55 protein-coding genes and 5 tRNA genes (2 of these 60 running past the window's edge) are annotated in these 57,671 nt (G+C 40.6%); 22 read left to right on the forward strand and 38 right to left on the reverse strand.

The features are described 5' to 3' along the window. The 5 genes from N480_RS17905 to hutH form a co-directional block, all read right to left on the reverse strand. Nucleotides 1-775, reverse strand: the start of a protein-coding gene (locus N480_RS17905) for a methyl-accepting chemotaxis protein (RefSeq protein ID WP_063373806.1). The gene continues 860 nt to the left of window position 1, outside the view; only the first 775 of its 1,635 coding nucleotides appear in the window; the start codon lies at nucleotides 773-775; the stop codon falls past the left edge of the window. Nucleotides 776-1,156: 381 nt separating this feature from the next. Further along, a complete protein-coding gene (locus tag N480_RS17910; protein ID WP_063373807.1) occupies nucleotides 1,157-1,771 on the reverse strand; it encodes an HAD family hydrolase in 615 nt (204 codons plus the stop codon). A gap of 232 nt (nucleotides 1,772-2,003) precedes the next feature. Then, a complete protein-coding gene (locus N480_RS25425) occupies nucleotides 2,004-2,174 on the reverse strand; it encodes a hypothetical protein (RefSeq protein ID WP_155732892.1) in 171 nt (56 codons plus the stop codon). Nucleotides 2,175-2,688: 514 nt separating this feature from the next. Next, complete coding sequence (locus tag N480_RS17915; RefSeq protein WP_063373808.1) at nucleotides 2,689-4,689, reverse strand: urocanate hydratase; 2,001 nt, start codon at nucleotides 4,687-4,689, stop codon at nucleotides 2,689-2,691. Between the two features lie 11 nt (nucleotides 4,690-4,700). Continuing rightward, nucleotides 4,701-6,200 carry a histidine ammonia-lyase gene (hutH, locus tag N480_RS17920; RefSeq protein ID WP_063373809.1) on the reverse strand — a complete coding sequence of 500 codons (1,500 nt, stop codon included), beginning with the start codon at nucleotides 6,198-6,200 and terminating at the stop codon, nucleotides 4,701-4,703. Between the two features lie 218 nt (nucleotides 6,201-6,418). On the opposite strand from hutH, the gene N480_RS17925 reads away from it, so the two are divergent. Beyond that, on the forward strand, nucleotides 6,419-7,327 hold the full coding sequence (locus N480_RS17925; RefSeq protein ID WP_063373810.1) for a LysR family transcriptional regulator: 909 nt from the start codon (nucleotides 6,419-6,421) through the stop codon (nucleotides 7,325-7,327). Between the two features lie 19 nt (nucleotides 7,328-7,346). On the opposite strand, the gene N480_RS17930 is transcribed toward N480_RS17925, so the two are convergent. The 6 genes from N480_RS17930 to N480_RS17955 form a co-directional block, all read right to left on the reverse strand. Then, nucleotides 7,347-7,763: a hypothetical protein gene (locus N480_RS17930; protein WP_063373811.1), complete on the reverse strand. Its 417-nt coding sequence runs from the start codon at nucleotides 7,761-7,763 to the stop codon at nucleotides 7,347-7,349. 92 nt (nucleotides 7,764-7,855) lie between these two features. Next, on the reverse strand, nucleotides 7,856-8,266 hold the full coding sequence (locus N480_RS17935; protein WP_063373812.1) for a GNAT family N-acetyltransferase: 411 nt from the start codon (nucleotides 8,264-8,266) through the stop codon (nucleotides 7,856-7,858). Nucleotides 8,267-8,448: 182 nt separating this feature from the next. Next, entirely contained in the window at nucleotides 8,449-8,904 is a 456-nt protein-coding gene (locus tag N480_RS17940) for a hypothetical protein (protein WP_063373813.1), read from the reverse strand. Between the two features lie 518 nt (nucleotides 8,905-9,422). Continuing rightward, the gene (locus N480_RS17945) at nucleotides 9,423-9,884 is read right to left on the reverse strand and encodes a pyridoxamine 5'-phosphate oxidase family protein (RefSeq protein ID WP_063373814.1); all 462 of its coding nucleotides are present in this window, start codon (nucleotides 9,882-9,884) and stop codon (nucleotides 9,423-9,425) included. A gap of 139 nt (nucleotides 9,885-10,023) precedes the next feature. Then, nucleotides 10,024-10,686, reverse strand: a complete 663-nt coding sequence (locus N480_RS17950; RefSeq protein ID WP_063373815.1) for a phytanoyl-CoA dioxygenase family protein — start codon at nucleotides 10,684-10,686, stop codon at nucleotides 10,024-10,026. Nucleotides 10,687-10,710: 24 nt separating this feature from the next. Then, nucleotides 10,711-11,439, reverse strand: coding sequence for a helix-turn-helix transcriptional regulator (locus tag N480_RS17955; RefSeq protein WP_063373816.1), 729 nt, complete (start codon nucleotides 11,437-11,439; stop codon nucleotides 10,711-10,713). A gap of 84 nt (nucleotides 11,440-11,523) precedes the next feature. On the opposite strand from N480_RS17955, the gene N480_RS17960 reads away from it, so the two are divergent. Beyond that, the gene (locus N480_RS17960) at nucleotides 11,524-11,910 is read left to right on the forward strand and encodes a DUF4345 family protein (RefSeq protein WP_063373817.1); all 387 of its coding nucleotides are present in this window, start codon (nucleotides 11,524-11,526) and stop codon (nucleotides 11,908-11,910) included. Nucleotides 11,911-11,937: 27 nt separating this feature from the next. Here N480_RS17960 and N480_RS17965 read toward each other — a convergent pair whose 3' ends face one another. Continuing rightward, nucleotides 11,938-12,264, reverse strand: coding sequence for a hypothetical protein (locus tag N480_RS17965; RefSeq protein ID WP_063373818.1), 327 nt, complete (start codon nucleotides 12,262-12,264; stop codon nucleotides 11,938-11,940). 529 nt (nucleotides 12,265-12,793) lie between these two features. Between N480_RS17965 and N480_RS17970 the strand changes: the two genes are divergently transcribed. Beyond that, the gene (locus tag N480_RS17970) at nucleotides 12,794-13,900 is read left to right on the forward strand and encodes a beta-propeller fold lactonase family protein (RefSeq protein ID WP_063373819.1); all 1,107 of its coding nucleotides are present in this window, start codon (nucleotides 12,794-12,796) and stop codon (nucleotides 13,898-13,900) included. On the opposite strand, the gene N480_RS17975 is transcribed toward N480_RS17970, so the two are convergent. Continuing rightward, the gene (locus tag N480_RS17975) at nucleotides 13,895-14,605 is read right to left on the reverse strand and encodes an alpha/beta fold hydrolase (RefSeq protein ID WP_063373820.1); all 711 of its coding nucleotides are present in this window, start codon (nucleotides 14,603-14,605) and stop codon (nucleotides 13,895-13,897) included. The genes N480_RS17970 and N480_RS17975 overlap by 6 nt on opposite strands. 1,555 nt (nucleotides 14,606-16,160) lie before the next feature. Here N480_RS17975 and N480_RS17985 point away from each other — a divergent pair. Then, the gene (locus N480_RS17985; protein WP_063373822.1) at nucleotides 16,161-16,967 is read left to right on the forward strand and encodes a hypothetical protein; all 807 of its coding nucleotides are present in this window, start codon (nucleotides 16,161-16,163) and stop codon (nucleotides 16,965-16,967) included. Between the two features lie 179 nt (nucleotides 16,968-17,146). Here N480_RS17985 and N480_RS17990 read toward each other — a convergent pair whose 3' ends face one another. Both N480_RS17990 and N480_RS17995 read right to left on the reverse strand, forming a co-directional pair. After that, entirely contained in the window at nucleotides 17,147-18,388 is a 1,242-nt protein-coding gene (locus N480_RS17990; RefSeq protein WP_063373823.1) for an amidohydrolase family protein, read from the reverse strand. 10 nt (nucleotides 18,389-18,398) lie between these two features. Further along, the gene (locus tag N480_RS17995; RefSeq protein WP_063373824.1) at nucleotides 18,399-19,784 is read right to left on the reverse strand and encodes an amidohydrolase; all 1,386 of its coding nucleotides are present in this window, start codon (nucleotides 19,782-19,784) and stop codon (nucleotides 18,399-18,401) included. A gap of 455 nt (nucleotides 19,785-20,239) precedes the next feature. Between N480_RS17995 and N480_RS18000 the strand changes: the two genes are divergently transcribed. Continuing rightward, on the forward strand, nucleotides 20,240-20,596 hold the full coding sequence (locus N480_RS18000; protein WP_063373825.1) for a DUF3718 domain-containing protein: 357 nt from the start codon (nucleotides 20,240-20,242) through the stop codon (nucleotides 20,594-20,596). 65 nt (nucleotides 20,597-20,661) lie between these two features. Here the strand turns inward: N480_RS18000 and N480_RS18005 are convergent, their stop codons facing one another. Next, nucleotides 20,662-21,354, reverse strand: a complete 693-nt coding sequence (locus N480_RS18005; protein ID WP_063373826.1) for a hypothetical protein — start codon at nucleotides 21,352-21,354, stop codon at nucleotides 20,662-20,664. A 128-nt stretch (nucleotides 21,355-21,482) separates the two neighbouring features. Between N480_RS18005 and N480_RS18010 the strand changes: the two genes are divergently transcribed. Together N480_RS18010 and N480_RS18015 are read left to right on the forward strand one after the other, a co-directional pair. Beyond that, complete coding sequence (locus N480_RS18010) at nucleotides 21,483-22,337, forward strand: fructosamine kinase family protein (protein WP_063373827.1); 855 nt, start codon at nucleotides 21,483-21,485, stop codon at nucleotides 22,335-22,337. 77 nt (nucleotides 22,338-22,414) lie between these two features. Then, complete coding sequence (locus N480_RS18015; RefSeq protein ID WP_063357175.1) at nucleotides 22,415-22,618, forward strand: CPXCG motif-containing cysteine-rich protein; 204 nt, start codon at nucleotides 22,415-22,417, stop codon at nucleotides 22,616-22,618. On the opposite strand, the gene N480_RS18020 is transcribed toward N480_RS18015, so the two are convergent. Beyond that, complete coding sequence (locus N480_RS18020) at nucleotides 22,615-23,256, reverse strand: riboflavin synthase (RefSeq protein ID WP_063373828.1); 642 nt, start codon at nucleotides 23,254-23,256, stop codon at nucleotides 22,615-22,617. The two genes, N480_RS18015 and N480_RS18020, sit on opposite strands and share 4 nt — an antisense overlap. A 137-nt stretch (nucleotides 23,257-23,393) precedes the next feature. Here N480_RS18020 and N480_RS18025 point away from each other — a divergent pair, with 137 nt between their 5' ends. The 8 genes from N480_RS18025 to N480_RS18060 all read left to right on the forward strand — a co-directional run bounded on the left by N480_RS18025 (nucleotide 23,394) and on the right by N480_RS18060 (nucleotide 27,383). Then, complete coding sequence (locus N480_RS18025; protein ID WP_063373829.1) at nucleotides 23,394-24,752, forward strand: MATE family efflux transporter; 1,359 nt, start codon at nucleotides 23,394-23,396, stop codon at nucleotides 24,750-24,752. Then, on the forward strand, nucleotides 24,724-25,707 hold the full coding sequence (locus tag N480_RS18030; protein ID WP_063373830.1) for a DUF3080 family protein: 984 nt from the start codon (nucleotides 24,724-24,726) through the stop codon (nucleotides 25,705-25,707). The genes N480_RS18025 and N480_RS18030 overlap by 29 nt, the downstream gene beginning before the upstream one ends. Before the next feature lie 102 nt (nucleotides 25,708-25,809). Continuing rightward, nucleotides 25,810-25,886 (forward strand) — tRNA-Val (locus N480_RS18035). Between the two features lie 29 nt (nucleotides 25,887-25,915). Continuing rightward, nucleotides 25,916-25,992: transfer RNA gene (locus N480_RS18040), tRNA-Val, on the forward strand. Nucleotides 25,993-26,016: 24 nt separating this feature from the next. After that, a tRNA-Val gene (locus tag N480_RS18045) sits at nucleotides 26,017-26,093 on the forward strand. Nucleotides 26,094-26,104: 11 nt separating this feature from the next. Beyond that, a tRNA-Val gene (locus tag N480_RS18050) sits at nucleotides 26,105-26,181 on the forward strand. 147 nt (nucleotides 26,182-26,328) lie between these two features. After that, nucleotides 26,329-26,673, forward strand: coding sequence for a hypothetical protein (locus N480_RS18055; protein ID WP_063373831.1), 345 nt, complete (start codon nucleotides 26,329-26,331; stop codon nucleotides 26,671-26,673). A 164-nt stretch (nucleotides 26,674-26,837) separates the two neighbouring features. Then, a complete protein-coding gene (locus N480_RS18060) occupies nucleotides 26,838-27,383 on the forward strand; it encodes a 2OG-Fe(II) oxygenase (protein WP_063373832.1) in 546 nt (181 codons plus the stop codon). A gap of 62 nt (nucleotides 27,384-27,445) precedes the next feature. Here the strand turns inward: N480_RS18060 and bioD are convergent, their stop codons facing one another. Genes bioD through bioB form a run of 4 tightly spaced genes read right to left on the reverse strand, consistent with a single transcriptional unit; the run spans nucleotide 27,446 to nucleotide 31,049 of the window. Beyond that, entirely contained in the window at nucleotides 27,446-28,123 is a 678-nt protein-coding gene (bioD, locus tag N480_RS18065) for a dethiobiotin synthase (protein WP_063373833.1), read from the reverse strand. Then, complete coding sequence (locus N480_RS18070) at nucleotides 28,123-28,875, reverse strand: methyltransferase domain-containing protein (protein ID WP_063373834.1); 753 nt, start codon at nucleotides 28,873-28,875, stop codon at nucleotides 28,123-28,125. Before N480_RS18070 ends, bioD begins: the two co-directional genes overlap by 1 nt. Next, nucleotides 28,872-30,005, reverse strand: coding sequence for an aminotransferase class I/II-fold pyridoxal phosphate-dependent enzyme (locus N480_RS18075; RefSeq protein WP_063373835.1), 1,134 nt, complete (start codon nucleotides 30,003-30,005; stop codon nucleotides 28,872-28,874). The genes N480_RS18070 and N480_RS18075 overlap by 4 nt, the downstream gene beginning before the upstream one ends. Next, nucleotides 30,006-31,049, reverse strand: a complete 1,044-nt coding sequence (gene bioB, locus N480_RS18080; RefSeq protein WP_063373836.1) for a biotin synthase BioB — start codon at nucleotides 31,047-31,049, stop codon at nucleotides 30,006-30,008. Nucleotides 31,050-31,163: 114 nt separating this feature from the next. Here bioB and bioA point away from each other — a divergent pair, with 114 nt between their 5' ends. Both bioA and N480_RS18090 read left to right on the forward strand, forming a co-directional pair. Next, nucleotides 31,164-32,453: an adenosylmethionine--8-amino-7-oxononanoate transaminase gene (gene bioA / locus N480_RS18085; protein ID WP_063373837.1), complete on the forward strand. Its 1,290-nt coding sequence runs from the start codon at nucleotides 31,164-31,166 to the stop codon at nucleotides 32,451-32,453. A 211-nt stretch (nucleotides 32,454-32,664) separates the two neighbouring features. Beyond that, nucleotides 32,665-34,002, forward strand: a complete 1,338-nt coding sequence (locus N480_RS18090; protein WP_063373838.1) for a KamA family radical SAM protein — start codon at nucleotides 32,665-32,667, stop codon at nucleotides 34,000-34,002. A 29-nt stretch (nucleotides 34,003-34,031) separates the two neighbouring features. Here the strand turns inward: N480_RS18090 and N480_RS18095 are convergent, their stop codons facing one another. Further along, nucleotides 34,032-34,466 carry an ATP-binding protein gene (locus N480_RS18095; RefSeq protein WP_063373839.1) on the reverse strand — a complete coding sequence of 145 codons (435 nt, stop codon included), beginning with the start codon at nucleotides 34,464-34,466 and terminating at the stop codon, nucleotides 34,032-34,034. A 349-nt stretch (nucleotides 34,467-34,815) separates the two neighbouring features. Here N480_RS18095 and asnS point away from each other — a divergent pair, with 349 nt between their 5' ends. Continuing rightward, nucleotides 34,816-36,213, forward strand: a complete 1,398-nt coding sequence (asnS, locus tag N480_RS18100; protein ID WP_063373840.1) for an asparagine--tRNA ligase — start codon at nucleotides 34,816-34,818, stop codon at nucleotides 36,211-36,213. A 220-nt stretch (nucleotides 36,214-36,433) separates the two neighbouring features. On the opposite strand, the gene N480_RS18105 is transcribed toward asnS, so the two are convergent. The 5 genes from N480_RS18105 to N480_RS18125 all read right to left on the reverse strand — a co-directional run bounded on the left by N480_RS18105 (nucleotide 36,434) and on the right by N480_RS18125 (nucleotide 40,644). Then, the gene (locus N480_RS18105) at nucleotides 36,434-37,522 is read right to left on the reverse strand and encodes a glycoside hydrolase family 18 protein (protein ID WP_231102284.1); all 1,089 of its coding nucleotides are present in this window, start codon (nucleotides 37,520-37,522) and stop codon (nucleotides 36,434-36,436) included. 173 nt (nucleotides 37,523-37,695) lie between these two features. Then, complete coding sequence (locus N480_RS18110) at nucleotides 37,696-38,112, reverse strand: globin family protein (protein ID WP_063373841.1); 417 nt, start codon at nucleotides 38,110-38,112, stop codon at nucleotides 37,696-37,698. A gap of 327 nt (nucleotides 38,113-38,439) precedes the next feature. Further along, nucleotides 38,440-39,024, reverse strand: coding sequence for a cytochrome P460 family protein (locus N480_RS18115; RefSeq protein ID WP_081231918.1), 585 nt, complete (start codon nucleotides 39,022-39,024; stop codon nucleotides 38,440-38,442). 9 nt (nucleotides 39,025-39,033) lie between these two features. Next, nucleotides 39,034-39,642 carry a hypothetical protein gene (locus N480_RS18120; RefSeq protein ID WP_063373843.1) on the reverse strand — a complete coding sequence of 203 codons (609 nt, stop codon included), beginning with the start codon at nucleotides 39,640-39,642 and terminating at the stop codon, nucleotides 39,034-39,036. Nucleotides 39,643-39,651: 9 nt separating this feature from the next. Further along, nucleotides 39,652-40,644 carry a cytochrome-c peroxidase gene (locus N480_RS18125; protein ID WP_063373844.1) on the reverse strand — a complete coding sequence of 331 codons (993 nt, stop codon included), beginning with the start codon at nucleotides 40,642-40,644 and terminating at the stop codon, nucleotides 39,652-39,654. 196 nt (nucleotides 40,645-40,840) lie between these two features. On the opposite strand from N480_RS18125, the gene N480_RS18130 reads away from it, so the two are divergent. Beyond that, complete coding sequence (locus N480_RS18130; protein ID WP_063373845.1) at nucleotides 40,841-43,258, forward strand: methyl-accepting chemotaxis protein; 2,418 nt, start codon at nucleotides 40,841-40,843, stop codon at nucleotides 43,256-43,258. A 63-nt stretch (nucleotides 43,259-43,321) separates the two neighbouring features. Here N480_RS18130 and N480_RS18135 read toward each other — a convergent pair whose 3' ends face one another. The 4 genes from N480_RS18135 to N480_RS18150 form a co-directional block, all read right to left on the reverse strand. Continuing rightward, nucleotides 43,322-43,939: an FKBP-type peptidyl-prolyl cis-trans isomerase gene (locus N480_RS18135; RefSeq protein WP_063373846.1), complete on the reverse strand. Its 618-nt coding sequence runs from the start codon at nucleotides 43,937-43,939 to the stop codon at nucleotides 43,322-43,324. Nucleotides 43,940-44,045: 106 nt separating this feature from the next. Beyond that, entirely contained in the window at nucleotides 44,046-44,414 is a 369-nt protein-coding gene (locus N480_RS18140; protein WP_063373847.1) for a hypothetical protein, read from the reverse strand. Nucleotides 44,415-44,464: 50 nt separating this feature from the next. Then, a tRNA-Ser gene (locus tag N480_RS18145) sits at nucleotides 44,465-44,555 on the reverse strand. A gap of 88 nt (nucleotides 44,556-44,643) precedes the next feature. Next, entirely contained in the window at nucleotides 44,644-45,015 is a 372-nt protein-coding gene (locus N480_RS18150; RefSeq protein WP_063373848.1) for a hypothetical protein, read from the reverse strand. 534 nt (nucleotides 45,016-45,549) lie between these two features. On the opposite strand from N480_RS18150, the gene N480_RS18155 reads away from it, so the two are divergent. The 3 genes from N480_RS18155 to N480_RS18165 all read left to right on the forward strand — a co-directional run bounded on the left by N480_RS18155 (nucleotide 45,550) and on the right by N480_RS18165 (nucleotide 50,994). Next, nucleotides 45,550-47,808, forward strand: a complete 2,259-nt coding sequence (locus N480_RS18155) for a TonB-dependent siderophore receptor (RefSeq protein WP_063373849.1) — start codon at nucleotides 45,550-45,552, stop codon at nucleotides 47,806-47,808. A gap of 293 nt (nucleotides 47,809-48,101) precedes the next feature. Continuing rightward, nucleotides 48,102-49,706, forward strand: coding sequence for a trypsin-like serine protease (locus tag N480_RS18160; protein WP_063373850.1), 1,605 nt, complete (start codon nucleotides 48,102-48,104; stop codon nucleotides 49,704-49,706). A gap of 88 nt (nucleotides 49,707-49,794) precedes the next feature. After that, nucleotides 49,795-50,994 (forward strand): hypothetical protein, encoded by a 1,200-nt coding sequence (locus tag N480_RS18165; RefSeq protein WP_063373851.1) that lies wholly within the window; start codon nucleotides 49,795-49,797, stop codon nucleotides 50,992-50,994. Here the strand turns inward: N480_RS18165 and N480_RS18170 are convergent, their stop codons facing one another. The 7 genes from N480_RS18170 to N480_RS25810 form a co-directional block, all read right to left on the reverse strand. Then, nucleotides 50,995-52,566, reverse strand: a complete 1,572-nt coding sequence (locus N480_RS18170) for a cryptochrome/photolyase family protein (protein WP_063373852.1) — start codon at nucleotides 52,564-52,566, stop codon at nucleotides 50,995-50,997. Between the two features lie 3 nt (nucleotides 52,567-52,569). Further along, a complete protein-coding gene (locus tag N480_RS25045; protein WP_081225611.1) occupies nucleotides 52,570-52,716 on the reverse strand; it encodes a DUF2256 domain-containing protein in 147 nt (48 codons plus the stop codon). A gap of 5 nt (nucleotides 52,717-52,721) precedes the next feature. Further along, complete coding sequence (locus N480_RS18175) at nucleotides 52,722-54,221, reverse strand: deoxyribodipyrimidine photo-lyase (RefSeq protein ID WP_331245802.1); 1,500 nt, start codon at nucleotides 54,219-54,221, stop codon at nucleotides 52,722-52,724. Beyond that, the gene (locus N480_RS18180; protein ID WP_063373854.1) at nucleotides 54,175-55,497 is read right to left on the reverse strand and encodes a DASH family cryptochrome; all 1,323 of its coding nucleotides are present in this window, start codon (nucleotides 55,495-55,497) and stop codon (nucleotides 54,175-54,177) included. Before N480_RS18180 ends, N480_RS18175 begins: the two co-directional genes overlap by 47 nt. Nucleotides 55,498-55,651: 154 nt before the next feature. Then, a complete protein-coding gene (gene pyrF, locus N480_RS18185) occupies nucleotides 55,652-56,356 on the reverse strand; it encodes an orotidine-5'-phosphate decarboxylase (protein WP_063373855.1) in 705 nt (234 codons plus the stop codon). A gap of 37 nt (nucleotides 56,357-56,393) precedes the next feature. Beyond that, nucleotides 56,394-57,530 carry a lipopolysaccharide assembly protein LapB gene (locus N480_RS18190; RefSeq protein ID WP_063373856.1) on the reverse strand — a complete coding sequence of 379 codons (1,137 nt, stop codon included), beginning with the start codon at nucleotides 57,528-57,530 and terminating at the stop codon, nucleotides 56,394-56,396. Next, nucleotides 57,527-57,671, reverse strand: the 3' portion of a protein-coding gene (locus tag N480_RS25810; protein ID WP_331245805.1) for a LapA family protein. Its footprint extends 92 nt past the window's final position; only the last 145 of its 237 coding nucleotides appear in the window; its start codon lies off the right edge, out of view; its stop codon occupies nucleotides 57,527-57,529. The genes N480_RS18190 and N480_RS25810 overlap by 4 nt, the downstream gene beginning before the upstream one ends.

A 57,671-nucleotide genomic window follows, 5' to 3' on the forward strand; every position in this document is an offset into this window, starting at 1 on the left:
CCACAAAGTTGTCAAACTCCCTTGCGACATCGCCCAACTCATCTTCCCGTGTCGAGTTGATCCGCTTGGTTAAATCACCATCACCTTTGCTCATATCTCTCAATTGGTAGACAAGGTCATTGAGTGCGTTGGCCATTTTCTTCGGAGCAATCATGCCGATGGCGATGATCATGGCAATTACAAGCGCACTGAAAATCAGGATCACGGTTAAAGTACTGTTTACCTCACTGATGGATTCTGAACTCACCCGGCCACTAATACTGTCAGCAGCCTCCCCGGCAACATTGAAATAATCTCTTAGCGCATTAAAACTTTGCGTCGCCGGACCTTCACTTTGAGCAATAGCGGCGTCACGCTTCCCCTGACGAATAAGGTCGAAGACTCTTTGTGAATCGCTTAACCAAGTTTTGTATTGGCTATCAAATCCACGCAGTGGCGCAAGTGCACTAGGGTAATCAGCCATGAATGCTCGGTACTTATTCATCCGGTCTAACGCTTGCTGCGCGTTTTCTTGATAGTCTGCGTATAACGCTTTAAAACCTGCTTGCAAGTCGGTTATATACAAAACATGTTGTTCAGCAGAGAGCGCTTGATACAAGTCTCTATCTGCATTGATAACAGCGGAGATAGCTGGGTTAAACTTGTTGCCCACTTCATCCAAACTTCGTTCCGTCTTGCTAATTAGAAATAGGTTTATTGAAACAACAACGACAAAAAACACAGAAATCGCTATAAAGAGAAGTGAGTATTTTACTTGGAGGCTTTTAAAGTTCATGAATGACCACTATTTTTATGCTATCTCATACAAATATAGTAAGTAATACTTACTTTTCAGCTTTGATACGTGAAGCGGTCAAAAGAAGCTGCCTAATAGACGTTGATTGCTGGCAATTTAAGATGTAAAGACCAAAACAGATTCGCTAAACCCAAAAGCTAAACTTATCCATTGCCAACTGCTGTGTTCTCCCCCACACCTTGTACTTATCGCGCAACGAATGTATTAAGATCGAGAAGATAGCGATTTAATAACTCTGAACGTATGTAATCAAATCGCATTGGAGGCCAATCACAATAGCTTCTAAAACATCATTAAAGTTTTACTATTTGGCATATTCAAGTTAGGCAAATTCTCAATAGTGCTTACGATTTTATTAGCTTAGAATGCTAACCCTAACTTTTTGAGCTCATCTTCACATTGCCCTGCATCTTCAAACTGAATTGCTTCAATACCCATAGTTTTTGCCCCTGCAACATTATGGGGCATATCATCAATGAATACGGTTTCATTTGCATTTAGGCTAAATTGTGTCAACAGTGCATCGTATATAGCAGGTTGAGGTTTGAGTACCCCTAAGTCTGCTGATACAATCGCTCCTTCAAATAACGGCCAAAACTGATAGGTTTCTTTTAAATAGTCGACAATTTCATGGACATTATCCGTGAGTGCATAAACTTTATATCCTGCTTTTTTTACTCGCTCTATCAAAGCTTCTGAGTTATATATAGGGATCAAAGAATGCTTAATATAATGAAATAAACGATCGCAATCACTCTGGTTCAAGCCAAGCTCCTTTTGATATCTGAGCTTTGTTTCTTCCTCTGACATTAAGCCTTTGTTTAAGTCTAACCAAATATCCGTGTAAAATACCCTTTCAATTAAACCGCTGTCAAAGTGTGACCGGCCAAATGTCATGCTGATAATGTCTTCTGGCGACCAACGAACTACAACATTTCCTATATCAAATACAACATTTTTAATGGTGGTTTCCATATAACTTCCTTTTGAATGATTGGCGTACTATAGCGTTAAAAATACTACTGTACACACTCTAACCTCGCTACAGGAAATAAGTATTACAATATGTAATCGGTGTGGTTTGGAGAGATGGTAATTTACCTGGTTGGGCTAGATATAGTTTATTAAGAAGCTGAGTCATTTTTTATAGTAGGCCAATTAAGGCCTACAACAACAAGGGTTAAGGACTGCTAGAATGTGGGGTATGTTAGCAGTTATCAGAATAGCACTGCCAAGAAACAGGACACTTAACAGTAGGTAAGCAGCCCAGAGAATCAAGGCCCTGACCACCACCGATCTGAGGAGTTTGCTGCGGGTTAAGCGCTTTGTTTGATGTGCTTAAGTTTTTGACTTTCTTTTTACTAAGTTTAAGTAACATATTAATTTCCTTTGGTTAGTTACATTCAACGCGCTCACAATAACAGGTTTATATATTCGTTCAAGATCTTTTTATTGGATTTTTTATTTAAATCAATTGGAGTTTAAGAATTATACAACCTTTAAAATTCGAATAAATAACATGAATCCCCTTATGAATGATTTCATTTTGAGCATATTTAACATCTCGGTATCTTTAACCTGAATAAATTACCTTTTGTAAGCGTCGCCCCTTGCGCAAAGGTAAATATTTCAATTCGAATAAAGCTATAGATATTTCGCGAATTTAGTCTTGGTTGAACATTTGAACATTTGAACATTTGAACATTTGAACATTTGAACAGGAATTTAGCCATTTATAACGTTGGTGTGCATGAAATCTAAAACAGAATATCGAAACTAAAAATGGCTTGGAAAGTCATTCTTTAAGCTCAACTGTTGCATAGCTTTTTAGTAGGTTGCGAGGAGGAGTAAATAAATACAGGGCATGGACCATGCCCTGTATTTTATTAGGATTAGAGCGATAAACTGTTTAGCAGTTCATCGTCTACATTATTTGCCAATGTGACCTTTAACTTAGGAGTTCTTTCCATTTCGCGTTTGATTGCGAAGTTGGCTTCTTCGTTACGTGCCCAGCTACGACGTGCAATACCATTGTTAACATCAAACAGTAGCATTGACTTCAATCGACGTTCAGCATCATTAGATCCATCAAGCAGCATACCAAAACCGCCGTTGATCACTTCACCCCAGCCAACACCACCACCATTATGAATAGACACCCAAGTCGCGCCGCGGAAGCTATCACCGATTACGTTGTGGATAGCCATGTCTGCGGTGAAGCGGCTGCCATCATAAATGTTAGACGTTTCACGGAATGGTGAATCAGTACCACTTACATCATGGTGGTCACGACCTAAAACAACAGGCCCAATTTCACCGCGTTCAATGGCATCATTGAAAGCTTTCGCAATTTTCATGCGCCCTTCTGCATCCGCATATAAAATACGTGCTTGAGAGCCCACAACTAACTTGTTTTGCTTCGCATCATTGATCCATGTGATGTTGTCTTGCATCTGCTGCTGAATTTCTTCAGGTGACTCAGCCATGATTTCTTCAAGTACTTTTGCAGCAATTGCATCTGTTTTATCTAAGTCTTCAGGCTTGCCTGATGTACATACCCAACGGAATGGACCAAAGCCATAGTCAAAACACATTGGACCAAGAATATCTTGTACGTATGACGGGTATTTAAAATCAATGCCATTTTCTGCCATTACATCACCACCAGCACGGGATGACTCAAGTAAGAATGCATTACCGTAATCAAAGAAATAAGTGCCCTTTGCCGTGTGCTTATTGACAGCATCTGCATGACGTTTAAGCGTTGCTTGTACTTTTTCTTTGAATACTTCTGGCTCTTCACGAATTAAACGGTTTGATTCTTCGTAGCTGATATCAACTGGGTAATAACCGCCTGACCAAGGATTGTGTAATGATGTTTGGTCAGAGCCTAGGTGGATGAAGATATCTTCTTCTAAAAATGATTCCCACACATCGACGACATTACCAATAAACGCGATCGACACCACTTCTTCGCCAGCTTGCGCTTTTTTAACACGCGCAACTAAATCAGGCATGTTGTCAACCAGCTCATCAACCCAACCTTGCTCATGACGCTTAATCGCCGCTTTAGGGTTTACCTCCGCACATACCGTAATACAGTTAGCAATATTACCTGCTTTAGGTTGAGCACCACTCATGCCGCCAAGACCAGCGGTTAAGAAGATCTTACCTTTTGGACTTTCACCTTTCTCAAGCACTTTACGGAATGCGTTCATAACAGTAATTGTCGTGCCATGTACAATGCCCTGTGGACCAATATACATGAACGAGCCCGCTGTCATTTGGCCATATTGAGTCACACCAAGTGCATTGAACTTTTCCCAATCGTCTGGCTGAGAGTAGTTCGGGATCATCATACCATTTGTAACAACTACACGCGGTGCATCTTTTGACGATGGGAATAACCCCATTGGATGACCTGAGTACATGTGAAGCGTTTGGTCTTCTTCCATTTCACTCAGATATTTCATCGCTAACAAGTACTGCGCCCAGTTTTGGAATACCGCGCCATTACCACCATAAGTGATAAGCTCTTCTGGGTGCTGTGCAACTGCTGGGTCTAAGTTATTGTCAATCATTAACATGATTGCCGCAGCTTGCTCACATTTCGCTGGGTAGTCTGAGATTGAACGCGCTTTAAGCTCATAGTTAGGCTTAAAACGATACATATAAATACGACCAAAATCTTTGAGCTCTTGTGCAAACTCAGCTGCTAGCTCTTTGTGCCACGCTTTTGGGAAGTAACGCAGTGCATTTCTGATTGCTAGCTGCTTTTCATCAGCACTTAAAATATCTTTACGCTTTGGCGCGCGGTTCGCTCCTGCCGGATAAGGTTTCGCTTCAGGCAATTCGCTAGGGATCCCCTGCTTTATTTGTTCTTGAAAATTCATGTCGGATTTCCTTAGTTCACTGTAACCGTAAATGCTTGTGACTTAACAAACTCAACCATAGCATCGATGTCTGGCTTAAGTAGTCTGTCTTCTTCAAGTTTCGCGACCTTTGTACGGATCAAGGCATGATTTTGTTCAATAATCTCTGAACACTTATTAGGGCGCCTAAAATCAACAGCTTGCGCAGCGTACATCAGCTCGATTGCAAAGATTTTTTCAAGATTCCCCAAGATTTGGTTGAATTTACGACCTGAAATACTACCCATTGATACGTGGTCTTCCTGGCCCATCGACGTTGGTACACTGTCAGCAGATGGCGGGAAGCACAGCGATTTGTTCTCTGTTACCAATGCCGCAGTCGTATACTGAGGGATCATCATACCAGAGTTTAGACCACCTGATGTGGTGAGCAGTCGAGGTAGTCCGTGTAAGCCTTCAAGTAGTAAATAACAGCGACGGTCTGAGATATTACCAAGCTCCGCTGCTGCAATTGATGCGTAATCAAGTACCATCGCTAAAGGCTGACCATGGAAGCTACCACCAGAGATGGCTTCTTCTTCACTGATCACAATTGGGTTATCTGTCACTGAGTTCATCTCTGTCTCAGCAAGCTCTTTTAAGTGGTTATATGCGTTACGAGACGCACCGTGCACCTGAGGAATACATCTTAATGAATATGGGTCTTGAACGCGATCGCACTCTTCATGATCAGCCATGTTCTGTGAATCTTTGAATAAATGACGCATGCGTTTTGCAACTGCAATGTTACCTTCAAATGCACGAATCGCATGAAGTTCTTCACGGAACGGTTGCTCACTGCCTTGCATGCCTTCAATGCTCATTGCACCGGCCACATCTGCTAGGTCTAACAAATAGCGCATTTTTGTCAAACCAGTAATGGCGTGAGATAGGATAAATTGCGTACCGTTAATAAGTGCTAGACCTTCTTTAGAGTCAAGATCCATTGCTTCAAGGTTATTATCTGCAAGTACCTGAGCCGCAGGCTTAATTTCTTCGCCTACCCAAAACTCACCTTCGCCTAGTAAAGGTAAGAATAAATGAGAAAGCGGCGCGAGATCACCAGATGCACCAACAGAACCTTGCTCTGGCACCACTGGAATAATGTCTAGCTCAATAAACTTAAGCATACGTTCAACCACTTCTAGACGAATGCCCGAGAAGCCTTGGCTTAATGCGTGTACTTTAGTAATCAGCATCAGTTTAGAGATAGATTTAGCGATTGGATTACCCACACCAACGGCATGAGTTATTAGTAAGTTCTTTTGCAGTAGTTTGGTTTCTTCAGGGGAAACTTGCGTGTCGCACAGCGGACCAAAACCAGTATTAATACCGTACACTGCTTTATCAGACGCAGCCATTTTGTCAACGCGTTGACGGCTCTTGTTAATTTTATCTAATGCTTCCTGACAAAGCTCTGCTTTAATACTGCCATCGGCAATGCCGTTTACAATATCAAGGTTCAGACGATCAACACCATATCTAAACGTCATCTTATTCTCCTAAATATTTGTGTTTCTTGAGCAACTATGTGCTTCGATGGCGGAATGTTAGCTTGCTAGAGATGTTTTATAAATGCATAATAATCGTAATTCATTCCGGTTTTATCAAACTTTAAAAACAATTGCTCATACAAAACACAAACTGAGCAATTACTGTGCTAAATAGACTATTTCATAGTTCGCTAAACGAAGTTATAAGAGGCCACCCAGTGCAAGTTCATGACGTAGATTTACGCCTTCTAAGGATTTTTGTTGCCATCGTTGAATGTGGGGGACTTTCAGCCGCTGAATCTCGCTTAAATATTGGGCGTTCAACAATCAGCTCTCACCTTTCTGATCTAGAGGTAAGACTTGGGATTAAACTCTGCAAACGTGGTAGAGGTGGGTTCGAATTAACAGAACCTGGGCGCGTCACTTACCAAGCTTCTCTTGAATTACTGCAGCAGTGTGACGCGTTCGCCACCACTGTAGCAAGTTCTAAAAATGAACTCTCAGGCCGCGTGACAATCGCCACAATAGATACCATGGTGAGTGATCCGCGTTGCGGCGTGGCTAGAGCAATATCAGCACTCAAAGCAAAAGGCGGAAATATTCAATTTGAAATGAATGTTTGTGAAGCTAGAGAGGTTGAGACATCTGTTATTAATGGCCGTTCTTTAGTGGGGCTTGGTGTAAGTCGACATCATTTACGTGGCCTTGATTATTACCCCCTTCATGACGAAACCAACTTTTTATATTGCGCCCAAGGGCACCCCTTATTTGATTGTAAAGATTCTCAAGTAATACGCCTGCTTAAAAATGCTGAGGTAGTAACAAGTAACTATATGCGGGATAAAGAAACCAGAAACGACGGCTTGAACTACCAAAACAGTGCAATAGCATATCATGATGAAGGCATTGCCCATTTAATATTGTCGGGTGAGTTTATAGGTTACTTACCAGAACATTACGCCAGTTATTGGGTTGATAAAGGCTTGTTTAAAGCAATATTGCCAAAAAAGTATTCTTATAAGATTCCGGTAGTGCTAATTACCGCAAAAAATAGCAGTATGTCACCACTGGCCAACGCAATTATCGAAGAGTTAAAAAGAAGTCACGCAGTTTTACACAATAGCTAAATCTTCTACTCGTATGTATTTAATCAAAAAACCATGAGAACATTGCTTCACCTATGGTTAAAGGCAACCAAGACCTTATCGCTGCACGCCCATATGAAGAGAATTGCGCTATTTGTGACTGACGAATATCCATCGACAATTCACTTGGAGGCATCACATAAATTAAAGGATAATAATTGTCTATCAAAGACTTTAGAGCGGCATTTTGTATAAAAGAAATCCCCTCCTCGCGCACTACGCCAAATGCCAAACACGGGCAGTAACAGTTCATAAACAAATTAAAGCGGTGGCCTGCACTTTCAAAAGTGGCACTGTAATAGTTTTTTGGGTATTCAAAACCCTGGATATCCTTAACCTGAACTTTGCCATAGCGCTCTAGCATGTAACAAAGTTCAGTGAATTGCTTAAATTCAGTTGGCTTAACATTGTATCCCATCAATTCTTCGGGCAAGAATGTCATATTTTTTGTGGCGTGTTTAAACTATGTGGCAGTAACATAAAGTATGTACGCAAAAATGCAAACTACCTTTAATCTACCAGAAATTTTTTGGTCATCCCTTGGCTTTTAGGCGCTACTAACCTGTAACCCAGTTTTTCATAAAATTCAGGCTCATCGGCTATCATGGATACGTAGGAACCTTCAAATACTGCAGACGCCAAATAGGTATCAATGCACTCCATTACCTTTCTACCTAGCCCTGTACCTTGATATTCTGGATCTACTGCAACATCAACAATTTCAAAGTTACATGCACCGTCACCAACCACTCTGCCCATAGCAATTAATACTTCATGCTCATTGCGGATCGAAACACCATATAGAGAGTTCTTTAAACCTATTTGAGCAGCTTGTAATGATTTCCCTGATAACCCAGCTTTCAGGCGCATATCACAGTACTCTTGGGTGGTTGGTACTTTGTGTTCTATTTTGTGTGTCATACTACAACTCTCCTTACTTCAGTTTCTATATATGATACACAAAAGCTGTATATATAAACAGTACTTAATTATCCCCGTTAGACAATATGTTTGATAATGTTCGTCGTGAATTCCATTTACAAAAAAGCAAGTATGCTTTTTTGTGATTCTGCAGACGCAGAACCACATAAAAATGAAAAAGATCAGTGCAGGTGATTTGCACTTGAAGATAGCTGTTCCTCTGATACATCTACATCAAATTGCTTTAAAATGGGCCCACTGCCATACCAATACGTACCATAGGCACATGTGTTTAAACTTTCCCACGTACCATCCGTATATAATACACGACGTGCGCACGCTTCAGCGTTGCCACTGGGCTGGCGACTACTATTTGTAAAGCGACAATACTCACCACTATTACAATCCCACCTGCCAGAACTGCCATGGTAAGACCAAGTCACCTCTGCAATTGGCTTACTGGCATTAAGTCTAAAAACAACTGACGATACCGGTGAGACTGTTGGACTCGAACAAAAATGTGCAGACCACTCTTGTGGAGTCGGCGTTCCACTAATCACGCATTCAACCACAGCAGCTTGACTATTCATGCTAGCCGTACTAAGTCCAATCGCCGCGAGTAAAAAATAAGTTTTCATATAAATTTCCTTTTGATTATTGTTACTTATTAAGATTCCTCATTAAATTTGCAGGTTAAAACGCAGCCGTCAATACCAGCCCTATGGTTGTTAAAACTCAAATTCTAATGAGATATTTGCAACAAAAGTAACTTCTTGAGTTCCGTCTTACTTAAGTGTTTATTGAATAGAAGGGAGAAATAATAGGCGTAGATAAAACAATTATTTCATAAATCGAAAAATCAAAATAATCTTCCTGCACCACAAGTTCGGTATACTTCACCTTATCGATAATCATTCTAGCTAGGTAATACTGGAAGAATTGCTTTGCGTTGACACGCTACCCTGTTGCAATTATTTAATCTCAACAGCTAACTTGGCATGGAATTATAAATTCAATCAGTGTTCGCTAAGACTCCTTATAGTGTTGTGACTTTAAATGAACTTTTATGAACTTTTATGACCAAATTTTATCATCACAATAATTCATCAGTCACAAGCAAAAAATCCTATCCTCGCGTCGTTTTAAAAATAAACAGTCATCGTTTATGTTGATAGTGTGAAACTTGGTATCTCGTTAACGCATTTTTTATCTGGCTATCTGGTGTTGTATCTGGAAATAGGAAGTAGCTTGGCGCCATGATTTTTGATTTTGACTCAATGTGAATTACAAATATATTTTTAACTGGGTAGCTTTCATCAGCAATTTCACGAATTGATTTAAGGTACTGTGCACCTGTTTTTGAATTTGTATCTAAGACTTCAGCAGTCCCCTTTAGCTTATAACCTCTTTGTTCAAATACATCAATCAAAGAAACGCACACATTGGCGTTAGCTATCACATTGTGCTCACTAATTGGCGAAGCGATATTTGCTATCAATAGCGTGTCATCATTCACTAATGTAAATATTTCCTTTGGGGACACATTTGGCGTCATATCTTCGCCAACGGTAGCAAGCCAGCACAGCACACTTTTATTTACATACTCTTTTAATTCCACGTCACTGAACCCTTCGAATAATCGATGTCTAACAATTTAATTTATTACCGTATTACAGGCTACCTTGAAGCCAGCCTATATTAGAAAATCTCACATTCGTGCTAAGACAATCACAATCAGACTACGAACTTCATAGTAACTAAGCCCAAAAAATCCCCTTCGGTAACTCAAAACAGCTATATTCTGAATGGACAACGCTTCGCTTTGATGGGCTCAACAACTTCTCTGAACAATGCAATAAATGTGGCCGCATTGCCAAAAGGCCACCTGTAGACATTTCACAATTAAAAGCACTCTGTTTTTCTACACATGTTTTGATCGCCCCTACCGAGAGCAGCCCCAGCTGATGACTTGCAGGGATCACCTTTAAACACCCATTTTTGCGATCAGTATCATTTAGATGTAACCTTAACGTATCCATCTGATTCAGAACATCTATTGAAGGCTGCACATGATGAACACCTTCTTTAATACTCCAAGACCGCCAGCCTTTCATAAAAAACTGTTGAGAAACACTGACTGTTTTATCTTGATGCCAAGGAACTGCCCAATTATTTGAAGCCGATTTATTAAATAAGATTGCACGTACTAAGTGCGCTTTTCGACCAAGTAAATGTGCTGCGAGTTGTGTCATATATTTCGAATGAGCCAATTTATAAACGGACGCAAACTTTTTATCTGTATTTCGTATTCCTGGGCGAGCAACAGTACAGTTACGAGAAAGCTCTAGACTAACGTGCTTGGCTAGTTGAGTTAACACCCCTGCATCGAATATTTCAAACCCGTTTTCATGCAACGTCATGTGATCTCTTTTACTCCGTTCAATTTAGTTTTCTGGTGTTTTTTTGATTCTTTTTTTAAGGTCAGACAATGGAATTACTTTAAACTCTCCGTTTACGTGGTTAATTTTCTCGATTCTATCGCAGCGAAATATACGTGCATCATTACGTAAATGGTCCCAGGCCAGTACATACCAAACTGGGTAACTCAAAAATAGATAATGAGGCTCGATAACACGGGTACTGCGATCTCTTCGCTCGTTCATATAAACTATTTCTATCGGCTGCGTCATTAAAAATGCTTGATGAAGCAATTGAACCGATGCAATATTTGGAGATTCAAAGTTGGCCAATACAAAAGTCGACGCTGATTTGCCTATAATAATTCGTGATTTAAGTCCGTTTACTTTAGATTTCATCGTAGGAGAAAACGAGGCCATTATCTTATGTCGCACACTGCTTAAGTGCGCCATAAATAACGGAGACTCCATCTGCTCAGCAATCGCTAGGCTTATCATCAAGTCAACCGCTTCGGTATAGGTCAAGTTAATCCTTCCAACACCCCAATGCCTCGCAAGCCTGATCCCTCCACCTCGACCAACGTCGGTTTCAATAGGTAAACCTTTCGACTTTAAAACATCAATATCTCGATTTAATGTTCGCGTACTTACCCCCACTTCCTTAGCTAGATCGCCAATTGTGATGGGGAGGTCTGATTTTAAACGGGCAGTAATAACTTCTAGCCGTTCGATTCGGGAAACAGTAGATGATCGCATAGCACAACAAATATGACATAAAGTGGCATATTTATCTATAAGCTTCTCACTACAAACTCATTTAGAACAAACAAGAGGTATGAGATGTCGAGAAACATAATTGGTCGTTTAATGGTTGGATTGTTGGCAATTTTTTTTATGGGGACAGGTCTTATATTTATGTTTAGCCCCCTAAGTATGCTAAGTCATGTTTTCATAGACCCGATCGAATCTGCCGCAGGGTTATCAAGTATTAGAGCATTATGGGGAGGTTCAACCATCGCTATTTGGTTGATGGTATTAATTGGCGCTATCAAAAATAAAATTGATTACATTTGGGTCGGATTAGTTTCATTATTGTTGGTGCTGATGGGTAGACTGGTAGGGCTTTTAAGCGATGGAGGGTACGCTGAGTTGTTGTTTATGTGTATTCCAACAGTTGTCGCAACCAGTATTTTGCTTGTTGCTTGTAAGCTAATGAAACCAAATTAGTAGGTCAGAGAAGTACAAATGACAATATTATCCATTTAAGCTCTTTGCTTTGCAAATTCCAAACAATAATACAATCATATAAATGCTGTATAATGCTGCTTGGTCTACCCAAGTAGCAACTTCTAAGGAGCCAATTAATCGCAAGAAATCATTTACCACAATCGCACCAAACGCAGTAATCAAAGCATTAGTGCGAAAATAAACCAAACCACATTGACTGATTGTTATCACTGAAGAAGCAAATGTGGCAATAGAAAAGTAATAAGCAATCACAGACATCGCACCAGGTATAATGCTTGGTAATAACAACAATACAGATATTAAAATCGTCAATCGACCATAGAGCTTCATCATATTACTCAATTCCTAAAATTTAACCCTCTTTCATCAAAATAATTAAATATAGAGTCTACAGCAACCCCTACGACATTAAATACATTCGATTTTTTATCGCATTGAAGTCAGAGGGGTATCATTTTCTCTGAATGCACGCCCTCTTTTTTCATTAAAAGAACAAATAAATCAGACAATTCAATACATTCATCTAGCTTTATTTATTTTTGTGATTATCATTTACAGCCATCAAAGCATTTATTCATTCACCTAATACTTATTTAAACCGCTGATTTCATCTAATAACTTGCCCACTCTCCCTATCGTAAACCATCTATATTCAGTCTATTTAGATTCAGAATTTTAAGTCCACAATAACTATTGGCGTGTTTACGTGTTAGAACAATTACCTTAAAATTATTAGAAGAGGTTAGAAGAAGAAAAAGCGAAGTTATGAATTGCATTACAATCCCCCCCCCTCAGAATCAAATTGCTGCTGTTATACTTATTTTCCCTGCCAGTTCAAGCAGAAACACAGCAACCGAACAGCATGTACAAAGTTAAGCATATCTTGCTAAACAACCAAAATGGCATTTCAGGAATTGCTAACCCAAGGGACATTGTCTTATCAGAAGACCATGAGAAGATTTTTGTAGCAAGTGGCGACAACGATGCGTTGACAATTCTAAATGCAGACAACTTAATGAATTTGCCTTTTTCTCAGAGCTTTTCTGAGAAAAGCTTTCCTGACTTGAAGTTAAAAGGTGCTTCAAGTGTGGTGTACTCTCCCAAACATAACACTGTTTATACCACTTCATTTTATAGTGGTTCTCTGACTTCGTTTGCGACTAAAGGTAAATCTGAATTCTACCCAATAAGCACGCTGTCAGATAATATCGACTTTAAAACCGCATTTGGTGATTACACTAAAATAAAGCAGCAAGATTCATTGGGCCTAATTGGCGCTTGGAGCGCAATACTGTCAAACGACGAAAATTATATTCTAACAGCAAGCTATCAAAGTGATGCCATATCTCGATTTCAAATCGATCCGGATGGTAAACTCTCGTTTAAGGGGAAATTGTTACCAGAGCATAACTGGGGTAGACCCACATCGATAGAAAAAACAAAAGATGGTCAAACTTTGTTTGTTGCAGGGTTTGAAAATAATCAAATATCGGTATTAAAAAAAGCAGCCAATCAGGAATATCAACTAAAGCAAATTCTCTCCCATCCCACATTATTAGGCCCTCAAAAGTTAGTCACATCAAGCACAGGTCAGTTTTTATTCGCCGCGGGGGCAAAAAGTAATTCACTAGTTGTCTTTAAAAAAGGTTCGCTGGGCAACTATTTACATCACCAAAGTATTGATAGTCAGCAATTACCGTCTGGCGGATTGAATGGAGCTTGCTGTATCGCATTGACTAAAAATGAGAACGCCGTTTATGTGAGTGGTGAAATGGACAATGGTCTATTAGTTTTTGATATTAACCAACATACTCAACAGCTAACTTTTAATCGCAAAGTTGAATCTGTAGGTGGGGTTGATATTAGTAAGGTATCTGTTTTGAGAGTAGCTGACAGTGGCAAATATCTATTTATTGGTACGGGAAAAAACAACACAATTGTAGTGCTACAAATTAAGAGTGCACTATGATTTAGGTTGAGATTGTTGTAACCACGCGCCTACTAAATGAACAAGCTCACCAGGCTGTTCTATTGGCAGCATATGACCATCCCCTTCTCTGATAACTAAGTTAACAAAAGGACTATCAATCCCATTAGAAAACCAATTGTGATTGATAAGCGTGTCATTGCGGCTAAACCAAAATACTATTGGAATCTCAAGGGCAAGTAAATTTGCCTTTAGACAACGGCGCTGCGTAGTATAAGTATATTGGCTAATTAACTCATCTGTACCAAGGTCTCTATCCATCTCTTGAAGCAACGCGATCAAACTTGGTTTGCGGGATGTGCACTCTAGTAAAGATGCAGCCAGCTCTGCACTTAGACCTCGGTACCCAAAATTTTGGATAAACGCTAACACTTGCTTTCTTTGTTGTAACTCTTTCTCTGGTAATGTTGTAGGACTGTTAGATACTACAAATAGCTTCCTCACTTTAGTGGGAAATAACACGCTAAAGTAGGCCGCGATGTACCCCCCTAAAGAAAAACCTAAGAGATTAATTTTTTGTTCCCCAATGATTTCGTTTAACTGGATGCAGATTTCATCAAACGTCATATTTTTAGGGATCCCTAAATGTTCTAACTGGATATTGGGGCCTAGTTTAGTTTTTGCTAAATGCCAAATCTTCTCGTTACACATGGTCCCTGCAATTACATATACCTTTACGTTGTTCATACTTTGCCCATGCTCCTTCACCTTCACCTTGATTCACTTAGCTGTGTTATAACTACTTCTATTTGATTCTAGCCTTGTTGTTATAGACTTTATATACCCTCTACTAAATAGCACAACAGGTATGATAATCGTTGTTGTAAACAAAGCCGCAATTGTATTAAATGACGAATTATAAAAAAGCTGTAAAAGCAAAGTCCCCGTTAATGCTAAAGCAAAAACCAAATTCAATACTAATAGTACTTCGGGGGTTAACAGCCCTTTTTTGACATTTATTTTTGACACCTCGAAAGACAACTCAATGTTCGTAAGTCTAAATATCCAATACTGAGAATAAAAGATTAAAAATATACAAACTGTTCTTACAACGAGCGAAAGCGTACTCCCGTCAAGCACTAAAAAGTAAAACAAAGACACAAAGGGAAGGCACCATAATAATAACCAAACTAAAGAAATATCTCTTTCCTGTACATGGAAAATATAAGTGGCGCTTAGAGGTGCTAGGAAGAAGAGTGAAGATTGTAAAATGACATCTGCGTATGGGGGTATACTGAAAGGCAGGGTGACGTTCGGTAGATTTAATAGCTGGCCAAAGGGTCCAATAATTACAGTCCAATAAATTGCCAATTCGAGTGTGGACTTTAAAGTGATATTTTGTTGGATAGTTAGGTAAGAGATCGTGATGAAAAACGCTAAAACAATGCTTAGAAAGTAACACATCATTACTATGTCGATTGTCAAAATACACTCCTTCTTCAATCATAGAGGCTGGCAGCATTTGGCTTTACCGTATGGTTGGTTTCACTAAATGACTCGCTAGTTTTGAGGTATTTATACCCTATTCACTTACGGTTATGCATAGTAGAACTTAACCTTTGTAGCAAATTACGAGCTGTTTGAACAGTCGATACACCAACCTAACACGGCATCTTCTAGACTCAGATCAAAAAAAACTTTAAAAATATCAGAAAATTATAAATTCATTTTTTACATTAATGACCATAACAAAAACCTTTATCTATCATTTTACAAATTAATCACTTTTATGACTGCTTAAAGAATAAGCACAAATTTATTATTACCCAACAATTCCTAGTTAAAGCCAAAAGTTCTAAATTACTATGAACCATAAAAAATAATAATATTTACAACCCTCTATCAAACAAACGTAAAGTTAATAATAATCCCTCATTACATTACTGAAATATAAAAATACAAAATATTGAAATTAATTATTCTATAAAAGAAACGGCATGCACTTGCATTAAGAGAAACAATCTTGATTTAAATAAATTTCTATAGGGTTTACAGATTCAGATTTAGTCGCTAGCTTAATTTGCATTCAGTTTTAAGCACTATTTAACTCTGCCAAATGACGACTTATAAAAACTACGTCAATTTGTTTTTATTTAAATATGGTCGGGTATTTTGATAGAGAAAGCCGCTTAGCTGAAGTTAATTCTTGATATGAATTTATTCATCAAGAATTAGAAATCACTCATGTGAAATACATAAAAAATTGGGGCTACCCCCCTACTTGTTATCAAAGGAGTTAACAATGAAATTTAAACTACTCGCAGCGCTAACAACTGGATTTATAGCTAATTCTGTGTACGCTCAGACTGTCGTCAATGATTTAGACGGCTATAACAGAGCGTCTGCCTACGCTAACGGGGCAGTTGATCGTATCGTTACTGATTCGTTTAATGCCCGTACATTTAACGCGTGGATTTACTTTAGAGAAGGTGGCTCTGAATGTACGAGTGGCTATATTTACGACGAAATCACTGGCCAGCAATACGGTACTGTTAAATTTGGTACAGGCGGGCCTGGCGCGAGTATGGTTGATACTGTGTACTTCAATGGTACTTTTAACGACGAGCAATTGCAGCGCAATCGCGTATTGGCATTAAGCTGTCAAAACCTACAGGGCGAACAGTTCAAGGTTTACCATAAGTTTTCTGGCTTACCGGCAATCACTTGGGACACGAGTCTAGTTGGTGTAGGTGAATATAAGATGCCAGATTGTACAGGGTCAAGTTCGCACTGTGGTGGCCGTGGCTGGTATGAGCAGGTAAGTTACACATCGTCTCTGCACGTAAACAATAAAAATGAAGACACATATTGTACAGCAACAATGAACGAGGGGTTTACCTCTCGAGTTTTCAATGGTTATGACAGTACTCCGCTTTTCCACACAAATCACTTTGCGCTTGAAAACGAAGTATATAACTTTAATGGACCGGCATTCAGACAAACTGTCACGTGCCACAGTCCTGTAGGTCAAACTCAACGGACTCAAGTTTGGGTTGTTTCTGGCGAGAATGATATCAACTTAGAAGTTGATTACACCGTTTATAAATAGACCTTAATTTCTGATAAAGCGCTTATATAAGCACTTTAATAATCGAGTCTCTTTTGCCCGGTTACTCGCACTACTCAATTCGTGTAAATCTTAAGTATGGTAAATATTCTACTTAATTTAGTATCAGGAATTGATCAAAAAAGGCACCTTACCGGTGCCTTTTATTAGCCGATATTCTATTACTTAGTATACCCGCGTGGCATATTTGAATCTGTTGTATAACGCTCACGTAGTTTATCATGACGCGATTCTGTTGTTACAGGCTCACCATTAATCCAAACCTTGTCAATGCGTGTGCTGAATTCAAACGGGTCAGCTGTCCAAAGGACGACGTCTGCACGTGATCCTGCAGCGATTTTGCCACCTTCAATGCCAAACGCATCTGCAACGTTAGAAGTCATTGCTTTTAGCGCGCCGTCATGTGTCATACCATTTGCTACAGCAATACCGGCATCAAAACGCATTTGATATACATTGTGACTACCATCGCCAGCAACATTCAGAATAACCTTAACACCAGCTTTTTCTAATTCACCGGCGTTACCTAGATGGGCATGCAGCGCGTCAAAGCCAGATGGTAGGTTAGAAACAGCACTGACAATAACAGGCACTTCTGCTTTTGCTAATTGCTCTTTTACAAGCACAGCATCATCGCCACCGCTAATGATCAGGTTCAAACCGTACTGCTCTTTAAGCGCGGCTAACTCAAGAAGTTGTGAAGCTCTTGATGCATACGCAACAACTGGAAGCTCCCCTCTCAGTACTTGCGTTAATAACTTCTCTTCTGACGAAGGGTCTTTATCTTTTTTCTTGTCTTTCTTCGAAGTTAGCTTTTTCTTTTGGTCAGCCAACTTCTTAACAAAAGATTGCATAGCAGAACCACGTGATGCATCACCACTAACCGCGCCTAAATCAACTATCAAAGCTGTTTTTCGGTCGGTTACACTGTCAAATTCGCCAGATAGATCAGCAACGAATGCTAAACCCATAAACACACCGCTTTCACCCCAAGGCAAAGAAGGCACACTGATATTTTGTGTAATACCACCTTTTCTTGCATAAGGGATTAAGCTGGAACGAGGATTAAAAGCTGAGCTCGGATCAAATTCGATACCTGATTTATCGTACGCATCTACAGAGCGAGAAACTGCACCAACCTCTACAAGCCCAAGGTGGTTCATCGAACCAATTAACCCTGGTGTCAACACTTTACCACTTGCATCAACAGTAATGTCCGCATTGACTGATTTTGGGTTTATCGCCTTAATTTTACCATTTTCGATAACAACCGTTGCATTCTCTAACACGCCCTGACTTGTTTGTGTGTGCACGGTCGCATTGGTAATTGCAGTGATTTGAGCAAATGCCGCCGAAGAGCTAAGCAATGCACCAGTTAATATAGATAATTTAAACTTGTTCATTGTCACTCCCCTAGCGCTGACCTAACATAAAATCACTAACTGCTTGGTATTTACTGTCGTGACGATCGTATACTTTCGCGCCGTCAATAAATACTTTTTCAGCTTTCGAGTAAACGCTAAATGGACTTTGGTCCCAAATAACAACGTCAGCTTGTTTGCCAGCAGCGATAGAACCTGTCAGCTCTTCGACACCTAACGATTTAGCAGCATTATAAGTTATCCACTTAATCGCATGCTCTTCTTTGATGTCAAAACCGACTTCATTTGCTGAGTACATTACTTTCGCAGCCTCATGATTTAAGCGCTGAATCGTCGTATCAGAGTCTGAATGGATAACTGCACATGAATTCTTAGCAGCATCAACAATTGCCACGTTTTCTAATGACATGTCGTAAGCTTCCATTTTGAAGCCCCACCAATCTGGCCACAGTGCAGCACAGTTGCCATTTTCACCTAATAGATCAGCGATCTTATAAGCCTCAACGCCATGATGGAATGTACCTGCATGATAGCCAAACTCTTTAGATAAGTCGATCATCATAGCCATTTCCTCTGCTTTATAGCAGTGGTTATGAATTAAAATTTCACCATCTAAAACACCGCGCAGAGTATCCAACTTGATGTCACGATGTGGAGCATCTGGGTTCAAACCAGCTGCATATTCGGCTTCGTATTGCTCCCACGCACGCTTATATTCAGACGCTTCAATCCAAGCTTCTCGATAACCTGCCATGTTACCCATACGTGTTTTTGGTGCAACACCTTGTCCACCATAGACACGTTTAGGGTTTTCACCACATGCCATTTTTAAACCATATGGCGCTTCTGGAAATTTCATACCTTGCATGGTTTCTGAAGGCACATTCTTCAACGTAACAGCACGACCACCAAACAAGTTCGCTGAACCTGGTAAAATTTGTAGTGACGTGATACCACCTTCTCGAGCACGATTAAAGCCCGGATCTTGCGGCCACACCGAATGCTCGACCCAAACTTGAGCGGTGTTTGGATTGATCATCTCATTACCATCTTGGTGAGACTCAACGCCTGGGCTAGGATAAGCACCAAGGTGTGAATGATTGTCAATGATACCAGGCGTGACCCATTTGCCAGCCGCATCAATTGTTGTATCTGCATTAACAGACAAGTCTTTGCCAACTTGGCTAATTTTACCATCAACAATATACACATCAGCATCATTAATTCTTTCGCCAGTACCAGTGAGTACTGTTGCATTCGTGATTAATGTACTTGAAGTAGAGTGAGGCTTGTAAGTACTTGGATAAGGGTTTTTCTCGATTGTGACTTTATCTTTTTGCGGGCCAGTATCTTGCTGGCAACCAAAAAGAGCTGTGCTTAGAGCAAGCACGATCACAGAGGGTTTAAATATATGCATTTTCTTCTCTCTGTAGTTTTTATGTGACTGTAGCTAAAATTCACATAAATTTCGATATAAAAGTCTCAAAACGCAATAAATTATGATGAATGACCATAAAATCGCTACACTGTTCAAAATTTATGTACAATTTTTAACTCACCAGCTGGTTTTTTAGACACACATTTACACACTCCGACACACTTTTGAAATGGGTTTTAATAAAAGCCTGAAAAGTTGGAAATGCCCTTCAAATAATTAGCTGCATAGATGTTAACCAAAAAATAATTTCTATTTCCCCCTATCATTTAGTAATAATTCCCTCGTTTTTTTGCTTATACAATTAACTAGTTAGATGCATAGATTACCGATGAAATAATTGCTTACATTCGCACAATTTTCAATTACAGCATTTTGATAATAAAACACCAATACTGAAGGTGAGTCGCACATAACACCCAGTTTGGAGAACGAAAATGAAAGCTATAATAACCGCTGTTGCACTAGTTGGACTTGCATCTACTGCCAATCAAGCAGAAGCCGTTGAATTTGTCGCTGCTGACGATAGCCTAGCCACACACCTTTGTTTGGCATTTGCGTCAAATCGCCCGCATGTAATGCTCGAAGAATTAAGAGGAAAACAATCTCTGAAAAAGAATATAGCGAATAAATTACACTGTAATGATATGGACTTAAGAGAGTTTGCTGAAACTTACAGCCTCACTCGTAACGCTAAATTCATGAATATTGAATTAGATACAAAGACTTCTATAAAAGATTTGTCTGCTCAGAAAAATGCACCTGCAACAGTCGTATTATCAGGTTCAAAATGATGATTCAGGTAAGTAAACCAAGAAGTAAGTGCGCATTCTACATGTCTTAAATGCGCACTTATTAGTTATACAAAACTCGCAATTAAGCCAAAAACGCCACCAAACACGCCGCCCCATACTACAAGCCAGCCCAAGTGTGTGTGTATCATATTCTGCACTATGTTTTTGACCATAACAGGCGTTAGTTCATTTAATCTCTCGTCTACTGCATGCTCAATGGCACTTCGAATGGACTCCAATGACTGGCCATTTGTCAATATACCTGACACCTTGTCTTTAAATTCAGGCTCTTCACTGATCTCTTTCAACGCTTCCCTCATTTTATCAGTAAACGTTTCTCTCATTGGCTCAATGGCTTCTTTGCCGCCCACCATTGCAAGCATCGCCCCAAATTGCGAGCCTTCGATAACTTGTACTAGCTTGTTAAACGCAATTGACAGGTCAGCATGTTCAATAACAGGGTTTAAGTCGATATCTATCTGGTTTTTAGAAGCAAAGCTTTGCAGTTTGTCTTGATTAAAAAACTCGTCCAAAATTAGTTCTTTAATCGCTACCTTAAACTCTTTAAATTTAATCGTGATAACGCCGGAGCCGTATAATCCAGGTACTTTTTCAAATAACATGTGTACAGCTAGCCAATTTGTAACTGCGCCTGACAATGCAAATAGGCCCATAGTTAAAATCAAGTCATTTTGACTTAACCAGCCACCCGCCACGAGTGCAGCTGCAAGTAAGTTTGTTAAGACACTTTTGTTCAATGTGGAATTCCAATACGATTCTAAAACTGCTGCTATTCTATTGAATTTAATTTTGCACTCAAGTATTTGTGTTATAGCCAAAATCGTCCATAGTTAAAAAATGGCGTTAAGACACCACCGGGCAGACTATGTGGAACCTTGTAAATCAATACATCAGTGATGCAATTCATGACCATTTTGAGTTTACTCGCAAAACACAACTGCCCTGCAGTGCTAAATCTAAAACTTTTAAGATAGAAAACGATAAGCACAGTTTTCTGGTAAAAGTTGACCAAGTATGCGCACTTGAACGCTATGAGTGTGAAGCGCAAAACCACACGCTTTTGATTAGAGACAGTGACTTTTTAGTCGCAGATCCCATCACTATAGGCTCAAGCCTTGAGTATTGTTTTATTGTTTTTGAGTGGCTAAACACACAGCCCGACCAAGAAAATTGGTATGAATGTGGTAGAACACTTGCCAAAATGCACGCTCGACATGAACAAGAAATGTTCGGCCTAGAACAAGACAATTACCTACTGGGCTTATCGCAACCTAACCAATGGCACAAGAAGTGGTCTATTTTTTTCGCAGAAGAGCGCATTGCTTGGCAGCTTCAGCTTCTTCAAGAAAAGAATATATCGTTGGTCGATATCGATCGGTTTGTCGAACAACTTAAACCCTTACTTAACCATCCACTGCAACCATCTTTACTACATGGATACTTTTGGCGAGGTAATATCGCGTTTTCCCATAAAAAGCCGTGCCTGTACTCTCCAGCATGTTATTACGGAGACAGAGAGGTCGATATTGCCAACAGTGAACTCTTTGCGGCCTTACCTGAGGCTTTCTACACCGGTTACTCGGACACTTACCCGCTTGAGCACAGCTATCAGCAACGTAAAGGTATTTATCAGCTGTACACGCTTTTATGCCATGCCAACTTGTTTGCTGGGGACTATATATTACAGTCTCAAAAGCAAATTGAGGCAATTTTAAAATAGCTGAAACACAGCGGTAATAATTGCAATAACTGCTATAATAGAGAAAGGAATGACAGAGCGGTTGTTGGAGTAAAACCATGAAACAGCTGTATCACCAACGTATAAGTTGCCCTCACTGTGGTCACCACATTTTTGTAGATTTGGATACCAGTGAAGGCGATCAAGATTATTACGAAGATTGCGCAGCATGCTGCAACCCAATTCATCTAAATATGCATATTGATGAAGCAATCAACAAATTGGAATTACGAATCGACAGTGATGACGAGCAAATCTTTTAATCAATCGGGTTTAGCGTGTTTTTTCTCAAGTAATGTTCTACGGTGTTAACGATTGTGTAGGTTTGCTGGTCAACTTCAATATTGAGTTTATCACCGTTTAAGGCACGCCCGATATTCGTAATCGACAGCGTCTCAGGGATCAGATGAAGCCAAAAGCCATCTTCTTCTACTTGACCTACAGTAAGGCTTGCACCATTTACAGCAATAAACCCTTTATAGAAGACGTATTTGGACCACTCTTTGGAAAGCAAAAGTTTAATTTTCACGTTTTCTGCTGTTCTCACAACCTGATCAACCGTTGCCATATCGTGAATGTGACCAGAGACAATATGCCCACCAAGCTCTGTACCAAATGTCACCGAACGTTCAAAGTTTACCTTATCACCACATTTTAAATTGCCCAGATTAGTCAGCTTTAACGACTCATCAATCACATCAAAGCTAACTTGACCAACTACATCTGATTGATTAATTTCAAATTGAACGACGGTTAAACAACAGCCATTGACAGCGATGCTTGCTCCAATCGTTAATTGCTGCAGGTATTCATTACCAACAGACAAAACCAAGCGCATCACGCCATCATTTAAAACTGCACTGACAACCGACGCTTGAGTTTGAACAATACCTGTAAACATGTTTTTTCCGAGAATAAGATTATGCGTTTAGTTTACCCTAACCTCGGTCAGCCTGAAACAATATGAAACAAGTTATTTCATAGATAAAAAGCAAAAACTTCAATAGAATACCTTTTTTGAGAATTCTGAGTTTTAATATGAAGTTTGAACTTTGGGAAGCCAAAAGACTTGTGCGATTGGCGACGCCAGTTTTTCTTGCTCAAGTTACATTGGTACTAATGTCTGTGGTTGACACAATGATGGCTGGTCAGGTAAGCCCGAGTGATTTAGCTGCACTGTCTATTGCTACCGGTGTAATGAACCCACTCATGTTTTCTTTACAGTCCATTTTGTTGGCTATTACCAGCCTTGTCGCACATAGTTACGGTGCTAAAGACCAATCCAGTATTAAGCGCTTTTTTCAACAGGGGTTATATTTAGCTGTCGCGCTCTCTACGCTCGGCTTTGTTGCTAGTTATTTTACGCCAGGCCTATTCGCGAGTATCGGCACGGAGCCGCACATAGCTCAACTTGCACAAGATTACATTGATTACGTCAAGTACGGTCTAGTGGCCTTTTTAGTGTTTTCAGTTTACAGAAATGTTATTGAGGGCATGGGTAACACCAAAGTGGCATTTTACATTGGCGTACTAGGCCTGTGCATTAATGTTGTAGCCAATTATATCTTTATTTATGGCAAGCTAGGCATGCCAGCGCTTGGTGGGGCCGGCTGTGGTGTAGCGACAAGTATTGTGATTTGGACGATGGCCATTACTCAAATTTGCTATAGCCTCAAAAGCAAGACGATTAAAGGTAAGTGGCTATTAAGTGACTTTATGAGACCTCATAAAGAAACACTACTACAAATATTTAAATTGGGTTTGCCAATCTCATTCGCAACTTTTTTTGAAGTGACCTTATTTGCATGTATCCCGCTATTCATAGCTGATTTAGGTGCTGTTGCTGTATCAGGTCACCAGGTTGCAGCAAGCGTAACCATGATATTGTTCATGCTCCCGCTAAGTTTATCTATGGCGATAGGAATCAGAATAGGTAACATTAGCGGCCAAAATGATGTGCCTAAATTAGTCAACAGTACATTTACCAGTTTTATGCTTGCGATTATTGTCGCGGCAATCGTTGCGCTAGGCACATACATCGTTAGAGATGATATAAGTTGGTTATATACTCAAGAAAAAGAGGTTGCTCTACTCGCCTCAAGTATTATTGTGCTCGCCTGTGTTTACCAGTTACCAGATGCGCTTCAGGTTTCAGCAAATGGTGTGTTACGTGGACTTAGATATACTAAACCAATCACTGGCGTTACCTTTTTCTCTTATTGGATAATCGGTTTTTCGCTGGGTTACGTATTAGCAAAGACAGACTTTATAGTACCAGCGATGGGCCCGACTGGTTTTTGGATTGGCATAATTGTAGGATTGTCCGTAGCAGCAGTTCTGCTGATATATTTTGTGAGGAGAAAACTCATTGAAATGCAAACTGCTAATAGCGCTTAGTTTGTCGCTGCTAGGGTGCTCACCGGCCCCTAGCGATGTTAATCAACAATACAGTGTACGCCTAGCAAATGTACTTGACGTCAGTAAAGCTGTTATTAAAAAGCCTAAAGCCTTGTCATTGACGGCAACCGACACGCCAACTTCAAGCTACACGATTTCAGTCATTGACTTAGCAAAATTAGGTCACTGTCGTGTAGCAACACATATCGCCAACCATAACAATCAACTAGGAAAGCTCGCTAAACCCAGTGAGCGCTTTAAGTATAACGTTAACTTTATCCGTTACGCCCAAACCTGCATAAAGCACCAACAAACTGATAATGATGTCAAAGAGACCCTTTCTTTGGCACTGGCAGAAAAAAGAGCAAGCCTGCCAGCATCACTTGCACATGTGTTTACCAATGAAAAGGAGTTAACCAAACTCCTGTCACTAACTTTTGAAGAAGTGACATATGAGGTAAGCAATGGAGAAATAGCCGCCCAAGAAGCATTGTCTATTTTAGCGACACTTGCCAACACCTTAAACAACCCCAACCTGATTGAAGAAAACAAACTCACCAGCGCGTTGGAAAAATTGAATAATAACCCTTATGTACAATCCTTATTGACCAGCACACAGAAACAGATATTGTGGAACTCGAGTAGCACGCATTGGCTTTCACAGCTTTCATTAGAAAACGACATTTGCCCTGAGGGAAAAAATAAGAAAAAAGCGAAGGTGCTCAATAACGTATTTCAAAAATACTACATTCAGGAAATTCAGGCCTACCAATCAAAACTAGCGCAGCGTTTGCACACCCTAGAACCATACTTCGCAACTTTTACGGAAAAATTTGGTAAAGACGTCTACCCGAACCCAATTACCCCCTTGATAAATGATCTAAAGCTAACAGCTAAGCAACATGTATTTTGGTGGCAAACATTCTATAAAGTGTGCAAAGTAAAGCCATTGTGATCAAAAAAAACTCAGACAAACAAAAATTTAGCAAAGATACTTGATCCTAAGTTCAGAGCACTATATATTAGCCGCCGTTGCACAGAAACACTGTGCACTAGTACGACCGTAGCTCAGTTGGTTAGAGCACCACCTTGACATGGTGGGGGTCGGTGGTTCGAATCCACTCGGTCGTACCAATTTAACAAATTTAGGTTACAGATATAATACGACCGTAGCTCAGTTGGTTAGAGCACTACCTTGACATGGTAGGGGTCGGTGGTTCGAATCCACTCGGTCGTACCAACCTAATGATGTTAAAAAAATTATACGACCGTAGCTCAGTTGGTTAGAGCACCACCTTGACATGGTGGGGGTCGGTGGTTCGAATCCACTCGGTCGTACCAATTTATCCTATACAACCGTAGCTCAGTTGGTTAGAGCACTACCTTGACATGGTAGGGGTCGGTGGTTCGAATCCACTCGGTTGTACCACTCCTTCTATTTCAATTTCGTTTCTTTTTCTTAAAAGCCCAGCTTATTTTTCTTTCCGCGGTAATAGTTTGTAATACCTTTTTATACTCAATCCACTAGGATCGTATATTAGATATTTCCCCCCATAAAAGCGAAGGAAACAAAATAATGACTACCCCAAACCTTAGCCCTAGCGATACAATCAAAGCTATCGAAATTACAAGTTTTATACATGCTGTTGAACGTAAAAGACTAGGCAGCTTATTTGCCGATCTAAATGACCAAGCCTCGTCTTTACAATCACAAAATGGAGCACTCTCAGCCGAAGGCGCTGCAAACAATATGCGTGATCTGAATGCTTTGCTTTCAACAGCAGCTGGTGTTGCACTTGCCAACTTTATTGAATCGGGTGACACACAATATTTAAAGGCGCTTGAAAACCTCGATAATCAGAGCAAAGTCGCTATGAAGCACTTTATTGTGTTATATAATGCAGTAAGTAGCTCCAAATAAACTTCTTACGCTAATTCCATAAACAGATAATTCACAAACGCGCTTTACGTGTTATAAAGGTACAGCCTATATCACTGTGAAGCGCCCAACATAATCTAGTTGATCATTAACTTAGCTAAGGATACATTGTTACCTATACCTGATTGAAATTCCTCACGTATTCCATGGCTTTATATACGCTTAGCGACAAAATAATCACAATAAACGCATTCTTAAACGAACAGGAATGCCTAGATTTCATTGCACAAGCTGAACAGATAGGGTTCAGTTCAGCGGATGTAGCTATCGGTAGTAAACGCGTCGTTATAGAGGGTATTCGCAATAATGCCCGTGTCGATTGGCTATCAACCAGCCTTGCAAGCATATGGTGGGGGAAACTCAAGCATCTGAACTTACCGAAAATAGATAATAAATATCCAATTGGGCTGTCGCCACGGTTTAGATTTTACCGTTACCAAGCTGGCCAGAAATTTAACATGCACAAAGATGGTAGGCAGCTCGTTGACGGACATCAAACCATGATGACACTACTAGTCTACTTAAACGAAGATTATGAAGGTGGCAGTACAAAGTTCAGACAAGACAATATTGAAATACCCCCTCAAACTGGTAAAGCACTTATATTTGAACACCACAAATGGCATCAGGGCACAAAAGTCATAACAGGTCGCAAATACGTGTTAAGGACAGATCTAGTTTACAGGAGTTAAAACAGAACCAACCTAAGTCGTTGGCTCTGTTTGCTTGCAGCGATTAATTTTAATCCGTCTGGCTAAACGCCTAACAAGCTATTTAAAGCTGGGTGCACTTGCATCTTAGCTTTTTCTTCGGAATATGGTGTTACAGCCAGTAGCGGGCAATTAAGCCTTTGTTTAAGTGTCTCTAAATTAGCATCATATTCAGCCATATTTGGGTCGATTTGATTGGCAACCCACCCTACACACTTGGCTCCAGTCGCTTCAATTGCTTGAAGCGTTAAAAATGCATGATTTAAACAACCCAGCTTCATACCTACCACCAAAATGACTGGTAGGTTTTGCTCTGCAACCCAAGTCGACAAAAACTCATCGTCATTAATTGGCAGCGCCCAGCCACCAGCCCCCTCAACGAGGGTGAACTCAGCCCCTAGCGTAGAGACGTCGGCGAGTTTATTCGTTAAATCTTGTTTTGAGATATGTACGCCAGCTCTGCTTGCTGCAATATGTGGGGCAATTGGCGGTTTAAAACAAAATGGATTTATTTGCTCGTATTTACCATGGACATTTGCGGCTTCCATCAAGGTCAATGCATCTTCATTAACCAACTCTCCAAATGCCTCTTCTGCTCCCGCAGCAATTGGCTTAAATCCAAGCGCTTTTTTCTTTTTTGATACTAAGTATTTGAGTAGTAAGCTGGTTACATAAGTTTTGCCAACTTCAGTATCCGTTCCCGTTATAAAAAACTGACTCATTATTTTGTTAACTCCAAAAATGCGACTTCATAGCTTACGTAGGCGCAACCGTCCGTAATTGGGTAAGAATCTAACAGTGCTTGATAGCTTTTTTTACCTACCAATCCCCTTCGATTCTCGGTGCTATTAAGTTGATTCGCACCAATGTTTTTTACTGATTTCATTGCTGCTTTTGGTGTATCAAACATATCCACTAAACATCGTTTGCTAACCGAGCGGATGCCAAAACCAGCCGCTCTTGCTGCTGCCAGTAGGCTTTCAAAATCTATAAACTTATTCACATGACAGTGCTCATCGACTCCCTGCCAAGCCGTTGCAATTTCCCTAAGAGATCCATCGACTACAATCGAAAGGTGCGCCCTGCCCCCCGACTTTAAGATGCCATGTAGCTTCGTTAGCAGCTTGGGCAAGTCGCCACTCCACTGCATCGCAAAGTTACTAAAAATACAGTCGAAAGAATTTGCCAAGAAAGGGAGGTTATCCATATCAGCACATACTTTATATGCACCTTGTGGCCCTTGATTAAGCATACTTTGGCTTAAATCTAGCGCAACTAAGATATCACTTTTTGTAGATAAAGTACTGTGATGTTGCATAGGGCCAGCACCGAGATCAAGCATCGCGTCATAGTTCTTATTCATACCCGACAGGAGAATTTCTGCTGACCGCTTTTGTACGTTTGCATGCTTCAAATATTGAGCAGATGCACGCGAAAACTTACTTGCAACTTGCACCTTAAGTGCTGCACTCATAATACATCCTCCAGACACCTAACCAAGTATTCGATGTCTTCTTTTTGGTGCGCAGCAGTCAGTGTGACACGTAACCTTGACGTATTGTGCGGCACAGTAGGTGGTCTAATAGCCGTGAGCCAAATGCCTTTAGTCGAGAGCTTTTTTTGTGCATCCAAGGTGTTTTCAGTACCACCCAAAATCACTGGTTGTATCGCACTATCAGACCCTTTAAGCGCAATGCCAGCATCTAAAGAGAGCTTTTTAAACAACTCGATGTTAGCTTTCAGGCTACTTCTTGCTTTGTGCGCATCACATAGGCGCGTTAACTGAGTCGATGCAATTTCTACCAACGCTGGCGAGATAGCAGTTGAATAAGTGTACTCGCGATTGCACTGTAACATGTATTCAATTACTCTTTTACTGGCTAATACCGCTGCACCTTGACAGCCCATCGCTTTGCCAAATGTAATGACTAAAATGTCGGGCTTTACCCCACTCTCAACAGAGCCAAAGCCATTTTCTCCACACACACCAAAGCTATGGGCATCATCAATCATCAGCCATGCTTTATGAGTCTGAGTAAGTTGATTAAGCGCGTCTAACGGTGCACCATCACCATCCATCGAAAATATGCCTTCACTGACAACAAGTTTGTTATCAGCATCGCTTTTTTCCAGCCTAGACCGCAAGTGCCCCATATCATTGTGATTAAAACGAACTAACTTAGCTTTACTATTTAAACTGCCATCAATCAGGCTCGCATGGTTCAATTTATCTTGAAACACAGCACTGCTTTGACCAACTTTTGCGTCATGAAACAATGCACTGATCACACTGAAATTAGCCGCAAAGCCACTCGCAAATAGCATCGCTCGCTCGAACCCTAAAAGTTCACACAATTTAGCTTCAAACAACCGATGTGTTCTTTGATATCCAGTTACCAAAGCTGAGCTTTTACTACCCGGGTTAAAAGTTGACGTTATAGCTAAATCGGCCAGTGCCAAGTAGTCATTACTCGCAAAGTTTAAATATTGGCTACCATCAACCTGAATATGCCTAGCAGAGGCCTTTTCAATGCAAACGCGCTGACGCAACAATGCGTCTTGCGCCTTTGCATAAAGCGCTTGATCTATATATTCAAACGCCATTTATTTTGCTTCGTAAAATAACTCAGATGTCGCTTTGTCAGCGATTGCTGAATTCAATGAAGCCTCATATGCTTCATCTGAATAGTCTTCACGTGTTTCTGGTTTCATGCCAAGCTTTTTAAGTAGGTTCATGTCAGCATCTGCTTCTGGGTTTTCAGTCGTCAGCAGTTTGTCGCCGTAGAATATAGAGTTAGCACCAGCAAAGAAACACATAGACTGCATTTGTTCATTCATCGCTGTACGTCCAGCTGACAGTCGAACATAACTCTCTGGCATCATAATACGTGCAACAGCAATCGTACGAATAAACTCAAAGTGATCTAAATCATCAACGTCTTCAAGCGGTGTACCTGCAACCTTAACCAACATGTTAATTGGTACACTTTCCGGCTGCTTTGGTAAGTTTGCCAATTGCATTAACAGACCATAACGGTCAGCTGCTTGTTCGCCCATACCAACAATACCGCCTGAACACACTTTCATTCCGGCGTCGCGTACATGGTCAATGGTATTTAATCGGTCTTGGTAAGTACGTGTTGTAATAATTTGCTCGTAGTACTCCGGAGATGTATCTAGGTTGTGGTTGTAGTAGTCTAAACCTGCTTCTCTTAACGCATGCGCCTTTTCATTGTCCAGTTTACCAAGTGTCATGCATGTTTCTAATCCAAGCGCACTTACTTCTTTAACCATTTTTTCAATGTAAGGCATATCACGGTCTTTTGGATCTGACCACGCGGCCCCCATACAAAAGCGAGTCGCGCCTTTTTCTTTTGCTAATTTAGCTTGATTAACGACTTTTTCAACTTCCATTAGTCGCTCTCTTTCTAGGTCTGTTTTATAGTGACCAGATTGCGGGCAGTATTTACAGTCTTCAGGACAAGCACCTGTTTTTATCGACAACAATGTTGAAATCTGGACTTCATTTTGTTTGAAGTTTTTACGATGTACACTTGCGGCGTAAAAAAGTAGATCGTTAAAAGGCATTTCAAATAATGCTTTTACTTCATTGTGTTTCCAATCGTGACGAACGATGCCATATTCCATAACTTATTCTCTTCTTTTCTGGTTCTTTTTTCGCCAGACAATTTGACGGTCATTGGCTTAGTCTACTTCTTGCTTTAATATTGTCAACGACACAGACTAGCAAAAGGTTTACAAGTGAACATTAATCAATCGATAGATTTAGATTTTGATAGAGAGCATATCTGGCATCCTTATACCTCGATGATAGATCCACTTCCTGTTTACCCAGTCACACACACAGATAAAAACAGGATTTTTTTAGAAACGGGTGAGTCATTAATCGATGGTATGGCGTCATGGTGGAGTGCCTTGCATGGCTACAATCATCCAAAGCTTGTTAAAGCAATGACCGAACAAGCAGCCACTATGAGCCATGTCATGTTTGGAGGTATTACCCATGGGCCCGCAGTAAACCTATGTAAAAAGCTAGTTGAATTAACACCCGCACCTTTACAAAAAGTATTTTTGGCAGATAGCGGATCAGTGAGTGTTGAAGTGGCTATAAAAATGGCATTGCAATTTTGGCTCAGTCAAGGCCAAAGTGGTAAAACTAAATTGATGACAGCCAAAAAGGGTTATCATGGAGATACCTTTGCTGCAATGAGCGTTTGCGACCCAGTTAACTCGATGCACAGCATGTATCAAGGGTTTTTACCTGAGCATATTTTTGTTGAGGCACCCTCTTCAGGCTTTAATCAAATACCGCAGAGCGCAGAGCTCGATGCATTAGAAAGCGCTTTTGAAACACATCATAATGAACTCGCAGCTTTTATTATCGAGCCAATCGTTCAAAACGCAGGAGGTATGAACTTTTATAGTGCAGATTACCTTAAAGCATTGAGAGAATTGTGCGACAAATATAATGTTTTGTTGATCTTGGACGAAATTGCAACCGGGTTTGGCCGCACTGGCAAAATGTTCGCATGTGAACATGCACAAATTTCACCCGATATATTATGTATAGGAAAGGCGCTCACTGGTGGCTGTATGACATTGTCAGCTACATTAACCACAGAAAAAGTTGCGCTTGGGATCAGCCAAGGTGAAGCCAAAGTACTGATGCATGGCCCAACTTTTATGGGTAACCCACTCGCGTGTGCCACTGCGCTTGCTAGCCTTCAGTTGTTGGAAGAAACCAATTGGCACGCAAATGTTCAAAGAATCAATCAAGCTATGTCTCACTTGCACCGCTGTTCAGAGCTGGATGAAGTAAAAGAGGTCCGTACGTTAGGCGCAATCGGAGTCGTTGAGTTAAAAGAAGCTGTAGACGTTGCAAAAATTCAAAAATTCTTTATACAAAAAGGTTTGTGGATCCGACCTTTTGGGAAGCTCATCTATATCATGCCCCCTTACATCACATCAGATGAAGACATAGAAAAATTAAGTGAAGGGATCTATCAAGCCATAGAACAAAAAGCGTATTAAAACTCAATTAGCCCAGTACATATACTGGGCTAACTGCCCCCACCTAAAATCACACTGGTCAAATTTCACCCAAGTCCGTATATATTCCAAGCACATACGAATAAAAGTACCATTTTTTCAGAGTCTTTGATGATTTGTACCTGAATTTACTTCAAGTTTTTGATACAATACGCCTCTTATTTTTAAACTAGCAAGCCGAGAAGTAGTAAGTATGCAACAATCCGTCCAATTGCAGCCGGCAGAGGCCTATCAACCACCTCGCTTTACTGTGTATCAACACCGTCAAATTGATAAAATTGAGCAGTTAGACAAACTGCCTGAGCACCTTCGCTTTCAAATGAAGGTGGTTGCTAATGTATTCCCTTTCCGTGTAAACAATTACGTTATTGACGAGTTGATTGACTGGGACAAGGTACCTAACGATCCTGTATTCCAGCTCACGTTCCCTCAGCGAGGCATGCTTGACGATGATTCTTATGATGAAATGGCTGCGCTATTAAAGCGTGACCATACACCTGAGGAGGTATTCGAGCTTGCGACTAAGCTTAGACAAAAGCTAAACCCGCATCCAGCTGGGCAAATGGATAAAAACGTCCCTTCTTTTGAAGGTGAAAACGTCGAAGGTGTGCAGCATAAGTATAAAGAAACTGTTTTATTCTTCCCTGCTCAAGGCCAGTATTGTCACTCGTACTGTACGTTCTGTTTCCGTTGGGCTCAGTTTGTTGGTAAAGCGACACGCTTTAACAACAACGATGAAGAGTTACTTCACAGATACCTAGAAGAACATACAGAGGTGACTGACCTTCTCATGACCGGTGGTGATCCTATGGTAATGCGCACAGTTAAATTGCGTAAGTATCTAGAAGCACTCAAAGAGCCAAGGTTCGACCATATTCGTACAATACGCATCGGTACTAAATCATTAACATTCTGGCCATTTAGATATGTAACCGACCCAGATGCACAAGACCTACTCGCGCTATTGAAAGAGTTAGTTGATGCAGGTAAACACGTGTCTATCATGGCACACGTTAACCACAAGCAAGAGTTACGCACAGACGTGGCAAAAGAAGCAATTAAACTTTTACGCAAAACTGGCGCTCAGATCCGTACACAAGCACCGCTTCTAAACCACTTGAATACGGACCCAAATATGTGGGCTGAGATGTGGAAAGAACAAACTCAAATGGGCATGATCCCATACTACATGTTCATTGAACGTGATACAGGTGCTAAGCGCTATTTTGAATTACCACTTCACAAAACTTGGGAAATATTCAGAGACGCTTACAAACAAGTTTCGGGTGTAAGTAGAACAGTACGTGGGCCTTCAATGAGTGCAGGACCAGGTAAAGTGGAGATTTCTGGTGTAACAGAAATCGCTGGCGAGAAGGTATTCGCGCTACGTTTCATACAGGCACGTAATCCAGAGTGGGTTCAGCGCCCGTTCTTTGCTAAGTTTGATGAGAATGCACATTGGTTAGATGATTTAAAACCAGCATTTGGTGAAGAAAAATTCTTCTGGCAAGAAGAATACGAAGCAATGTAATTCAAAAAAAGCCGACTTTAAGTCGGCTTTTACCATTCAAATAGGTGTGCCATTTTGCTAATGGTTTTTAGCGCAACGCCATGTTCATTACGTTTGGCATAAAGGTGTTGCATGGATTTATCTTTAACCTCACCAACAATCACTTCTTTGACTTGATAGCCCATCGCTTGCGCCGCACTGACATAGGCAATGAATTCCCACTTTTTTACATTTGTATTGTCAGCTATCACCAACGGGATACCTTGTGCTAATGCATTAATAAAACGAGCAAGGTTTAAGTTATGATATTGAGGCAATTTAGATTTATTAAACTCATAACGACCGTCTTCATCTGTAAAGTAGTCATCTGTAGAGCAAATGGTGTATTGAGACTCATCGCCCGCTACAAGTTCGTCAGCTAGCGTATGCGCGTAATGTGTTTTACCTGAACCTGGTAAACCTCTTAGAATAAAAGCTTGTTTCATTTAATGAAATTTCATTCCGACTATTTTTTAATTAACCCAACTATAATGCCACAAAAAAGCCCTTTCGCACAGCCTCTAAGATGGTCAATAACGCGCCACCTCACAAAATGAGTGAACATTTACAGAAATTTTTTGGTATATCCTTCAATTGGTAGTTTTTTTATGTCGCTATCAGGGGTAAGATACGGATTACGTGACTTCACACACAATCAAGCGAAATTTCGTTAAACAAAAGCGAGTCACAACAGATTTTGCATTTAGGTATATTGAAATTTCTATCTACGTGCATATATAGACAAAAACAAGTGGGCATATTAGCCCTTACATAATTAATCATTTTGGAGTAAAGATGAGCCACATAGCGATAACGGAGCTACTAGCAGGCACCGTTGCGGTAGATAGCCAAGTTACGATTAAAGGCTGGATCCGTACACGACGCGATTCAAAAGCGGGTATTTCATTTCTTGCCGTCCACGACGGTTCTTGTTTTGACCCTATTCAAGCAGTAGTACCTAATTCGCTCAATAATTATGAAGAAGTCACTCGTCTTACTGCTGGTTGTTCAGTAGCTGTAACTGGTATCCTCGTGGAGTCACAGGGCAAAGGCCAAAGCTATGAGCTTCAAGCTAACTCAGTTGAAGTACTTGGCTGGGTAGAAAATCCTGATTCATACCCAATGGCAGCAAAGCGTCACTCTATTGAGTATTTACGTGAGCATGCTCATCTGCGTCCACGTACAAACGTGATCGGTGCAGTTACTCGTGTTCGTAACTGTTTATCGCAAGCAATTCACAGATTTTTCCATGAACAAGGTTATATGTGGATCAGTACACCAATCATCACAGCAAGTGATTGTGAAGGTGCGGGTGAAATGTTCCGTGTATCAACACTTGATATGAATAACCTACCTCGTACTGACAAAGGCGATGTAGATTACAACGAAGACTTTTTTGGAAAAGAAGCGTTCTTAACCGTATCTGGTCAGTTGAACGGTGAGACATATGCAAGTGCAATGTCTAAAATCTATACTTTCGGCCCGACATTCCGTGCTGAGAACTCGAACACTTCTCGTCACTTAGCTGAATTCTGGATGGTAGAACCTGAAGTTGCATTTGCTGACTTAGATGATATCGCAGGTCTGGCTGAAAACATGCTTAAGTATGTGTTCAAAGCCGTACTTGAAGAGCGCCGCGACGACATGGAGTTTTTTGCACAGCGTATCAACAAAGAAGCTATCTCAAGACTAGAGAGCTTTGTAGACAAAGACTTTGCTCAAGTTGACTACACAGATGCAATTGACATCCTAAAAGCGTCTGGCAAAAAGTTTGAATTTGACGTTGAATGGGGCGTTGACCTTCAATCTGAACACGAACGTTACCTTGCTGAGGAGCACTTTAAAGCGCCGGTAGTTATTAAGAACTACCCTCGTGATATTAAAGCATTCTACATGCGTCAAAATGAAGATGGCAAAACTGTAGCGGCAATGGATGTTGTTGCGCCAGGCATTGGTGAAATCATCGGTGGTTCTCAGCGTGAAGAACGTTTGGACGTATTGGACGCACGTTTGGAAGAAATGGGCTTGAACAAAGAAGATTACAGCTGGTATAGAGACCTTCGTAAATATGGTACGGTTCCTCACTCTGGCTTTGGTCTTGGATTTGAGCGTCTAGTCGCATACGTAACAGGTATGGGTAACGTTCGTGACGTTATCGCATTCCCTCGTACGAAAGGCAGCGCAACTTACTAATTTTATAGTAATTTAAAATATAAAAGCCCCTCTTAATGGGGCTTTTTTGTTGCTATTTGTTTTCGCTTTGTCTTACAAGTTCACTGTTAGAGACTGCCACTTACAACATAATTTTGGCACCTGCCCAGCTCAGTGTATCTATGAGCATGCCCTAGCGTTTGTGGGGCTACACTATGTAAAGGCCCACCATTTACGCGCCAGTTTTTACCCTCAAAGCTCACTACGTCACCTGTGCTATATACACTAGGATAAGGTGCCACTTGGCTGCACACGGTTGACACTTAGGCAATTCACTAGCAATTACATCTAATAACTTATAGCCATCATCGCGTGAATCTTGATGTAATTCCCAAATAAAAATACCTGGATAACCATTCTCAGAAACGAAATCTGTTTTAGTTTTTAGGAGCTCTGGCGTTTCCCAAAAATGCACATAATTATCAAGCTCATACACACCTTGATTGTAGTCTACGTCTTCTCCTTGTACCATGGTTTCAACAATTTCTCGGGCAGTAAGCGTTTTAACTGGCCCACTAACCAAAGGGAAGGATTTGTTGTAAAAAGGTATGCCTAAACTGGTTTTAGATACGTCGTACTTAGTGATCATGCTTTGGCTCCATTCGTGTGGATTTACCAAACCACCATGAATATATTCCCAAGCCGCGTGGTGATTTTTGGGTGAACCACCCCACCCACCTGTGTAGTCATATGCCATAAAGCGAATTATATCGGCATGGTCATCCAAGTCCTTATGGAAATTGATGCCTGACCAGCCACCAGCTTGAACATCAACAGAAACCTCTAGGTTTTGTGGTAATTTTTCTCTAAGCTCTTTTACCAAATTTAATAAATAACCACTTTCAACTGGGTTAGGTTGGTTGTATGTGCTCCAATCCTCCCAATCTACATCAATACCATCCAATTTATGTAATTCAGCATAAGCAACTAAATTGTCAACAAGTCGACTTCTTGCAGCAGCGTCCATAGATAAAAAATCAACCCCCGCTCCACCAACTGAGATCATTACACCGGTGTTGTTTGCATGAGCGTGTTCTACAATATCATCTATATATCGGTCTGCTTCAGTAGTATCTAAAGAGCCATCTGCGCGAGGGTACGCAAAAGCAACGATGATATGAGTTAATTGATCTGTTGCAAGGTCTTTGACGTCTAGCTCACCACCGGCAGGATAATCCCAAGTTGAATAGAAACCTTCAACCCTAGGGCAAGACTCTGCAGCAAGCACGTTTAAACCGACTGACCCCAAAGCCAATGCAGACAATGCCGCTAAATAACTTTTTTTAAACATAACCTTCTCCATGTTGTATAGAAATTAAATTCCCTTTTTTAATAACATGAATAGGTAGCTTCTTATATTGAATTTTTGTAAAGGTATAAAGCTAAAGAAAGAGAGTCATTAATACCAATAAAAGCAACAAAATATAAAGAGCGTTAATTAACTTAATAACGACCAATTAGCATTTAGCTTTTGAACGCGTGACTCTTCATAACTGTTGCGACTAAACGTATTACTTCTATCCAAGCTTGCCTTAGCTCTGGGTTCCAGTCTTCACCCAGCCCCTTTTTTAATGTATAGAGTAAAGCATTGCCAACTGGCGTAAAGTGCGAAGCTTTGACACCATAGGTTACGTGCCTTTCGGCCAACTTTTGTAATACTGGAACCACGCTATCAAGGTCATCTAGCGACTTAACTGCCACCTTTAATGTGGCCATTAATTTTTGCCCTTGGCTTTTCATACTATTCTTAAAAAGCGCTTTAAGTGACGGGTCGTAATGAAAAAGCGTGTTGTAAAATATTTCTGCGGCTTGTTCTGCAATAGGCTCAACCTTTGCAAAGCTCTCCTGGACCAATTGCTTTTGTCTAGCTGATAAACTCATGCACGAATCTCACCTTTATAAGGTCATACAACATACTCTAGACTTAAAATTGCAGCATGGCTAATAATTGCCAAATTAAAAACATTCTACCAACTTAGCGCAAATTACATGATTATTTAAAGTGAAAAAACTTAATCGTACTCAGTACCCATTATCGTATTATTATGCTCGATTTGGCATCTTGATTGAGTATAAAAGTTATCCACTTATTACTTTTTAGTTTCCAAAAGAATACATTGTCGATAATGATTGATTAGGGTATATAAACAGCTTATTTACTCTCACTGCTGGGCACTGGATTTAAACTCACTACCCAGCAATCAAGCTCTATTTCTTCTTAGAGTAAAAGTTAGCGAATATAAAATCTCTTTCTGCAATACTCGCATGGCAATTTGAGCAAGTGTGCTTAATAGCGGGCTCACTCCCCTTACCTGCCAATATTATATTTCCCAACTTATCAAACTGGACATACTCCCAATCTCCATACCCTTCAGAGTAGCCCTTTTCCCTTTTTAACATCATAGTAATTGTTAAGGCATCATGCGGTGCACCCGACTGAGAGGAAAAGTTTTCTTTGAGTACAATAGTACCCGGTTTATACATTCTAAATTTAGGGTCTGCTAATTCTTCTTCCTCTTCTTCTTCATCATAGTCTTGGTAATATCGAAGGTACTCCAAATAATTATTTTCGTAAGCTCTGACGTCTTTATTCAAAAAAACGACAATAAACTGCTGCCAATGAAGTCCAGAGTGCTCAAAGCCCGTTACACGATGCCAACTAGTTCGATAGTCTTTAAGTGCTTCTTGGTATTTTTCTGGGATCTTAAAAGGGTATACTTTAAAAGGATCCGCGCCAGCTGTTCCCACATTTAAAAGCGCACTCATACAAAGTAATGCCATTATACGTTTCATAGAAAAGCCTTAGTTAAGAGCCAATTTCAAAGTCGCACGCTTTTTACCTTTGTACATAACATCGACACTGGTCTCTTGCCCCTTGCCCAACTTCAACTCCACAGGGTCATATTTAGGTATTTGCAACACGAATTCAGTATGAGAACCTACATCCAATTTAATTGGGTATACTTTTTGTTTTTTACTGAATGGCAGCACTTGATAAGCATCTGAGTTCACATTCGCGATATAACTACGCATTTTGGGGTGTATCTTACAACCTATACGTGTAAGCGTATTTTCAGACCAATCTGCCGAGACTTTTGTTGTTTGCCCTTGATTCATTAAGCCAACATCAAATTTAACCCCTGAATTTGGGTCATTTGCAAAAATGTTGTGCTGAAACTCGTCAGAGTTTTTAAAAGTGATTTCGCCTTTTGGGCCAATGACTACAGCTTTTTTATCAAACACTTTATTTGATTGATCTAATTCAGCCTTTTGAGGCCCAACACCTCCTTTTGCATACACAACCCCTACAAATGATGGTCTTTTCACAAACTCAAGCTCACCAGTCAACGTCGCTGCTTCGACACAGAATACTGAACTAACCGCCACCATTAACATTGCGTACTTTTTCATATCTACTCCTTAATTCGGTAAAATTGGTCTTTCAATTACAACTGGATCAGTCAACGCTGCCATAAACGCTATCAAATCTGCTTTTTCTTGTGGATTTAGATTAAGTGGAACAATCAATGGACTCACGCTTTTGACATTAACCGCGCCCTTATCATAATGATCTACCACTTCCTCTAGGCTCGCTAGAGAACCGTCGTGCATATATGGTGCGCTCATGATAATGTTTCTTAGCCCCGGGGTTTTAAAAGCGCCCATTAACTCTTTATTTTTGTCGATGGCAAAGCGCCCTTCATCGCCACTTTGAATGCCTATATTGTGAAAGCTGTCATCTGTAAAGTTTGCACCATCATGGCATTTTACACAGCGAGCTTTACCTACAAACAATTTCAAACCTCTGACCGCAGACATTGACATTGCTTCTTTTTGACCGGCAAGATATTTATCAAACGCCGAGTCATCACTTACAATCGTCATTTCAAATGCCGCAATTGCTTTACCAACATTCTCAAACGTCATCTCACCGTATAGCTCTTTGAATTCTTTTTTATAAAACGATACTTTTTCAAGCCTTTGTAGGACATCTTTCGGTGTCATTTGCATCTCAACATCTGAGACTAGCGGTCCTAACGCCTGCTCTTGCAAAGAGCCAGCCCTTCCATCCCAAAAGAAGATCCCAGACCATGCCAAGTTATATAGGTGTGGCGCATTACGGCCAAGAATATCTCCGCCGCTTCCTATTCCCTTTGCTACTCCATCACTGAAACCTAATTCTGGGTTATGACAAGTTGCACAAGATTGGTTTTGGTGTTTTGACAATCTATTATCAAAAAATAGCATTTTGCCTAATTGAACTTCTCTATCCGATGGCTCTTCTTCATCTATGTACTCGATGTCATCAACATCAGGTGTCGCTAAATTGCCAAACACAGGCATATCTTTGGCTTGTAGCTGAGTACAAAATATCAAAGGTAAAGCGGCTAAAACCAACTTCTTACAATCCATTACTCATCCCCCGAAACAGTTTGTTTACACACGTTAATTTTAATGGTTAAACTTTGACCTTATCGAAGGATTGACTATATTTGTCAATAAATCAAAAAATTAGCCTATTTTAATAAAAGTTTCGTAAATTCGGTAAACTAACAAACTTAACTTAAATTAAGATAGCTAATACAAACTCTGAGACACTCATAACAACATGATGATTTCTAGATTTGTTCCAGGTATCGCTGCGCAAATGCTCTTGGCTTTTGGTGTAATCACATCCTTGGGGATATTCAGTAACTTTTTCGTTTATTTAAGCACTGGAACACTAGCACAAAATTTCACCCAAGTTTCCTCTGTGTCTATTCCATTGGTGAACGTTAATTCAGACCTTAAAATGAATATCTTGGACTCTCTGATTGCACTAGAGGAGCAAATCATAACTGGTAGTAATGACACCGCGAAAAACAATGCTATCGCTCAGAGAAATACAGCGTGGCGAGATATCGATAGTGACTTTAAAGCACTTGCGCAGTTTGCAAAGGAAACTGGGTTTGACGAGGTAAAGCTCAACACCATAAAAGGCCACTTGCAACAATTAAAATATGAGCAAAAAGTCATCTCTGACATAGCCAATACGCTCGATAATGAGCCTGCTGTAAAATTGCTGGTTAACGAAGCTATCCCATTAACAGAATCAATGGTTGCGCTTCTAGCACAAATGATAGAGATAGAAAGAGAAGAGGACGTAGATGAAGATAGGTTCGAATTATTCAAACTATTGGTAGACTCCGAAATTAGCTTTGCGACCGCGATTTCTGAGCTCAGAGCTTTTTTATTGACTCGGGAGCAAAAGAACATCGATGGCTTTGACCAAGCTTGGTTTCAAAATAGCGACGCTTTTGTATCGATATTAGATGACTATGAAGACCTATTTACCGAAGATCAATTAGAGTATTGGAATGCTTACAGCGAAGAAAGGGAAAAGCTCGCACCAATTACTATTCGCGCATTTGAAAAGCAAGCCAGTGAAGAGTCCAACTTCGCAAATAACCACCTAAGAAAAGTGATAAAACCATTAACGGCGACGATTTTTGATGAACTACAAGCCATGAATCAACACGTTACAGATGTTACGAAACAAGGGATTGATGATACACAAAGCGCGCTTTCAAACATGTTCATCGTCCTTGCTATCAGTTCAATTCTAACCATCATAATTGCGGGCACAATAAGCGTCGTATTTAGTAACAAATTGAAAAACCGTGTTCAGTCATTGCTTGCACGCGCCAAAAATATTTCTGTTGGAGATTTTAAAACCCAAACAGACTACTTTGTCATTCGCTCAAACGACGAGCTTAATCAACTGTCCGAGAGCTTTAATCATATGACTCTTTCGCTCTCTTCCACTATTTCTACTGTTCGGAGACAATCAAGACAAGTTGGTCACTCAGCGCATCAAGTCGCCGCGATTGCTACCGAAATCTCTACCGTTGCCAAGAACGAAAACTCCAGTTATTCAGAGGTTATGCGGGTCATTGAATCCTTTATGGACTTACTAGTAGAATCTGGGCAAGCAATTGAACAAAGCCAAACAGTCCTCGAACAAGCAAAAACACAAGCTGATACCGGCATTGCTGCGGTTAATAGCAATTTAGATGAAATGAATAAAACCGTCGATGTTGTTACATTAGCGTCTGCAGGGGTTGAGGAGCTGAAAACAGCCAGTGAAGAAATCGAGTCGGTAACAGATGCCATATCAACCGTTGCAGACCAAACGGCACTGATCGCGCTCAATGCCGCCATTGAAGCCGCTCGAGCAGGAGAACAAGGCCGTGGTTTCGCTGTTGTAGCAGACGAGGTGCGCAGCCTCGCGCAAAGAACGGCTAATTCTACTGATGAAATAAGAAACGTCATCTCCCAACTAACTAATAAAGTAGGCGATGTCATTAGGTTGATGACAGATATTATCCATCAGGTAGATGTGAGTAAAACCCGCTCAGATGAAAGTGGCCAAGCGCTTCGAGCGATGACAACAACCATCGAGAGTATTATTGATGCTAACGACCAAATTGCACACCGTTCAGATGAACAAAGCAATCAAATGCTCGAGATGCAATTAAAGCTTCAACATCTGTTTTCATCACTTCAGCAAAATGCGGAAAAGGCACAAATGGTGTCCATGATTGGCGGAGACTTGTATCAGACTTCCGAACTTGTAAATAGCTTAATGGATGGCTTCCATTTTGACGAAGATGACGGCTTAGTTCAGAAAAAACATGAAAAGAGGCGTTCAGATCGACTCGAAGCTAAGGTTAAAATTAAAATATCGCAAGATGACAAAGACTACTCCACCATTACTAGAGAGCTTAGTTGCGTTGGTTGCGGAATAAGACTCAGTAAGCAGTTAAATCAGGAGCTAGATATTGACTCTGCGGTTATGCTAGTGATGTATTTACCTAGAAAGAACTACAAAGAGTACATGGACCAAGCACCGATGAAAATCACCGCCCGTGTCGTTCGTAAAGAAGATAAAAATAGTGAATACACCTACTACGGCTTAGAGTTTTCAGCAAAAGATACAGATCAAAAAAATGCCCTATCTGAGCTATATGAGTTTTTCGATCAGTAAAATTCCACAAAAAAATACCCAGCCTTTGCTGGGTATTAGTATTAATTAAAAGCAAGCTTTCAATTAAAGGATTTCTAGAAGCTCAACATCAAAGATTAGAGTTGAGTAAGGCGCGATTGAAGCACCTGCACCACGCTCGCCATATGCTAGGTCGTGTGGAATGTATAGACGCAATTTAGTGCCTGTAGTCATAAGCTGTAGTGCTTCAGTCCAACCTTTGATTACACCATTTACTGGGAATTCAGCTGGCTGACCGCGGTCATATGAGCTATCAAAAACTGTACCATTGATTAGTGTACCGTGGTAGTGTACACGTACTGTAGAATCAGCGGCTGGCTTATCACCTTCACCAGTAGAAACTACTTCGTACTGTAAACCTGACTCAGTCACAGTTACTTCAGCACGCTTTGCGTTTTCTTCTAAGAAAGCTGTACCTTCTGCGGCTAGTACTTTTGCTTCTTCTTCACGGCGCGCTTGGATTTCGCTGTTAATTTTTTCGAAAGCAGCTTGGATCTCAGGGATCTCAACGCGGAATTCACCACCTGTGTAAGCATCTTTCATGCCTTCAAATACTGCGTTTAAATCAAGACCTTCAAAAGGATTAGCTTTTAATTGCTCACCCATTTGTAGACCGATACCATAGCTCGCTTTACCTGCGTCCGTATTGAATAAATCTGACATATCAAATTCACTTTATTTATCAGCTTAAAAGGACGCGCAGTGTAGCACAGTGAAAACATAACTTATAGGGCGCGGTTCAAAACGATACCCTATAAGTTAAAAAGAATTAAGATTGCTGTTCTTGATGTCGAGATTTAAGTTTATTTACTAGGAATGTTGCAAATGGTAGGGAAAGCACAAGGCCAATTAACAGCTCATTGCTGTATCCTGCGAGTTTGTCGCCAAAGAACACCCCAAAGCCTATGATGCCAAATACTGAAATCACAATCGAGGCAAGGAATGGCCATAACTTTTCATACTTTGTAACTAAATGCCCTATCAGCACATTGTACAAAAATGTATATAAAAGGGTTTGCCATAGTGTTGGCTCAGTTTGACCGTCAATTGACATGATTACAGCCATTTGCAATCCGCTCAAATAGAAAAAACTAAAGACAATCCATAGTGAACAATGTTTAACAACATTTTGGGCCATTGAACTCTCCTAACGAAAAAAACCGCCGTTAGGCGGTTTTGAGAATGAGGTGGCGGAGAGATAGGGATTTGAACCCTAGATACGCTATTAACGTATGCCGGTTTTCAAGACCGGTGCTTTCAACCACTCAGCCATCTCTCCGTTGTTGGCGCGCATAATAATTGCTAATAATACTTATGTAAAGTATTTTTTTGACTATTTCGCAATTGTTATTGCACCACATATATACTCAATAATACTGCTTTGGCCGTTTGGCCAGCAAAGCAAACAAGATGCTAATTGTCAGTAAAGAAATGAGTAAAGTACCAGACTCTACAGCAATATGTATCATCTGATCCCAGCTGTTCCATCGCTGTTCAAAAAGCGGTATCAAAGATATGGTCCCTACCAACATCAATATCTTCAGCGCTCTGATGAAATCAAATCGACGGTTAAAGTTCATCCAAGCAGTCAAAATTATCAAAATGGTGATCGGCGCCAACAAAACCAACCACGTATTGTCTAATAATGATAACAATAGCTTGCTTGATAATAACCCTATAACTCCCCATACGATCCAAACCCACCATTTTTCACGCTGCTTTAGAAAGAGATCTCCCATAGCTTGTCTTCTTATAATTATAGTTAGGTAATAAATTAGGTACTATATAAAGTAGCATTACAAGACTAACAAAGAGAGTTCAAAAAACAACCATTGACTTAAAATACTTGTGACGGGCCTTCAAGACACTCAGTATTTAACCGAAATAAAACCGACGAGCACACCCTCTCACGCGGCTAATTTTAGTTGCTTAAAGTAAAAATAAACCAGCATTTAGCCTAAGTGCAAATAAATGCAAAACGCATATTCCAAGCATCAATAATTTGGTTTTGTTATAAGTGTTTATTTTAGACGACGCTAGAAACACAAAGTTTAATTAAAAAAGCTTATAATTATTAAAAACTTAATATATACCAATTATTACTTTTTCTCTTCTCAATATGTCTTGACTTTGAACTACCTATAACGATAATGCAAACCATTATCAGTTGCGACCCCAGATTGGTACAATTACTCTAACTTCAATCTATTGAATAACTGACATCGATTGCGCTGTTTATTGCAGCTTTTTTTGTTCTTCTGGAATAGGGTTTTATGGACAATTCAAAACTTCGAACTTCTCTTAAAAAACGTCCCTCTCTTCGCCTAGGGCCGATTTCTATCGCATTATCAACAGTGCTCGCGAGTACACATTCCTTTGCCGAGTTGGCCTCAGACGAGGTTCAATCTGCTAATGAGATTGAGCGTATCTATGTGACGGCTTCAACAGTCGGTAACTATTCAGACGCTGCAACTAAATCTGCAACTAAGATGATTTTATCACTAAAGGAAACGCCGCAATCGGTATCCGTTATTACTCAACAACAATTAGAAGATTGGAAATCAATCAATATTAAAGATGTGTTACAACACACGACTGGTGTTTATGCCAATAGTGGCCGTAGTCACGACCGTACGCAATTTATTGTTCGTGGTGACAATGTCAATCTTATTCAAATTGATGGCGTTCAACAGTTTCCTGGTGGTCGAAGAGCCGACATTAACGGCGACTCTATTGCCTACGAGCGTGTTGAAATTTTGCGTGGTGCAAATGGTTTAATGACGGGCGTCGGCTCCCCTACAGCCACAATTAATTTGGTGCGAAAGCGTGCTGTGAGTAAGGAACTAAAAGGCCACATTGGTGTGATGACGGGTCGTTGGAATAATGATCGAGTTGAGTTAGATATCTCCACGCCGTTAAGTCATGACGGTAGCATCCGAGGCAGAATAGCAGCGGCACATTACGACAGAGACTCATTTGTCGATAGATATGGACAAGAAAAAACGTCTATTTATGCAACGGCTGAAGGTGATCTAACTGACACAACACTCATTCGTGTTGGTTATGAGTATGCCGATACAGCGTCTCGTGGTGTTATTAATTCTCACGCAGCGCCCTATTACTATGCAGACGGCAGTCTATTCAACCCTAAAAGAAGCGACACGGGATTAACTGCTAAAAATAGTAGTTGGCCACTGGAAGAAAATACCTACTTCGCATCGCTCAGCCACGGCTTCGACAATGGCTGGCAATTAAACTCAATCGCCACATACAACACCATAGATATGGAAGGTGGTAAGCTCTTCTTCCTTTATGAGAATGGCTATTATAATCAAGATGGATTTACTGATGATGGTTTTGGCATGAGTGCCGTAATTAGTAGCTCTAAAGATGTTCAAAGAACTTTTGACGTCAACTTACAAGGCAACTTCGAGTTTCTTGGGCAAGAACATGACCTCATTGTTGGCTACAACAGCTTTGACCGCGAAAGAACATACATTGGTAATGAGCATAATCAAGAAGAAGTTCAAATTGGTGATATTGATAAAATAAATTACTTCACATGGACTGGTGACATTCCTCATTACCCATTTAATGATACTCACCCAAATAGGCTCGAAACTCATGTCAGCAGTGGTATTTACTTTGCAACTCGACTATCTCTTACTGACAACCTAAAGACCATTATCGGTGCAAGAAGAACCGACTGGGAATATAAAGAGTTTGGCCAGAACGAAGAACAAAATGGCGTAGATGTACGCGAGCACACTGTAAAGCAAGTAGAGACAGAAACCACACCTTATGCCGGCATAATTTATGATATTAATGATGAGTATAGTGTGTATGCAAGCTACTCCGATGCATTTGAACCCCAGCTAGAATATGACAAAAACATGAAGCTTCATGGTCCGATTATTGGCGACAGCCTTGAAGCAGGACTGAAAGCTGAAATAGGCTTACTCAACTTTTCTTTTGCAATCTTCGAATCCAACAAAATGAACGAAGCAATAGACGACCCTGCTTTTGACCGTCGCTTCAGATTTGAAGGCACCCGTATAAACCCAACAATCGTGGTTGATACTGGAACAACCCGTGGCCTTGAATTGGAACTCAGTGGAGAAGTATCGCCAGGGTTTAATGTTTATACAGGTTACTCTTATGCTAAAACAGAAGATCAAGATGGTGAGCAACTAAACTCTGATATTCCTAAACAGCTATTCAACCTATATACAACATACCAACCGTCAGACTTTGTCGAAGGGTTGACTGTTGGTTTTGGTATGAACTGGAAAGATGGCTACTGGGTTGAAAGTGGCAGGCCTAACATCCAAGGTCGTGAACGCCGTGATCATGGTTCTATTACCTTATTCAATTTAATGGCTAGGTACGATGTGACAGACTCATTAAGCGTTTCGCTAAACGTTGATAATGTATTTGATAAAAGCTATCACAATGATATCGCACCGTGGAGTGGGTCCGTAACATGGGGCGAGCCTCGCAACTGGAAACTTTCTGCAAGATATAGCTTTTAAATAAAATAAGAATCAAAATGTAAAGCGAGTTTATTTTATGACTCGCTTACTTCAAAGCCAAGTCACACCTCCCTACACATTTTGGACAGATATTTTCTTCTTTCTAAATCAGATACAACTGTAAATATTATGTTACAACAATATTCTTTTGGAACAATTATATAGCTCAGCGCTGAGCTGAAAATCACCTCATCTTACCAGTGTTTATTTTTCACCCAACTATTGAATCCCAACCGTATCTCAGATTATTTGTATACCTGCTCATTTTCGAGCTAATAAAGGAAAGATACATCATGAAAAAGGTTAAAATAATACTATCTGCGCTTACGGCGATAAGCTCTTGCGCTTTTGCAAGCAGCAACACCGACGTGACGCCAAGTGTCGTCGGCGGGATTGAAACCCCAGCATATTCAAGACCATATCAAGTCGCACTACTAATGAATGGTAGACAAGGTTGCGGTGGTACACTCATTAGTCCAGACTGGGTATTGACCGCGGCACACTGCCTAGATAGTGCATCTACCGCCAGTCTTACGGTCCGTGTTGGCGCACATTCTATCAGTCGTGGTGACGGGCAGACACTGCGTGTATCTCAGATTATCAATCATGAGCGTTGGCGTGGCGCAAATGGGATCCGTTCGGGTTACGATATTGCGTTACTAAAACTGGCGTCACCTGCACCCAATCAGTATACACCGGCTAAACTGCCTACCACTGCAATAGAATCCCAATACGCTAACGTTGGTAATTATGTCACTGTTTCGGGCTGGGGCCTCACTTCAAATCGTGGACGACCTAGCGATGTATTAAGAGAAGCGGAGCTTCCTGTGATCAGCAATAGTAGTTGTAGTTCACTGCTTAACTTTTCTATTCCAGGCTCCGTCGTGTGTGGTGGTGGCGAAGGTGGCCGTTCAGCATGTAACGGCGACAGTGGTGGTCCATATGCAGTGAGAGTCGGTAATGACTTCTATAGTATCGGTACCGTCAGTTGGGGCATCGCATGTCAAGGTGCAACTGCATTTACACGTACCACCAGTTACCTAGATTGGATCAAGCAAAAAACAGGGATAGGCGACAACCCTACTGACAACCCGCCTGTCGCTAACTTCACTTATTCAGTCAGTGGCACAGTCGCTAATTTCACTAACCAATCTACGGATGACAAGGGTATCACTCAGTATCAGTGGAATTTTGGTCAAGGTAACGCGACATCATCAGCTCAAAACCCAAGCTTCGATTATGCTACAGCTGGTAACTTCAATGTCACACTTACTGTTACGGATACTAAAAACCAAACAAGTAGCACGTCAAAAGTTGTCAACATCGGCACGCCACCAGATTGTGCGCCTAGCTGGGACGCTCAAAAGAGTTATGCACCTGGTGAAAAAGTGTCATTCAATGGCACTGTATACGAGGCAATTTGGTGGTCACAAGGTGCTCAGCCAGACCTGTATAGCAATGTTTGGCGAAAAGGTAGAGACTGTGATGGCTCCTCAGATATAAAAGCAGACTTTGCGGTATCCACTAACGGGTTAAGTGTCTCATTACAAAACAACAGTACGGGTAGCACAGGCTCCAGCTGGAATTTTGGAGACGGTAAATCTAGCACTGAGAATTCACCGACCCATACTTACGCACAAGCTGGCCAATATACAATTGAGCTGCGTGTCAGTAACAGAGATGGCCAATCAGATACAATTAGCAAGACGGTTTCGGTGCGGGATGGTTCTACGGGCTGTAATGGGTTACCTACATGGTCAGCGACAGCAGTGTATTTAAAAGGTGATCGAGTCGCACATGCTGGAAATATCTATGAGGCTAATTGGTGGGTTCAGGGTGAAAACCCTTCTGAGTCCGGCCAATGGGGGCCGTGGAAAAAACTCGGCACTTGTAACTAATATGAGTACAAATTAGCGATTGAGGACTTTTCAATCCCATCAGTCCCATGTAACCTAAGGTAAATTAAGAAGATAGCACTTTTGGTATATGGGACTGAATCAAGAAGACAAAACTGAGCTGACGCGACTAGGTGAAAGGATCCAAAAAACATTTATCGCAGTGCGTTCTAGCCTCTGTGAACAAGCTAGCACCATCGGAGGGTTTTCAAGATTACTGGACTACAACCGTTCTAATAGCCAACGGTTTTTTGCTGCATGTAAAGCTAGCAACGGGCTTGACGTTCTGATTGAACTACCTGGAACGCAAGCTTTATCGCTTCTAATCGAAAAGCTAGCCCCTCACTTACCACCGTCATTAATAAGCCAATTAAGACAAGTTGTTCATCTGTTTGCTCAGTACCTTAAACAGCATGCGAAAAGTCATGCGCAATTAAAGCGCTTAATCTCTGACGAAATAAAAACCCCTCGTGCGCACCCTCAGGAACAGGATAAAAAAGCACAGCTTTATTATGCAGCCAAAACGCTTTTAAAGTTCAGCGTCGACGAGGTATTTTGTATTTACATTTTGCGTCAAAATAAGAGCGACCCGAATTTTTTGCAAGAAACTGCATTGATTAGTAAATCTGGGATTAAACGAGAGGCCGGCGCAGTACCATTTGTCCAATTTTATACTCACCCCCACCCTGAAAACTTTGAATCGCCAACAAACATTACCCGTGACAGTAAACTCGAGTCACAGGCGTTTACGCTTGGCGTTTCTAAAGAATATTCGACAAACGGGTTTTTAGAATCATTTAGTACCTACTCCCCTAGTAATTCTGGCCTCGTGTTCGACCCGCTTCCAACACATGATTGCAATGTCACATTTGTATTTAATAACCCAGATGAAGTGGTCAACCCATTGAACCAAAATAGTCCTTGCAGCTCTACAAGCCTCTCCATTAAAAACCCTGTTAAGAAGCTTACTATGTTAGTTCTACTTGAAAAGCAGATTGATCGTTGTAGTACCGTGAACATTGGTTGCTATCACAACAATCAAAAGGTTGAGGAAGGTAAACTTAGAGCCAGTGACATGTGGACCGAACGCTTTCCAGAGTTTCCAAACTTAAACGTCACCTCGCTAGAAAATAACTTTGCACACAGCAAATTGGAACAAAGCCAAATGAAAAAACTACAATATTTATTAGACGTGAGTAATACAGATGCTCAAGATTTTATCTGTTACGCGACCCATGTCGATTTTCCGATTTGGTCAAGTACGTACAGAATTTACTTTGAGCACCAGTGATCACAAATCTGCCAAAGAATTTAGATAAGTCATTGCCCTCGAGAGAGTTTTCTCTCTTTGCTCTGGCAGCTTTTTGTTCCAGCTTGAATAGATCATCTTATTGCGAGGATTTTTAGAAAACGCTGCTTCATGCCTTGTCATAAAATGCCAATACATAGAATTCATAGGGCACGCATTTTGGCTATCAACGGATTTAATGTCATAGTGACACGAACTGCAGTAATCACTCATTTTGTTGATGTAGTTACCACTCGCAGCATACGCTTTAGAACCTACAATACCGCCATCAGCAAACTGGCTCATACCTCTCGTATTGGGCATTTCCACCCATTCAATGGCATCAATGTACACTCCTAAATACCAGTCATCGACTTGCCTCGGGTCGATACCAGCTATCAAACAAAAGTTACCTGTCACCATAAGCCTTTGAATATGATGAGCGTAGGCGTAATCTAAGGATTGCCGAATAGCGTGTTTTTGACAGTTCATTTTTGTCTCACCGGTCCAGAACCAATCCGGTAATTCACGTTCAGCCCCTAACGTATTTAACTGACCATACTCTGGCATGTTTACCCAATAGATGCCCCGCACAAACTCCCGCCAACCGATAATCTGGCGAACAAACCCCTCAATTTGTGCGATATCGACTTCATCAGTATGGTCATAATAATAACCAATGACTGTCTCCACGACATAGGCTGGACTGATGATCTTGCTATTTAATGCAAAAGAAAGCCGAGAATGATACAAACTCCATTGCTTTTTTGTGTACATATCGTCAGCGTTACATGTCATCGCATCTTGAAAAAAGCCGAACTTCGACAACTGAGTTTTACAAAATGCCAAAACTAACTCTCTTGCTTGTACTCTATTAATAGGCCATAAAAGCTGTTCGTGATATGTGCCAAAAGTACTAACATTGTGCCGCTCGAGCCTTTCTTTTATCTCACTTACATCATTCGCAAACACAAGCGGCTCTGGCACTTCTGACAAATCTTTTTGCTTCAACTTATTGCGGTTTTTACTATCAAAGTTCCACTCACCGCCAAGGGGACGTTCGCCCTCCATCAAAACATTAAACCTAGTGCGCATTTTTCTATAAAACGCCTCTAATCGATGCTTTTTACCCGCTTTAAAATAGTTGCCCAACTCACTATCTGACAGGTAAAAATGTTCAGTTTCATATGCATTGCAGTCAATATTGAGTTTGTTTCGAAATTCACTTAATTGAGAGCGAAGCCTATATTCGTCTGGTAACTGATATTCAAATAACGCTACGTTATGCTTCTCGATTAGACTATTGAGTAACTCAGGCAGCTGCGTGTAACCCTTTGTATCATCCAAAGTCAAATAAGAAACCTTATGTCCAGCTTTCATCAACGCTTGACTGAATGCCTGCATCGCTGCAAAAAACGCACACACCTTTTGAACATGGTGCTTTACATAACTCGTCTCTTGATACAACTCAGCGATTACATAAAGTGTGTCTTCATTTTTACTTGCGTACCAAGAATGACTGGCATTCAACTGGTCGCCTAAGATAAGCCTAAGCGTTTTATACTCATCTGCCATTTTCTAGTTTGCCCCTTTTTTACTGTTCCCTGCACAACGCTTAGAACAATATTTCACGTTTTCCCAATCTCTTTGCCACTTTTTTCTCCATGAAAACGGCCTTTGACAACAAACACATATTTTTGTCGGTAGTTTAAGCTTTTTATGCATCGCAATTACCTAACATGAATTGCAAGCACGCGCTTTGCCTCGCTGATTACATCATCACGCTTTTTCCACTGCCAAAGTAATGTTTGGGCTTTTGAATAGCTCTCTTTTAGATCCACAACTGGTAAGGGGTAATCGACGCCAAGTTCAATGCCATACATCATCTGCTCCATCTCAGTCAGCGTCCACGGGCTGTGTACCAGCGGCGCAGGTATGTCCGATAGCTCAGGAACCCACTTTTTAACGAAGTGGCCATCAGGGTCTTTGTCCTCGCCTTGTTTTACAGGGTTATAGATTCGAATTGTATTGATGCCAGTAACACCTGCTTGCATTTGAAATTGGCTGTAATGTATCCCAGGTTCAAAATCTAGAAATAACCTCGCCAAATGGGCAACCCCCGCGCGCCAATCCAGCTCTAAATGATGACACAAGAAACTCACTAGCATCGCGCGCATACGAAAATTTAGGTAACCAGTTGCTATCAAGCTTCTCATACAGGCATCAACCATTGGGACCCCAGTATTACCGCTTTTCCATGCTTCAAGCCTCTCATGCTCTGCTTTCCCTGTGACTCTAGGCATATTTTCATAAGCTCGATTGACACATCTGAACTCCATGTCACACTCACTTTCAAATTTTTGAATAAAATGGCAATGCCAGTGGAGCCTTGAAGTAAAAGCAATAAGTGTTTTACGCCAATATGGCTTTTTCCAGTTTTTGAGTACTTCTTGATAGACTTGCCGTAGACTCAAATTTCCCCAAGCGAGATAGGTTGAAAGCCGAGAGCAATGCTCTACAGCCTTTTCTGGACTCGACAGAGAATACGCATATTCCTTACCCCTATTTTCAAAAAAAGACGTTAAAACCTGTCGCCCAATCCCTTCCCCTCCTGTTTGAAACACGCTATTTGTTTGTACGCGAATAAAAAAATCCAAACCGACATGATTATTAAATCTATGCGTTTCATTGAAAAAATTCACTTGTTGGATATCCACATCAAGTACTGAATCACGCATCGTTTTTTGCCAATTTTTGTCCCAATTGGTTCTAGCGCGAAGCCCCCTAACTACAGCACCTTGTGGGAACTCATGCCAGACAATACCTTTTGACTCACACCATGTTGCAACCTGTTTGTCTCGCTCAAATGTATACGAAAGGCCAATTTCTTGATGACTAAAAACCTTATTAATGCCCACAGATGTTTGAATTTGCTCTAATACTGCCAAGCACTCTCCATATGCACAATAAAGCGCACCATCAGGCAACCTCGACTTAATATCAAGCAACGACTGTGCGATAAACTGAAAGTGTCGCATTGATGAGTGCTTGTCACGTAGGGCAATAGGTTCAAAACAATAGAAAAGGAGAACGGGTTCCTCATGTTGCACGGCGCTAAATAATGCTTGGTGATCAGTCAATCTAAGATCTCTTTTCAACCAGACAATATTTACGGGCACGACATTAAACCTCTTGAGGCCAGTCGACCATATCGACTTCCATATTAACACTAGGGTTATTGATTAACCACTTGCGAACGAACTCTCCTTCTGGGTCGTACATTGCTGTTTGCTTGTCGATATTAAAGTGTCTTCCCCCTCTTGGGTCATCACCCACCCCCGCAATGTATTGCCAATTCCCCCAATTGGAGGCGACATCATGATCTATGAGCTGTTGTTGGAAATATGCAGCGCCATATCTCCAATCTATTTGCAGTTCATTGACTAAACAGCTGGCTACTATTTGCCGGCCACGGTTCGACATAAATCCCGTCGCGTTTAACTCTCTCATTAATGCATTTACCAATGGGTAGTAAGTTTCTCCATGACACCAGCTTAAAAATCGCTGCGGATAGTACGTGGTCAGAGGGCGCTTACCCACCTCCCCAGAAAACTCGAACAACTTGCTCCCTTTCATCATCGCTTTATGGTGAAAAAACTCTCTCCACAATAACTCAAAAAATATCCAATATGTTGAGTCATTAGCACCGTGTATTTGTTCGAAACGTTTTAAACGCGCGACTATTTGCCTGGGAGATATGTTGCCCGACGCTAGGTATGGGCTAAACTTGGTGGAGTTGTCGTAACCGTCTAACTCATTACGCGTTTCTTTATATCGTAAAGCTGCATTTGATTGAAAATATCTTTCTATCAAACAATGCGCTTGCAATTCGCCTCCTCGAAAGGCAGCTTTGTGTTGCAATCCACTTGTTTCTTCGTTCAAGTCCCACTGCTCAAGACTAACCGCACTGCTATTTATTGGCATAGGAAGCGTATCAGAGAGCGCACTGTCAACTGGCTCATACACCAAAGTATGCGCAGTTTTCTTACGAAACTTAGAAAACGACCCGCTCAGCGCATTACTTTCAATTTGTTTGCTACCAAACAGTAGATTATTGTTTTGGCATATAAAACGTACTTCAGGCAGCTGCGCTTTTAAGCTTGATAGGCTTTGCCTCTCTTGTAACCCGCTTGAGTATTGGCAACCAATTACGTCAACATCAAAAGTGCTTACCAGTTTTTTTAAAACAGCCTTTGTATCACCACGTAAAACAAGTAACTCGTAACCAAGCTGCTGCAACTGCTCTGATAGGTCCAGCAAGGACTCTTTTATAAACCGTAATTTACTCACACCTAGCTGTGCGTGATTGTAGTTAGTCGGTTTTAGTAAGCTTTCATCTAAAACAAAAACAAACAATATCTTGTCACATGCGTACAATGTAGCATTTAACGTAATATTGTCATTGATACGCAGATCTTCCGTGAACCAATAGAGAGCTGTTTTCATCGTGTCTTAATACCCATTCGATAACGCTATTAAACAATGCTCAATACGTAGGAAGTAAGTATTTAGATTAGCGATAGATAAAAATTAGAAAGGCGTGTTTAGATTTTGAATGCCAATGTATGTGTTTATACATTGGCATGAATTGAAATGACAATTAAGCAATGCTTGAGTTGATAGCTCTGAGTGCCTGCGCAGGATCGTCTGCTTTAGTTATTGGGCGACCAATAACTAAATAATCACTCCCAGCTGCAATTGCTTTTTCTGGGGTCATAATACGTTTCTGGTCTCCAGCATCACTGCCAGCAGGTCTTATGCCCGGTGTAATTAACTTAAACGCATCACCCAGCTCTGCTTTTAAAGATTCTGCTTCTTGTGCAGAGCAAACCACGCCGTCTAAACCAGACTCTTTTGCAAGTTTAGCCAAATACAAAACTTGTTCTTGCGGTGTTTTCTCTACACCCAGCTTACTTAATTGTGCTTGATCCATACTTGTCAGAACAGTCACTGCAATCAAAAGAGGCGCTTTGTCACCGTACTGTGCTAAGGCTTCTTTCGCCTTTGACATCATTTCTGTTCCGCCACTAGCATGCACATTCACCATCCATACACCTAATTCAGCAGCCGCTGTTACCGCTTTTGCTACCGTGTTCGGAATATCGTGGAATTTAAGGTCTAGAAATACATCAAACCCAAGATCGACAAGTTTTTTAACGAATTGAGGCCCAAAGTAGGTAAACATTTCTTTGCCAACTTTAAGACGACACTCATTCGGAGACAGTTGAGAAACAAATTCTAATGCCGCACTTTCGTCATCATAGTCCAACGCAATTAGCACTTTTTTTAGTTCAATGTTTGACATAATTACCTTACTTTTATTCAAAAAGAATCAAGAAAATCTAGTATCCATCTAAACCACGATTTGGAACGACTGACTCCCATGTTTTGCAAGATGGGCACAACCAGTATAGTTTATGGCTAGTAAAGCCACATTTATGGCATTGGTAGTCAGGTTTTGTCGCGATATACGAAGTTACCAGGTGATCAATCTCACCCAGCACGTCCTGTATTTTTGCGTTTTTAGTACTTAACAATTGCAGTAAGTAACTAAAGCCTCTAATAGATGGCTCTCTCTTTAAGCTATCTGTTAGAAACTCTATTGCTGTCGCAGTTTTACCGGCCTCAATCAAACCTTGGCAGTGTTTAATTTTAATCGTGACACCACTATTTGGTAGCAGCTCTTCAATTAACTCATAATATTCCAATGCGATATTGAGGGATTTATAACAAGTTTGTAGGTCATTGATTATTAGAGGTGCTATTTGAGGATATTCTGAGAGTAGTTTTCGCCAATAGTAAATTGCTTTAACATTGTCTTGACGGTTAAAAGCATCTAACCCTAGCTCATACAGTGGTCTAATTGCTTGATGATTTAACTTGGTTGCTTTGTCCAACAACAAAATATCGTTTGACTCCAACGCAGACTCACAATAAAAATTCGCAATAGCAGAGCAACTATTTTTATCTATAAACAAGTCGGAGTAGGCTTCATACATATTAATGCCTTTCTCCCAATCCCTTGTTTGAGAGTACAACTGAATAATTGGCTCTCTTGCATCTTCAAAACCGGCTTTAATCAATACGACGAGGTTTAACTCTGCACTGTCTAACAATCCGGCCATCACATAATCCTGCGCCAATTCAAGTCGGCAAGATTTCACCAACTCGGTATCAAGATTCGGTTGTTCAATTAATAGTTCATGGATTTTAATTGCTCTATCCAACTCCCCTCTCTTTCTAAACAGAGTAGCGAGTGTCAAATAGTGTTCAACGGAGTCAGCTGAAACTTCTAGCAGCTGAATTAAGTGTTCAAGACCTTGATCTTCTTCACGATCGAGAAGAAACTTTAGTCCCTTACTATATTCTGATGTGATTTTTCTATTTTGCTCATGCGCTAAATTCTTAGCACTATTTTTACCCATTACATAGCCGTAAGCCGCAGCAACAGGAAGCAACAAGAACAAAAGCTCTATCATGACTGGTTTTGATTTTTAGTCAGTAGTAAGTTGTTTGCCTTATGTAATTGACGATTTTTTTGTTTAAGCCTTACCAAAGATAAAAGGTTAATCAAAAGTCCTACCAAAATACCAGTAAAAAGACATAAGCTTAATAGTGTC

The organism is Pseudoalteromonas luteoviolacea S2607 (genome assembly GCF_001625575.1).
Taxonomy (GTDB): Bacteria; Pseudomonadota; Gammaproteobacteria; order Enterobacterales; family Alteromonadaceae; genus Pseudoalteromonas; species Pseudoalteromonas luteoviolacea_E.

Bases quoted from the DNA above. Each gene is read 5' to 3' on its own strand.
- N480_RS18025 (WP_063373829.1), top strand. From the start codon at position 23,394: ATGAAGTTTGAACTTTGGGAAGCCAAAAGACTTGTGCGATTGGCGACG.
- N480_RS18000 (WP_063373825.1), top strand. From the start codon at position 20,240: ATGAAAGCTATAATAACCGCTGTTGCACTAGTTGGACTTGCATCTACT.
- bioD (WP_063373833.1), bottom strand. From the start codon at position 28,123: ATGAGTCAGTTTTTTATAACGGGAACGGATACTGAAGTTGGCAAAACT.
- N480_RS25425 (WP_155732892.1), bottom strand. From the start codon at position 2,174: ATGTTACTTAAACTTAGTAAAAAGAAAGTCAAAAACTTAAGCACATCA.
- N480_RS18105 (WP_231102284.1), bottom strand. From the start codon at position 37,522: ATGTTTAAAAAAAGTTATTTAGCGGCATTGTCTGCATTGGCTTTGGGG.
- bioB (WP_063373836.1), bottom strand. From the start codon at position 31,049: ATGGAATATGGCATCGTTCGTCACGATTGGAAACACAATGAAGTAAAA.
- N480_RS18150 (WP_063373848.1), bottom strand. From the start codon at position 45,015: ATGGGAGATCTCTTTCTAAAGCAGCGTGAAAAATGGTGGGTTTGGATC.
- asnS (WP_063373840.1), top strand. From the start codon at position 34,816: ATGAGCCACATAGCGATAACGGAGCTACTAGCAGGCACCGTTGCGGTA.
- N480_RS17960 (WP_063373817.1), top strand. From the start codon at position 11,524: ATGTCGAGAAACATAATTGGTCGTTTAATGGTTGGATTGTTGGCAATT.
- N480_RS18110 (WP_063373841.1), bottom strand. From the start codon at position 38,112: ATGAGTTTATCAGCTAGACAAAAGCAATTGGTCCAGGAGAGCTTTGCA.
- N480_RS17970 (WP_063373819.1), top strand. From the start codon at position 12,794: ATGTACAAAGTTAAGCATATCTTGCTAAACAACCAAAATGGCATTTCA.
- N480_RS18010 (WP_063373827.1), top strand. From the start codon at position 21,483: ATGTGGAACCTTGTAAATCAATACATCAGTGATGCAATTCATGACCAT.
- N480_RS18090 (WP_063373838.1), top strand. From the start codon at position 32,665: ATGCAACAATCCGTCCAATTGCAGCCGGCAGAGGCCTATCAACCACCT.
- N480_RS17975 (WP_063373820.1), bottom strand. From the start codon at position 14,605: ATGAACAACGTAAAGGTATATGTAATTGCAGGGACCATGTGTAACGAG.
- N480_RS18130 (WP_063373845.1), top strand. From the start codon at position 40,841: ATGATGATTTCTAGATTTGTTCCAGGTATCGCTGCGCAAATGCTCTTG.
- N480_RS18140 (WP_063373847.1), bottom strand. From the start codon at position 44,414: ATGGCCCAAAATGTTGTTAAACATTGTTCACTATGGATTGTCTTTAGT.
- N480_RS17930 (WP_063373811.1), bottom strand. From the start codon at position 7,763: ATGGGATACAATGTTAAGCCAACTGAATTTAAGCAATTCACTGAACTT.
- N480_RS18120 (WP_063373843.1), bottom strand. From the start codon at position 39,642: ATGAAAAAGTACGCAATGTTAATGGTGGCGGTTAGTTCAGTATTCTGT.
- N480_RS18095 (WP_063373839.1), bottom strand. From the start codon at position 34,466: ATGAAACAAGCTTTTATTCTAAGAGGTTTACCAGGTTCAGGTAAAACA.
- N480_RS18055 (WP_063373831.1), top strand. From the start codon at position 26,329: ATGACTACCCCAAACCTTAGCCCTAGCGATACAATCAAAGCTATCGAA.
- N480_RS18060 (WP_063373832.1), top strand. From the start codon at position 26,838: ATGGCTTTATATACGCTTAGCGACAAAATAATCACAATAAACGCATTC.
- N480_RS17935 (WP_063373812.1), bottom strand. From the start codon at position 8,266: ATGACACACAAAATAGAACACAAAGTACCAACCACCCAAGAGTACTGT.
- N480_RS17965 (WP_063373818.1), bottom strand. From the start codon at position 12,264: ATGATGAAGCTCTATGGTCGATTGACGATTTTAATATCTGTATTGTTG.
- N480_RS18190 (WP_063373856.1), bottom strand. From the start codon at position 57,530: ATGATAGAGCTTTTGTTCTTGTTGCTTCCTGTTGCTGCGGCTTACGGC.
- N480_RS17940 (WP_063373813.1), bottom strand. From the start codon at position 8,904: ATGAAAACTTATTTTTTACTCGCGGCGATTGGACTTAGTACGGCTAGC.
- N480_RS18155 (WP_063373849.1), top strand. From the start codon at position 45,550: ATGGACAATTCAAAACTTCGAACTTCTCTTAAAAAACGTCCCTCTCTT.
- N480_RS17950 (WP_063373815.1), bottom strand. From the start codon at position 10,686: ATGACGTTGCATGAAAACGGGTTTGAAATATTCGATGCAGGGGTGTTA.
- N480_RS18170 (WP_063373852.1), bottom strand. From the start codon at position 52,566: ATGGCAGATGAGTATAAAACGCTTAGGCTTATCTTAGGCGACCAGTTG.
- N480_RS18125 (WP_063373844.1), bottom strand. From the start codon at position 40,644: ATGGATTGTAAGAAGTTGGTTTTAGCCGCTTTACCTTTGATATTTTGT.
- N480_RS18115 (WP_081231918.1), bottom strand. From the start codon at position 39,024: ATGAAACGTATAATGGCATTACTTTGTATGAGTGCGCTTTTAAATGTG.
- N480_RS18020 (WP_063373828.1), bottom strand. From the start codon at position 23,256: ATGTTTACAGGTATTGTTCAAACTCAAGCGTCGGTTGTCAGTGCAGTT.
- N480_RS18070 (WP_063373834.1), bottom strand. From the start codon at position 28,875: ATGAGTGCAGCACTTAAGGTGCAAGTTGCAAGTAAGTTTTCGCGTGCA.
- N480_RS17985 (WP_063373822.1), top strand. From the start codon at position 16,161: ATGAAATTTAAACTACTCGCAGCGCTAACAACTGGATTTATAGCTAAT.
- N480_RS17915 (WP_063373808.1), bottom strand. From the start codon at position 4,689: ATGAATTTTCAAGAACAAATAAAGCAGGGGATCCCTAGCGAATTGCCT.
- N480_RS18135 (WP_063373846.1), bottom strand. From the start codon at position 43,939: ATGTCAGATTTATTCAATACGGACGCAGGTAAAGCGAGCTATGGTATC.
- pyrF (WP_063373855.1), bottom strand. From the start codon at position 56,356: ATGTCAAACATTGAACTAAAAAAAGTGCTAATTGCGTTGGACTATGAT.
- N480_RS18160 (WP_063373850.1), top strand. From the start codon at position 48,102: ATGAAAAAGGTTAAAATAATACTATCTGCGCTTACGGCGATAAGCTCT.
- N480_RS18180 (WP_063373854.1), bottom strand. From the start codon at position 55,497: ATGAAAACAGCTCTCTATTGGTTCACGGAAGATCTGCGTATCAATGAC.
- hutH (WP_063373809.1), bottom strand. From the start codon at position 6,200: ATGACGTTTAGATATGGTGTTGATCGTCTGAACCTTGATATTGTAAAC.
- N480_RS17990 (WP_063373823.1), bottom strand. From the start codon at position 18,388: ATGAACAAGTTTAAATTATCTATATTAACTGGTGCATTGCTTAGCTCT.
- N480_RS18165 (WP_063373851.1), top strand. From the start codon at position 49,795: ATGGGACTGAATCAAGAAGACAAAACTGAGCTGACGCGACTAGGTGAA.
- N480_RS18015 (WP_063357175.1), top strand. From the start codon at position 22,415: ATGAAACAGCTGTATCACCAACGTATAAGTTGCCCTCACTGTGGTCAC.
- N480_RS17910 (WP_063373807.1), bottom strand. From the start codon at position 1,771: ATGGAAACCACCATTAAAAATGTTGTATTTGATATAGGAAATGTTGTA.
- N480_RS25045 (WP_081225611.1), bottom strand. From the start codon at position 52,716: ATGCATAAAAAGCTTAAACTACCGACAAAAATATGTGTTTGTTGTCAA.
- N480_RS17995 (WP_063373824.1), bottom strand. From the start codon at position 19,784: ATGCATATATTTAAACCCTCTGTGATCGTGCTTGCTCTAAGCACAGCT.
- N480_RS17955 (WP_063373816.1), bottom strand. From the start codon at position 11,439: ATGCGATCATCTACTGTTTCCCGAATCGAACGGCTAGAAGTTATTACT.
- N480_RS18075 (WP_063373835.1), bottom strand. From the start codon at position 30,005: ATGGCGTTTGAATATATAGATCAAGCGCTTTATGCAAAGGCGCAAGAC.